Annotated in this window: 50 protein-coding genes and 3 pseudogenes (2 of these 53 running past the window's edge); 35 read left to right on the plus strand and 18 right to left on the minus strand. The window is 69.9% G+C overall.

The genetic code is table 11. The features are described from left to right. Positions 1–1,452, plus strand: the 3' portion of a protein-coding gene (locus ACTWQR_RS17865) for an ABC transporter ATP-binding protein (protein ID WP_443228074.1). It extends 270 nt beyond the left edge of the window; 1,452 of the gene's 1,722 nt are visible here — the last part of the coding sequence; its start codon lies off the left edge, out of view; it ends in the stop codon at positions 1,450–1,452. Beyond that, positions 1,449–3,533: an ATP-binding cassette domain-containing protein gene (locus ACTWQR_RS17870; RefSeq protein WP_443228075.1), complete on the plus strand. Its 2,085-nt coding sequence runs from the start codon at positions 1,449–1,451 to the stop codon at positions 3,531–3,533. Before ACTWQR_RS17865 ends, ACTWQR_RS17870 begins: the two co-directional genes overlap by 4 nt. Positions 3,534–3,564: 31 nt before the next feature. On the opposite strand, the gene ACTWQR_RS17875 is transcribed toward ACTWQR_RS17870, so the two are convergent. The 4 genes from ACTWQR_RS17875 to ACTWQR_RS17890 all read right to left on the minus strand — a co-directional run bounded on the left by ACTWQR_RS17875 (position 3,565) and on the right by ACTWQR_RS17890 (position 7,809). After that, a complete protein-coding gene (locus ACTWQR_RS17875) occupies positions 3,565–4,170 on the minus strand; it encodes a response regulator transcription factor (protein WP_443228154.1) in 606 nt (201 codons plus the stop codon). A gap of 362 nt (positions 4,171–4,532) precedes the next feature. Beyond that, on the minus strand, positions 4,533–5,918 hold the full coding sequence (locus ACTWQR_RS17880) for a phospholipase (protein ID WP_443228076.1): 1,386 nt from the start codon (positions 5,916–5,918) through the stop codon (positions 4,533–4,535). A gap of 152 nt (positions 5,919–6,070) precedes the next feature. Next, positions 6,071–6,958: a glycoside hydrolase family 19 protein gene (locus ACTWQR_RS17885; RefSeq protein ID WP_443228077.1), complete on the minus strand. Its 888-nt coding sequence runs from the start codon at positions 6,956–6,958 to the stop codon at positions 6,071–6,073. 440 nt (positions 6,959–7,398) lie between these two features. After that, positions 7,399–7,809: a MarR family winged helix-turn-helix transcriptional regulator gene (locus tag ACTWQR_RS17890; RefSeq protein WP_443228078.1), complete on the minus strand. Its 411-nt coding sequence runs from the start codon at positions 7,807–7,809 to the stop codon at positions 7,399–7,401. Positions 7,810–7,997: 188 nt separating this feature from the next. Here ACTWQR_RS17890 and ACTWQR_RS17895 point away from each other — a divergent pair, with 188 nt between their 5' ends. The 6 genes from ACTWQR_RS17895 to urtE all read left to right on the plus strand — a co-directional run bounded on the left by ACTWQR_RS17895 (position 7,998) and on the right by urtE (position 14,252). Next, entirely contained in the window at positions 7,998–9,110 is a 1,113-nt protein-coding gene (locus ACTWQR_RS17895; protein WP_443228079.1) for a substrate-binding domain-containing protein, read from the plus strand. A 300-nt stretch (positions 9,111–9,410) separates the two neighbouring features. After that, positions 9,411–10,634, plus strand: coding sequence for an urea ABC transporter substrate-binding protein (urtA, locus tag ACTWQR_RS17900; RefSeq protein WP_443228080.1), 1,224 nt, complete (start codon positions 9,411–9,413; stop codon positions 10,632–10,634). 64 nt (positions 10,635–10,698) lie between these two features. Next, positions 10,699–11,595: an urea ABC transporter permease subunit UrtB gene (gene urtB / locus ACTWQR_RS17905; RefSeq protein WP_443228081.1), complete on the plus strand. Its 897-nt coding sequence runs from the start codon at positions 10,699–10,701 to the stop codon at positions 11,593–11,595. Then, on the plus strand, positions 11,592–12,737 hold the full coding sequence (gene urtC, locus ACTWQR_RS17910) for an urea ABC transporter permease subunit UrtC (protein ID WP_443228082.1): 1,146 nt from the start codon (positions 11,592–11,594) through the stop codon (positions 12,735–12,737). Before urtB ends, urtC begins: the two co-directional genes overlap by 4 nt. Then, complete coding sequence (urtD, locus tag ACTWQR_RS17915; RefSeq protein WP_443228083.1) at positions 12,734–13,549, plus strand: urea ABC transporter ATP-binding protein UrtD; 816 nt, start codon at positions 12,734–12,736, stop codon at positions 13,547–13,549. The genes urtC and urtD overlap by 4 nt, the downstream gene beginning before the upstream one ends. 7 nt (positions 13,550–13,556) lie before the next feature. Beyond that, positions 13,557–14,252 carry an urea ABC transporter ATP-binding subunit UrtE gene (gene urtE, locus ACTWQR_RS17920; protein ID WP_443228084.1) on the plus strand — a complete coding sequence of 232 codons (696 nt, stop codon included), beginning with the start codon at positions 13,557–13,559 and terminating at the stop codon, positions 14,250–14,252. 82 nt (positions 14,253–14,334) lie between these two features. Here urtE and ACTWQR_RS17925 read toward each other — a convergent pair whose 3' ends face one another. From ACTWQR_RS17925 to ACTWQR_RS17940, 4 genes and pseudogenes are all read right to left on the minus strand, one after another. Next, entirely contained in the window at positions 14,335–15,531 is a 1,197-nt protein-coding gene (locus ACTWQR_RS17925) for an RNA polymerase sigma factor (protein WP_443228085.1), read from the minus strand. Further along, positions 15,531–15,884, minus strand: coding sequence for a YciI family protein (locus ACTWQR_RS17930; protein WP_443228086.1), 354 nt, complete (start codon positions 15,882–15,884; stop codon positions 15,531–15,533). Before ACTWQR_RS17930 ends, ACTWQR_RS17925 begins: the two co-directional genes overlap by 1 nt. 101 nt (positions 15,885–15,985) lie before the next feature. Continuing rightward, positions 15,986–16,681 carry a nucleotidyltransferase domain-containing protein gene (locus ACTWQR_RS17935; RefSeq protein ID WP_443228087.1) on the minus strand — a complete coding sequence of 232 codons (696 nt, stop codon included), beginning with the start codon at positions 16,679–16,681 and terminating at the stop codon, positions 15,986–15,988. Positions 16,682–16,804: 123 nt separating this feature from the next. Continuing rightward, a pseudogene (locus ACTWQR_RS17940) lies at positions 16,805–17,170 on the minus strand (LLM class flavin-dependent oxidoreductase); the annotation flags it as partial. A 192-nt stretch (positions 17,171–17,362) separates the two neighbouring features. Between ACTWQR_RS17940 and ACTWQR_RS17945 the strand changes: the two are divergent. Together ACTWQR_RS17945 and ACTWQR_RS17950 are read left to right on the plus strand one after the other, a co-directional pair. Next, positions 17,363–18,064: a 2-phosphosulfolactate phosphatase gene (locus ACTWQR_RS17945; protein WP_443228155.1), complete on the plus strand. Its 702-nt coding sequence runs from the start codon at positions 17,363–17,365 to the stop codon at positions 18,062–18,064. A gap of 295 nt (positions 18,065–18,359) precedes the next feature. Next, entirely contained in the window at positions 18,360–18,800 is a 441-nt protein-coding gene (locus ACTWQR_RS17950) for an SPW repeat protein (protein WP_443228088.1), read from the plus strand. A gap of 139 nt (positions 18,801–18,939) precedes the next feature. On the opposite strand, the gene ACTWQR_RS17955 is transcribed toward ACTWQR_RS17950, so the two are convergent. Next, entirely contained in the window at positions 18,940–19,707 is a 768-nt protein-coding gene (locus ACTWQR_RS17955; protein WP_443228089.1) for an ArsR/SmtB family transcription factor, read from the minus strand. Positions 19,708–19,854: 147 nt separating this feature from the next. Then, a complete protein-coding gene (locus ACTWQR_RS17960) occupies positions 19,855–20,571 on the minus strand; it encodes a phosphotransferase (RefSeq protein ID WP_443228090.1) in 717 nt (238 codons plus the stop codon). Between the two features lie 108 nt (positions 20,572–20,679). Between ACTWQR_RS17960 and ACTWQR_RS17965 the strand changes: the two genes are divergently transcribed. The 3 genes from ACTWQR_RS17965 (at position 20,680) to ACTWQR_RS17975 (ending at position 23,687) form a co-directional block, all read left to right on the plus strand. Next, positions 20,680–21,915, plus strand: coding sequence for an aminoglycoside phosphotransferase family protein (locus ACTWQR_RS17965; protein ID WP_443228091.1), 1,236 nt, complete (start codon positions 20,680–20,682; stop codon positions 21,913–21,915). Positions 21,916–22,169: 254 nt separating this feature from the next. Next, entirely contained in the window at positions 22,170–22,436 is a 267-nt protein-coding gene (locus ACTWQR_RS17970) for a GlsB/YeaQ/YmgE family stress response membrane protein (protein WP_443228092.1), read from the plus strand. A gap of 363 nt (positions 22,437–22,799) precedes the next feature. After that, positions 22,800–23,687, plus strand: a complete 888-nt coding sequence (locus ACTWQR_RS17975) for a GNAT family N-acetyltransferase (protein ID WP_443228093.1) — start codon at positions 22,800–22,802, stop codon at positions 23,685–23,687. An 85-nt stretch (positions 23,688–23,772) separates the two neighbouring features. On the opposite strand, the gene ACTWQR_RS17980 is transcribed toward ACTWQR_RS17975, so the two are convergent. The 4 genes from ACTWQR_RS17980 to ACTWQR_RS17995 form a co-directional block, all read right to left on the minus strand. Continuing rightward, positions 23,773–24,552 carry a GNAT family N-acetyltransferase gene (locus ACTWQR_RS17980; RefSeq protein ID WP_443228094.1) on the minus strand — a complete coding sequence of 260 codons (780 nt, stop codon included), beginning with the start codon at positions 24,550–24,552 and terminating at the stop codon, positions 23,773–23,775. A 54-nt stretch (positions 24,553–24,606) separates the two neighbouring features. After that, the gene (locus ACTWQR_RS17985; protein ID WP_443228095.1) at positions 24,607–25,338 is read right to left on the minus strand and encodes a 2OG-Fe(II) oxygenase; all 732 of its coding nucleotides are present in this window, start codon (positions 25,336–25,338) and stop codon (positions 24,607–24,609) included. A 66-nt stretch (positions 25,339–25,404) separates the two neighbouring features. Continuing rightward, positions 25,405–25,908: a methylated-DNA--[protein]-cysteine S-methyltransferase gene (locus tag ACTWQR_RS17990; protein WP_443228156.1), complete on the minus strand. Its 504-nt coding sequence runs from the start codon at positions 25,906–25,908 to the stop codon at positions 25,405–25,407. 107 nt (positions 25,909–26,015) lie between these two features. After that, positions 26,016–27,368 (minus strand): SGNH/GDSL hydrolase family protein, encoded by a 1,353-nt coding sequence (locus tag ACTWQR_RS17995; protein WP_443228096.1) that lies wholly within the window; start codon positions 27,366–27,368, stop codon positions 26,016–26,018. A gap of 565 nt (positions 27,369–27,933) precedes the next feature. On the opposite strand from ACTWQR_RS17995, the gene ACTWQR_RS18000 reads away from it, so the two are divergent. From ACTWQR_RS18000 to ACTWQR_RS18070, 15 genes are all read left to right on the plus strand, one after another. Continuing rightward, on the plus strand, positions 27,934–28,596 hold the full coding sequence (locus tag ACTWQR_RS18000) for a helix-turn-helix domain-containing protein (protein WP_443228097.1): 663 nt from the start codon (positions 27,934–27,936) through the stop codon (positions 28,594–28,596). A 144-nt stretch (positions 28,597–28,740) separates the two neighbouring features. Beyond that, positions 28,741–30,090 (plus strand): ammonium transporter, encoded by a 1,350-nt coding sequence (locus ACTWQR_RS18005; RefSeq protein ID WP_443228098.1) that lies wholly within the window; start codon positions 28,741–28,743, stop codon positions 30,088–30,090. Positions 30,091–30,311: 221 nt separating this feature from the next. Continuing rightward, on the plus strand, positions 30,312–32,618 hold the full coding sequence (locus ACTWQR_RS18010) for a DUF1989 domain-containing protein (RefSeq protein ID WP_443228099.1): 2,307 nt from the start codon (positions 30,312–30,314) through the stop codon (positions 32,616–32,618). 42 nt (positions 32,619–32,660) lie between these two features. Then, the gene (locus tag ACTWQR_RS18015; protein WP_443228100.1) at positions 32,661–34,016 is read left to right on the plus strand and encodes an NAD(P)-binding domain-containing protein; all 1,356 of its coding nucleotides are present in this window, start codon (positions 32,661–32,663) and stop codon (positions 34,014–34,016) included. Between the two features lie 85 nt (positions 34,017–34,101). Then, complete coding sequence (locus ACTWQR_RS18020; protein ID WP_443228101.1) at positions 34,102–34,461, plus strand: cupin domain-containing protein; 360 nt, start codon at positions 34,102–34,104, stop codon at positions 34,459–34,461. A gap of 1 nt (position 34,462) precedes the next feature. Continuing rightward, positions 34,463–34,978 (plus strand): dimethylamine monooxygenase subunit DmmA family protein, encoded by a 516-nt coding sequence (locus ACTWQR_RS18025; protein ID WP_443228102.1) that lies wholly within the window; start codon positions 34,463–34,465, stop codon positions 34,976–34,978. Beyond that, complete coding sequence (locus ACTWQR_RS18030) at positions 34,975–35,907, plus strand: PDR/VanB family oxidoreductase (protein WP_443228103.1); 933 nt, start codon at positions 34,975–34,977, stop codon at positions 35,905–35,907. The genes ACTWQR_RS18025 and ACTWQR_RS18030 overlap by 4 nt, the downstream gene beginning before the upstream one ends. After that, on the plus strand, positions 35,904–36,947 hold the full coding sequence (locus tag ACTWQR_RS18035; protein ID WP_443228104.1) for a heme-dependent oxidative N-demethylase family protein: 1,044 nt from the start codon (positions 35,904–35,906) through the stop codon (positions 36,945–36,947). The genes ACTWQR_RS18030 and ACTWQR_RS18035 overlap by 4 nt, the downstream gene beginning before the upstream one ends. Next, entirely contained in the window at positions 36,944–38,263 is a 1,320-nt protein-coding gene (gene glnT, locus ACTWQR_RS18040) for a type III glutamate--ammonia ligase (protein ID WP_443228105.1), read from the plus strand. Before ACTWQR_RS18035 ends, glnT begins: the two co-directional genes overlap by 4 nt. 101 nt (positions 38,264–38,364) lie before the next feature. Continuing rightward, positions 38,365–39,249, plus strand: coding sequence for a glutamine amidotransferase (locus ACTWQR_RS18045; RefSeq protein WP_443228106.1), 885 nt, complete (start codon positions 38,365–38,367; stop codon positions 39,247–39,249). Then, positions 39,237–39,920 carry a glutamate synthase gene (locus ACTWQR_RS18050; protein ID WP_443228107.1) on the plus strand — a complete coding sequence of 228 codons (684 nt, stop codon included), beginning with the start codon at positions 39,237–39,239 and terminating at the stop codon, positions 39,918–39,920. Before ACTWQR_RS18045 ends, ACTWQR_RS18050 begins: the two co-directional genes overlap by 13 nt. 13 nt (positions 39,921–39,933) lie before the next feature. Further along, positions 39,934–41,247 (plus strand): FMN-binding glutamate synthase family protein, encoded by a 1,314-nt coding sequence (locus ACTWQR_RS18055; RefSeq protein ID WP_443228108.1) that lies wholly within the window; start codon positions 39,934–39,936, stop codon positions 41,245–41,247. A 38-nt stretch (positions 41,248–41,285) separates the two neighbouring features. Next, entirely contained in the window at positions 41,286–42,482 is a 1,197-nt protein-coding gene (locus ACTWQR_RS18060; protein ID WP_443228109.1) for an NAD(P)/FAD-dependent oxidoreductase, read from the plus strand. Between the two features lie 317 nt (positions 42,483–42,799). Continuing rightward, positions 42,800–43,282 carry a nucleoside deaminase gene (locus tag ACTWQR_RS18065; protein WP_443228157.1) on the plus strand — a complete coding sequence of 161 codons (483 nt, stop codon included), beginning with the start codon at positions 42,800–42,802 and terminating at the stop codon, positions 43,280–43,282. 415 nt (positions 43,283–43,697) lie between these two features. Next, positions 43,698–44,762 (plus strand): acyltransferase family protein, encoded by a 1,065-nt coding sequence (locus ACTWQR_RS18070; protein ID WP_443228110.1) that lies wholly within the window; start codon positions 43,698–43,700, stop codon positions 44,760–44,762. Positions 44,763–44,839: 77 nt separating this feature from the next. On the opposite strand, the gene ACTWQR_RS18075 is transcribed toward ACTWQR_RS18070, so the two are convergent. After that, positions 44,840–45,625 (minus strand): DUF5995 family protein, encoded by a 786-nt coding sequence (locus ACTWQR_RS18075; RefSeq protein WP_443228111.1) that lies wholly within the window; start codon positions 45,623–45,625, stop codon positions 44,840–44,842. Between the two features lie 739 nt (positions 45,626–46,364). Here ACTWQR_RS18075 and ACTWQR_RS18080 point away from each other — a divergent pair. From ACTWQR_RS18080 to ACTWQR_RS18090, 3 genes are all read left to right on the plus strand, one after another. Then, positions 46,365–47,981, plus strand: coding sequence for an alpha/beta hydrolase (locus ACTWQR_RS18080; protein WP_443228112.1), 1,617 nt, complete (start codon positions 46,365–46,367; stop codon positions 47,979–47,981). Positions 47,982–48,051: 70 nt separating this feature from the next. Then, positions 48,052–49,149 (plus strand): baeRF3 domain-containing protein, encoded by a 1,098-nt coding sequence (locus ACTWQR_RS18085; protein WP_443228113.1) that lies wholly within the window; start codon positions 48,052–48,054, stop codon positions 49,147–49,149. Positions 49,150–49,520: 371 nt separating this feature from the next. Then, the gene (locus ACTWQR_RS18090) at positions 49,521–50,948 is read left to right on the plus strand and encodes a PP2C family protein-serine/threonine phosphatase (protein ID WP_443228114.1); all 1,428 of its coding nucleotides are present in this window, start codon (positions 49,521–49,523) and stop codon (positions 50,946–50,948) included. Between the two features lie 110 nt (positions 50,949–51,058). On the opposite strand, the gene ACTWQR_RS18095 is transcribed toward ACTWQR_RS18090, so the two are convergent. Then, positions 51,059–52,561, minus strand: a complete 1,503-nt coding sequence (locus tag ACTWQR_RS18095; RefSeq protein ID WP_443228115.1) for a DNA-binding protein NsdB — start codon at positions 52,559–52,561, stop codon at positions 51,059–51,061. Positions 52,562–52,794: 233 nt separating this feature from the next. On the opposite strand from ACTWQR_RS18095, the gene ACTWQR_RS18100 reads away from it, so the two are divergent. Then, on the plus strand, positions 52,795–53,937 hold the full coding sequence (locus ACTWQR_RS18100; RefSeq protein WP_443228116.1) for an aminoglycoside phosphotransferase family protein: 1,143 nt from the start codon (positions 52,795–52,797) through the stop codon (positions 53,935–53,937). A 280-nt stretch (positions 53,938–54,217) separates the two neighbouring features. Continuing rightward, positions 54,218–54,514, plus strand: a pseudogene (locus ACTWQR_RS18105) (N-acetylmuramoyl-L-alanine amidase); the annotation flags it as partial. Between the two features lie 4 nt (positions 54,515–54,518). Here the strand turns inward: ACTWQR_RS18105 and ACTWQR_RS18110 are convergent. Together ACTWQR_RS18110 and ACTWQR_RS18115 are read right to left on the minus strand one after the other, a co-directional pair. Then, entirely contained in the window at positions 54,519–54,890 is a 372-nt protein-coding gene (locus tag ACTWQR_RS18110) for a VOC family protein (RefSeq protein ID WP_443228117.1), read from the minus strand. A gap of 115 nt (positions 54,891–55,005) precedes the next feature. Then, on the minus strand, positions 55,006–55,863 hold the full coding sequence (locus ACTWQR_RS18115) for a (2Fe-2S)-binding protein (protein ID WP_443228118.1): 858 nt from the start codon (positions 55,861–55,863) through the stop codon (positions 55,006–55,008). 121 nt (positions 55,864–55,984) lie between these two features. Here ACTWQR_RS18115 and ACTWQR_RS18120 point away from each other — a divergent pair. Together ACTWQR_RS18120 and ACTWQR_RS18125 are read left to right on the plus strand one after the other, a co-directional pair. Beyond that, a pseudogene (locus ACTWQR_RS18120) lies at positions 55,985–56,275 on the plus strand (type III PLP-dependent enzyme); the annotation flags it as partial. 275 nt (positions 56,276–56,550) lie between these two features. Then, positions 56,551–57,031 carry the 5' portion of a hypothetical protein gene (locus tag ACTWQR_RS18125; RefSeq protein ID WP_443228119.1) on the plus strand. It continues 254 nt past the right edge of the window, so the window shows 481 of its 735 coding nt (coding positions 1–481); the start codon lies at positions 56,551–56,553; its stop codon lies off the right edge, out of view.

Here is a 57,031-nt window from a genome sequence, read left to right on the forward strand (position 1 = left end):
CTCCGGCACACCCTGCTCGGCCATGTCCTCGACATGGGCACCCGCGCCACCAGCCGCTACACGCCCGGAGATCTGGTGGCCCGTCTGGTGGGCAACACCGCCCGGGCCGGCAGCGCACCGTCGGGCCTGGTGTGGGCGGTGACCGAACTGGTCCCGCCGGTCGGGGCCGTGGTGGCGCTGGCCCTCATCGACCCCTGGCTGTGCCTCACCTTCCTCGCCGGACTACCGCTGATCGCGCTGGTGGTCCGTGCCTTCGTCCGCGACGTCTCCGACCTCAACGACCGCTACTTCGCCACGCAGGGCCGGATCGCCGCCCGGCTCGCCGACGCCCTCACCGGAATCCGCACCATCATCGCCGCCGGGACCACGGCCCGCGAGGCCGACCGGATACTGGAGCCGCTGCCCGAACTGCACCGCCACGGCCTGGGTATGTGGCGCGCGTTCGCCCGGGTCTCCGCACGGGACGCGGCGATCGTCCCCCTGTTGGAGGTCGCCGTGCTGGCCGTGGCCGGACTGGAGCTGGCCCGGGGCCGCATCACACCGGGTCAGATGCTCGCCGCGAGCGAGTACGTGCTGCTGGCCACCGGCGTGAGTTCGCTGGTGACCTCGGTGAACCGGCTGGCCTACGCGCGCGCCACCGCGGGTCGGGTCGCCGAGGTGCTGGACGAACCCACGGTGGCGTACGGCGGCGCGCGACTGCCGGCCGGAGGGGGCGGACGGCTGGAGTTCCGCCAGGTCACCGTACGCACCGCCGAGGGCTCCGCCGTACTGGACGGCGTCGATCTGGACCTGCCCGCGGGCGCCATGATCGCCGTCGTGGGGCGTTCCGGGTCCGGCAAGTCCCTGCTGGCCGCGCTGGCGGGGCGGCTGACCGACCCGGACGAGGGCGAGGTGCGGCTCGACGGCGTGCCGCTGCGCGATGTGGACCGCACGGAGCTGCGGCGGGCCATAGCGTACGGCTTCGAACGGCCCGTGCTGCTGGGCGAGACCTTCGCCGACGCGATCGGGTTCGGGCCCCGGACGCCCTCGGGCGCGGAGGTGATGGCGCAGGCCGCCGCCGCGCGCGCCGACTCCTTCATCCGGACCATGCCCGAGGGGTACCGCACACGGCTCGCCGCCGCCCCGCTGTCCGGCGGGGAGAGCCAACGGGTGGGCCTGGCACGGGCGTTCGGACAGGCCGGACGCGTCCTCGTGCTCGACGACGTGACGGCCAGCCTCGACACCGTCACGGAGCACCACATCAGCCAGGTGCTCACCGGGAACGGGGCGCTGGCCGACCGTACGCGACTCGTCGTGACCCACCGGTCCTCCACCGCCGCTCGCGCGGACCTCGTCGTCTGGCTCGGCGCGGGCCGCGTCCAGGGGCAGGGGACTCACCGCAGACTGTGGGCGGAGCCGGAGTACCGGCTCGTCTTCCGTCCGGAACCGGAACTCCATGGGAGCGTGCGGTGATCCGGGGAGCGCGTGGCCTGCTGCGCTCCGCACTGCGCACGCGGCGCCGGAACTTCGTCCGGCTCGCCGGCTGGTCGCTCGTCCAGGCCGTGCCCGCGCTGCTGTCCGGCTGGCTGGTCGCCCGCGCCGTCGATGACGGCTTTCTCGCCGGGCGCAGCGTGGAGGGCTGCGGCTGGCTCGGGTTGTTCGCCTGCGCCATCCTGGTCGGCGCCTGGGGCACGCGGCGGGCCATGCTCGAACTGGCCGGGGTCGTCGAGCCGTTCCGCGACCACCTGGTCGCCCTTGTCACCACCGGCACTCTGCGCCGCTCCGCCGGTCTCGGACAGCCCGCCGACACGGCGGGCGTGGCGCGGCTGACCGAGCAGGTGGAGATCGCCCGCGAGTCGTACGGGGCGGTCGTGATGTTCGTGCAGTCCTTCGCGGTCACGGCGGTGAGCGTGCTGCTCGGGCTGGCGGCACTCGATCCCGCCCTGCTCCTGCTGGTGGCGCCGCCACTCGCGGCCGGGCTCGGACTCTTTCTGCTGGCCCTGCGGGCGATGGCGACCCGGCAACGCGCGGTCGTCCTCGCCGACGAGGCCATCGCCGAGCATGTGAGCGCGGTGGTCGGGGGGCTGCGGGACGTGACTGCCTGCGGCGCCGAGGAACGCGTACGCGGCGGGGCGGGCGCCCGTATCGACGAGGCGGCGAGCGCGGCCCGCGCCCTGGCCCGGCTCACGGCCCTGCGGACCGCCGCGCTGGGTGTCGGCGGCTGGCTGCCGGTCGTGCTCATCCTGGCCGGGGCCCCATGGCTGGTCCGGAGCGGGGTGACCGCCGGCGCGATCCTGGGCGCGCTGACCTATGTGTCGCAGAGCCTGCAACCGGCCCTGCAGGGCTTCGTCCAAGGGCTGGGGGGCAGCGGGCTGTGGCTGCTGGTCACCCTCGGCCGGATCCTGGAGGCAGCCAACCTTGGGACCGACTCGCCGGCCCCGGCGGTGGCAGGGGCATCTGCGACGGCCCTGTCCCGAGCCTCCGGCGCCGAACCGAACGACGTCTCATTCGCCGCTGACGGCTGGAGCAAGCCCGAAGCCGGTCCACCACCTACGGCGGTGACGGGTGCGTCGGAAGCGACCCCCTCCCGAGCCGCCGGCGCCGAACCGAACGACGTCTCATTCGCCGCTGACGGTTCGGGCAAGCCCGGAGCCGGTCCACCACCTACGGCGGTGACGGGTGTGCCTGAAGCCGCCCCTTCCCGAGCCGCCGGTGCCAAGTCGCGCGGTGCCCCGTTGGCCAGTGCCGGTCCGGGGAAGCCCGGGACCGCCGGTCCGCCGCCCGCCGCGGTGGCGGGCGTGCCGGGAGAACTACGGCCCAGGCACGGTGGTGTCGAGTTGCGCGGTGTCACCTTCGGTTACGCCCGCTCCGCCGAGCCCGTCGTCCGGGATCTCGACCTCGCCCTCCCGCCGAGCACCCACCTGGCGGTCGTCGGCCCCAGCGGCGCCGGCAAGTCCACCCTCGCCGCGCTCATCGCCGGGCTTCTCGAACCGCAGACCGGCCGTATCCGCCTGGGCGGTGTCCCGGTGCGGACCCTGGACACCGGCCGACTGGCACGGTCCCGCGTACTGATCCCGCAGGAGGCGTACGTCTTCGCGGGCACTCTGCGTGAGAACCTCGCCTACCTCCACCCGACGGCCACCCCGCACGACCTCGACGCGGCGGTCCACGCCATCGGCGCGGGCCCGCTCGCCGAACGTCTCGGCGGCTACGACGCTCCCGTGGACCCGGCCCAGCTATCCGCCGGTGAGCGCCAGTTGCTCGCCCTCGTCCGTGCCCTGCTGCCGCCCGCCCGGCTGGTCCTGCTCGACGAGGCCACCTGCCACCTCGACCCGGCCGCCGAGGCGGTCGCCGAACAGGCCTTCGCTCGCCGCCCGGCCACCTTGATCGTCTGCGCCCACCGGATCAGCTCCGCGCTGCGCGCCGACCTCGTCCTCGTCATGGACGGCCCGCGTTGCCGCCTCGGCACGCACGACGAGCTGATGGCCGACTCCGCCCTCTACCGCGACCTGGTCGGCCACTGGGACCACGTGGCGGCCGACGTTCGGTCCTGATCCTGCCCCTGCCCCTGCCCCTGCCCCTGCCCTACAGCCACCCCGCCTCCCGAGCGATCCGGATCGCGTCGATGCGGTTGCGTGCCCCGGTCTTCCTGGAGACCGCGTTCAGGTGATTGCGGACCGTTCCCACCGACAGCGACAGCCGGTGGGCGATCTCACGCGTCGGTGTACCGTCCGCCGCCAGCCGCAGAACCTCGAGCTCCCTCGAGGTCAACGGACTCTCCGCCGAGGAAAGCGCCCGTAGCGCCAGTTCCGGGTCGATGAACCGCTCGCCCGCCGCCACCTTGCGGATTCCCTCGGCCAGAGCGTTACAGGGGCAGTTCTTGCCGATGAGGCCCGCGACGCGCAGCGCCAGCGCCTCTCGCAGATACTTGGGAGTCGCCGAGCCGGCCACCAGCAGGGTCCGGCACTCCGGCAGCCGCGCGGCCAGCTCCAGCGAGGTGCCGAGCGCCATGTCCTCACCGCCGTCGACGTCGATGACGAGCACATCGGGCCGGTACGACAGCGCCCGCATGACGGTCTGGTCGTTCCCCGGTGATTCCGCGACCACCTCGATGTCCTCCTCACGTGTCAGCAAGGCCGCGAGGGCCCCGCGCACCAGGTCTGTCTCTTCCACGAGAAGAACACGGATCAACATCGCTCCCGCCCGGCCGTACGCGGCCTCCATCACGCGACGCGCCCCGGTCACTCCGACGACGCCGTACGAAGTATCTCCGGTTATCCACCTGATTGCCGGAAGCCGCCCCGCCGCCCCGCCGACGCCGCCCGCCAGGCGCGGCACTCCGCTTCGGCCTCCCGCGCGCCATCCTCATTCATCCGCCGGACAGGAGTGGCTCCAGTGGACATGGAGTGGCTTCAGATAAGTGGTGAGACCACCTGCACCGGGCGGAGAACCGCTGGCAGGCCCCTGTCGCGCGATCCCCGCATCGGGAACGCGCGACGCTGCGCCGTTCCGCCACTGATGGCGCGAGTACGGCCTGCCGCCCCGATAGCCCCTCAGTACGCGTATGTGTTCAAGGTGGCCACCGCCGATGACGGATTCCCGAGGTCATACCGGTCCACTGCGAGGAAGTTGGGCTTCTTGCGGGCGGCCGGCTGGCAGAAACGCTGGGCCCGGTCGGTGAGTTTGGCGTTGTCGGTCGTGGCGGTGGAGGCGATCGCGGCATCGCGGAAGTGGTTCATGACGAAGAGGGGGCGGAACGGCGGCGCAGCGCTGGTCAACGGGATGTTGGTGTTGGCGTCGTACCAGCGGCTGTAGCAGGACCAGTCGGAACTGCCCACGCCGGAGCCCATGGACCAGTAGTTCTCGACGGTCCACTCGCGCTGGTACATCACGCCGAAGCTGTCGCGGGTGAGGCCCGCGGACTGGTCGGACGAGCGGCTGTGGTCGGTGAAGATGAGCAGGCGGTCGTTGGCGGCGATCAGGTCTGCCATCCGCGGCCAGCCCTTGGTGCGTACGCCGGTCTGATCGGGGCGGTAGAGGACGTCGGACAGGCCGCTCACTCGGGCCAGTTCGCTGCGCAGGACGCCTGGGTCGACGTAGTCCTCGAGGAACACGGTGACGACCTCACTCGGGTTCCGCTTCAGGAAGTCGACCATGCGCTGGATGTCCACCCACAGCGCCACCGGCCTGCTGACGAGCGTGCAGCTGTTGTGGCAGAGGATCGCGCCGTCCGACGTCTGATGGATGTCCATCATGAAACCGCGTACGCCGTCGGTGAGTTGCTGGTTGATGCCTCGGCTCTGGTTGGGGACGAGGTTCACGAAGGGCGGCGCGAAGCCGCCGTCGACACCGTTCGCGTAGGCGTTGTGCGACGTGAGGAACGTGACCTGGTCCAGGGTGCGTTGGTCCGGGGACGGCAACGGGGAGGTCGGGGACGTCACCGGGGTGAGGTACCAGGCGGCCGGACTGCCCGCCGAGCCAACGACCAGCTGAGCGGGGTAGTTGGCGCCGGAGGGCTTCGCTCCCAAGGTCAGGTACTGGTCGGAACCAGGGACTTTGAGTCGGTACTGGTCTGCTCCCGTCTCCGTCCCCGCCGGTGCGATCTCCCACGAGGCGTCGGCGCTCGTACAGGTCACGGTTCTCGCCTGGCCGGCGGAGCGGCCCAGGCAGTTGCCCGCCGCGTCGGTGCTCTCCAGTACGTACGACGCGCCGCTCGGCCGGAGTCTCCACTGCTGGCGGTCCTCGTTGCCCTTGGGGTTGCGCTGGACCACCGCTCCCCCGCTGTCGGCCGCGTTCAGGCCGGTCAGCGCGCTCTGAACGTAGAAGACACCCGCCGTCGGCACCTCCGCCGAGTGCGCGGGAGCCGCCAGGACGGTGGCCAGTGCCGCCCCGGCGGCGGCGAAGGAGAGTGAGGAGAGCAGGGGGCGATGGATCCGCATGGCGGTCGGTGTCCCTTCGGCAGCGCGGCGGCGCCAGGAGCGGCGGCCGGGTGTGGGGGTCTGCGCGGCACACTCAATCGGTTTGGTATGTACCGGTCAAGAGCATGGACGGCCCGACGGGGCGACGACACCGGGCCGCCGCCCCACGGACGTCAGCAGTACAGGTTGCCGCCCGCCGTCGTGCCGAGGATCTGCACGAACCGCTGATACGCGGTCACCCGGCTCTGCACCTGGGCCGGATTCTTGCCGTCACACTCCAGCGAACCGTTGATGCTGCGGATCGTCTGGCCGAAGCCCGCGCCGTTGACCATCGCGTTGTGGCCCGTCATCGTGCCGGGGCCGGTCTGCGTGTTCCAGTACCAGAGGCCCGTCTTCCAGGCGACGGAGGCGTCGTTCTGGACGAGCCACGGGTTGTTGAGGAGGTCGATGCCGAGCGCGTCACCCGCGGCCTTGTAGTTGAAATTCCAGCTGAGCTGGATCGGGCCGCGGCCGTAGTACGCGGCCTGGCCGGCCGGGCAGCCGTACGGCTGGCTCCAGTCGCAGTAGTGGGGGTAGTTGGCGGTGTTCTGCTCGACGATGTGGACCAGTCCGCCGGTCTCGTGGTTGACGTTGGCGAGGAAGGCCGCGGCTTCCTGCTTCTTGACGGTGTCGCTGCCGGTGTTCGCGAAGGCCGGGTAGGCGCTCATCGCCGCCCGCAGCCCGCTGTACGTGTAGAAGGAATTCCGGTTCGGGAACATCTGGTTGAACTGCGCCTCGCTCACGACGAAGCCGGAGGGGTTCGTGGGGCCCGTGTCGCAGGCGTACGGCTCCCAGTACCAGGTGCTGATGGTGGGGTCGTAGCCCGGGTTGTCGTGCTCGGCGATATAGGCCTTGCCGTCGGTGTAGCGGACGATGTTGCCGGTGACGTAGGACTTGCCGGCCACCCAGCTCGGGTAGCTCGAACAGGCGGCCGCGGACGCACTCGCCGCCGGCAGGAGCACCGGCACGGCACTTCCGACGACGAGCGCGGCCACGAACCCAGCGATACGGCGCCTCGACACAGGATCAACTCCTTCGCGGAGCACGGCCGCACCCGTACGAGGGCAGAGCGGAGCGGAACCTTGTGCGCACAGGCCGGTGAGACCGGCCACGGCGTACGGGGCAGCCGTGGTGGGGGGTGTGGAGGCACACTCAACTCCCTTGGTCTGGACCAGTCAAGGGTGTAGACCAGTCAACTCCCGGCGGCTTCACCGTCGTTCGGCGAGGCGGTCTGGAATCGGAGCCAATGGATGGGGGCGTCAGAAGAACGTGTCAGCCGTCTGCTGGTCCCCGGCGAAATTGACGGCGGGCTGGGCCCGCTACCGGAGTGGCTCCAGATGGCTTCCCATGGCCCAAGATGGCTCTAGAGGCCTCTAGATGCGCATGCCAACCTTTTGACCGACCGGATAATCTCCGCTCTCGATTTCCGCTCTCGCCACAGCACCCGTCCGCGAGGCGCAGGTTACACAGAGGACTCCGCGGCCGCCCCGTCGAGCGTGTCCACCAGCCGGTGCAGCAGCCCCTGCAGCAGTTCGTCGTCCCCATCACTCAGTACGGGCCACTGGGCGCGGACCTCGCGGTCGACACGCCGCCAGTAGGTCTCGCCGCGCGGGGTGAGATGGGCGAGGATGCGGCGCCGGTCGAGGGGATCGACGCGCCGGTAGACCACGTTCTGGTCGACGAGGTGATCGACCAGCTTGGTCAGGGTCGGAGGCGGCAGGAACGCCGCTTCGGCGACCGCCGTCATGGGATGACCCTCACCGTCGGAAAGCAGGGAGAGGACGCGCCAGGCGTCGAGTGAGCAGTCGTGCTCCTCCAAGGCGGCCTGGAGCCGACGCGCGGCCAGCCGCTCGGCCCGCGTCAAGAGGTGCATGAGGTCCTGAGACCGACGCGGAGGTGGGGTCGGCATCCTTCTCCTCGTTCCAAGGGATCACCACATCGTACAAGTCACGCTTCTCATAAGGATCTCCCACCAAGGATCTCTCCTGCCTGTCACCGCACGCACGCACCACACCCCGAGACGGATTGGAGTTCACCGGGCGTTCCCGGAATCATGACCTCATGGTCCGGCTCGACCCGCATCCGCTCGACTGGTTCACCGCAGACGACTCGGTCGTCAGCGTGGCGCTGGTGTTTCCCATGCAGGGCGCCGCGGGAATCTTCGGGCCCACGTGCGAGCTGTGCGCACGGCTCGCCGCGGAGGAGGTCAACCGCTCGGGCGGAGTGCTCGGCAAGGAGCTGCGCCTGCTGCCGGTCGACGGCGGCGCCGAACCGCACCGCGTCGCCGAGAACGTCGAAGCGCTGGTGAGGCTCGGCATCGTGCAGGGCGTCACCGGCTGGCACATCTCCTCCGTGCGCCGGGTCCTCGCCCCGCGCATCGCCCATCGGGTGCCCTACGTGTATACGGCGCTGTACGAGGGCGGCGAGGACACCGCGGGCGTCTTCCTGACCAGCGAAACCCCGAACGACCAACTCCGACCCGCCATGCGACTGCTGGCGGGTGAACACAGGGTGCGCCGCTGGTTCGTCGTGGGCAACGACTACGTATGGCCCCGCCGTACGGCCAGGGCCGCGCACCACTACGCGCGTGAGTCGGGAGGCGGCATCTGCGCGGAGGCGTATCTGCCGCTCGGCACGCATGACTTCGACGGGGTGCTGCGCCGGATCGAGCGCTCGGACGCGGACGCCGTGCTGATGCTGCTCGTGGGCAGCGACGCGGTCCGCTTCAACCGGGCGTTCGCCGCGTCCGGCCTCGACGAGCGGTGTCTGCGGCTGAGCACCCTGATGGACGAGAACATGCTGATGGCAAGCGGTCCCACGGCCACCGCCGGCCTCTACAGCGCCGCCGGGTTCTTCGCCTCACTGGCGAACCAGGACACACTCGACTTCCACGGCCAGTACGCCGGGCGGTACGGAGTCGAGGCGCCGGTCCTCGGCAGTCTCGGCGAATCGTGTTATGAGGGCGTGCTGTTACTGGCCGCGCTCATCGAGCGGGCCAGGACGCTCGACGTCTCCGCGATCGGCGCGGCGGCGGACACCGTGTCGTACGAAGGCCCTCGCGGGCTGCTCCACCTGCGCGGCAGCCACGTACGCCAGCGGATCTACCTGGCGCGGGCGGACGGCGTGGACTTCGACGTCGTCTCCCAGCTCGATCTTCACGAAGCCCGGCCTTGACATGCCCCCGTCGCCATGAAGATACTTCCCGCAGGAAGTATCTAGAATGCCTCGGGCGAACTGTGAATTCAGGTGTCGAATTCCGCCCCGGGCATTTTTTGTTGCCCGGTGAGAGCGCGAAGATACCGCCGGGAAAGTAACGCGAAACGCCTTGGAAACAGGGCGACCTGAGGCTGTGGACCGCACTTCAGGAGGTTCTCCTCCTTCCTCAGGGGGTTCTCCTCCTTCCAGCCCGAGGGGGTTCTTTTGTCCAGCGGTTCCAGCCGTTTCAGCGGTTCCAGTTTCTCCCGACGCAGGGTGATGGCGGGTGCCGCGTCGCTCGCGGCCGTCGTCGCGCTCTCCGCGTGCGGCGCCAAGACCGACGACGCGAGCAGCTCGTCCGACAAGGCGGCCAAGGCGGACACGAGCGGCGACACGGTCAAGGTCGGCCTGCTCAACTCGCTGTCCGGCACGATGGCGATCAGCGAGGTGACCGTACGCGACTCGCTGAAGCTGGCGATCGAGGAGATCAACGCCTCGGGCGGTGTGCTCGGCAAGAAGATCAAGCCGATCAGCGAGGACGGCGCCTCCGACTGGCCGACGTTCGCCGAGAAGGCGAGCAAGCTCATCAAGGAGGACCGGGTCGCGGCCACCTTCGGCTGCTGGACCTCGGCGAGCCGCAAAGCCGTGAAGCCGGTCTTCGAGAAGAACAAGTCACTCCTGTTCTATCCCGTGCAGTACGAGGGACTTGAGCAGTCCCCGTACATCTTCTACACCGGTGCCACCACGAACCAGCAGATCGTTCCGGCTCTCGACTACCTCAAGAGCCAGGGCAGGAAGAGCATTTACCTCGTCGGCAGCGACTATGTCTTCCCGCGCACCGCCAACAAGATCATCAAGGCGTACGCGAAGGCCAATGGCATGAAGGTGCTCGGCGAGGACTACGCGCCGCTGGGTTCCACGGAGTTCAGCACGATCGCCAACAAGGTGAAGGCGGCGAAGGCCGACGCGGTCTTCAACACTCTCAACGGCGACTCGAACGTGGCCTTCTTCAAGGAGTACAAGTCCGCGGGCCTGACCGCCGCGAGCATGCCGGTGGTCTCGGTGTCGATCGCCGAGGAAGAGGTCAAGTCGATCGGATCACAGTACCTGGCGGGCCAGTTGACGGCCTGGAACTACTACCAGACGACCGAGGGCGCGGAGAACACCGAGTTCGTGAAGGCGTACAAGGCCAAGTACGGCCAGGACAAGCCGACCAGTGACCCGATGGAGGCCGCGTACACCTCGGTCTACCTGTGGAAGGCGATGGTCGAGAAGGCCAAGTCCTTCGACCCGGAGAAGGTGAAGGCGGCCTCGGACGGCATCACCTTCGACGCCCCTGAGGGCAAGGTCACCATCGACGGCGCGTCGCAGCACATCTACAAGACCGCCAGGATCGGCAAGATCGGCAACGACGGACTCATCGAGCAGGTGTGGGACTCCGGGAAGGCGATCAAGCCGGACCCGTACCTGAAGGGCTATGACTGGGCCTCCGGCCTCTCCTGATCACCCGTCATGCGGGGGTCTCACGCGAGGCCCCCGCGTCCCGCCTCCCCGGAGGAGCCGCCGCATGACCGTGATCCTCGGTCAGACCTTCACCGGCATCAGCATCGGTGCCGTCCTGCTGCTCATCGCACTCGGCCTCTCGCTCACCTTCGGCCAGATGAACGTCATCAACATGGCCCATGGCGAGTTCATCATGGCCGGCGCCTACACCACGTACGTCCTCCAGAAGTCCATCAGCAGCGCGGGCCTGTCGCTGCTGGTCGCGCTGCCCGTCGCCTTCCTGGTGGCGGGCGCTCTCGGTGCGCTGCTCGAGTGGCTGCTCATCCGCCGCCTGTATCTGCGCCCGCTCGACACGCTGCTCGTCACCTGGGGTGTCTCGCTGATGCTCCAGCAGGCGGCCCGGGACATCTTCGGCGCGCCGAACGTGCAGACCCGCGCGCCCGATCTGCTGACCGGGAACATCACGATCATCGGCGGCGACGACCCGCTGACCTTCGCCAACAGCCGCCTGTTCATTCTGGGGTTGGCGATCGCCGCGGTCGTCGCACTGTCGCTGACGCTTCGCCTGACGTCGCTGGGCCGCCGGATCCGCGGTGTCGTGCAGAACCGCGATCTGGCCGAGGTGTCCGGCATCTCCACCGAACGCGTGGACCGGACCGCGTTCTTCATCGGGTCCGGGCTCGCCGGAGTCGCGGGCGTCGCGCTGACCCTGGTCGGTCCGATCGGCCCCACGATGGGCACCAACATCATCATCGACGCGTTCCTGGTGATCGTCGTCGGCGGCATCGGACAGCTCAAGGGGACGGTGATCGTCGCCTTCGTCCTTGGCGTCCTGCAGTCCGTCCTGGAGTACTCCACCACCGTCAGCGTCGCGAAGGTGCTCGTCCTCGTGGCCATCGTCGCGTTCCTCCAGTGGCGGCCCCAGGGGCTGTACACGCTGCGCACCCGGAGCCTCGTATGACCGAACTCAAGGGACTCAAAGGACTCAAAGGACTCGGACTCAAAGGGACCGTGTTCAAGGGTCGTTCGGCCCGCGCCGCCGCCGGATTCACCGCGGCCGCCCTGGCCCTGTTCGCCGTCGCCCCGCTGGCGCTCTCCGACTTCCGGCTCGGGCTCCTCGCCAAGTACCTCTGCACCGCGATGGTCGCCGTCGGCATCTGTCTGGCCTGGGGTCGCGGCGGACTGCTCACGCTCGGACAGGGCGTGTTCTTCGGGCTCGGCGGCTACGCCATGGCCATGCACCTGAAGATCGCCGACGCGGGTCCGGGCAACCTCCCCGATTTCATGCAGCTGTACGGCACCGCCACCGAACTCCCCTGGTGGTGGCGGCCGTTCGAGAATCCTGTCTTCGCCCTCGCCGCGACCGTGCTGCTGCCGATGGCCGTCGCGGCGATCCTGGGTTCGTTCATCTTCCGCCGCCGGGTGAAGGGCGCGTACTTCGCGATCCTGAGCCAGGCGCTCGCCGCGGCCTTCGCGATCTGGCTCATCGGCCAGCAGGCCACCACCGGTGGTACGAACGGACTCACCGACATCCAGGGCTTCTTCGGCTACGACCTCAACGACCCGGTCAACCAGCGGATGGTGTACTTCATCATCGCCGCGGCGCTCCTGCTCCTCATCGTCATCGCCCGGCAGCTGATCCACAGCCGGTACGGCGAACTCCTCGTCGCCGTAAGGGACTCGGAGGAGCGGGTGCGCTTCCTCGGGTACAACCCCGCGAACGTGAAGCTCGTCGCCTACGTCGTCGCTGCGGGCATGGCCGGACTCGCAGGCGCCCTCTTCGTGCCCGCGGTCGGCATCATCTCCCCCGCGATGATCGGCATCGTGCCGTCCATCGAGTTCGTCATCGGTGCCGCGGTCGGCGGCCGGGCGAGCCTGGCCGGCGCGGTGCTCGGCGCGATCGGGGTCGCCTGGGCGAAGACGGCGCTGTCGGAGGAGTTCCCGGCGGGCTGGACGTACTTCCAGGGGCTGCTGTTCATCGTGGCCCTGGCGTTCCTGCCGGGCGGCCTCGCGTCGCTGGTGGGGATGGTACGGCGGCGCAGAGCGGCGGCGGGCACGACCGGTGAACCATCTCCTGCCCTTCCTCTTGGAGAAGCAGCATGAGTGAGCTCTCAGGCCTTGAGATACGCCAACTGCGGGTGTCCTTCGACGGGTTCAAGGCCGTCGACGGTGTCGACCTCGACGTGGTTCCGGGCGATCTGCGCTTCCTCATCGGGCCTAACGGCGCGGGCAAGACAACGCTCGTGGACGCCGTCACCGGCCTGGTGAAGGCGGAGGGTTCGGTGCTCTTCGGGGGCGATGAGCTGCTCGGGCGGAGCGTGCACGACATCGCCCGCTCGGGGATCGGCCGGACCTTCCAAACGGCCACGGTCTTCGAGGAGTTGACGGTCCTTCAGAACCTCGACATCGCGGCGGGCGCCGGGCGCGGCATGCTGACGATGCTCCGGCGACGCAAAAGCGTGCCGGAGTCCGTCGCGCGCGCGATGGAGACGGTCGGGCTCGCGGAGCTGGCCGACAACCCCGCCGGGACGCTCGCCCACGGGCAGAAGCAGTGGCTGGAGATCGGCATGCTGCTCGTGCAGGACGTACGGCTGCTGCTGCTCGACGAACCGGTCGCCGGGATGAGCCACGACGAACGGCAGGCCACGGGTGAGCTGTTGCAGCGCATCAGCGAGGAGCGGACCGTGGTGGTCATCGAGCACGACATGGACTTCATGCGGTCCTTCGCGCGCAGCGTCAGTGTGCTGCACGGGGGCAAGGTGCTGAGCGAGGGAACAGTGGCCGAGGTGCAGGCCGATCCCAAGGTGCAGGAGGTGTACCTCGGGCACGCGGCCGTCCAGGACGCCGAGTTGATACTGCCGGAGCCGGAGCCCGTGGACGGTGCCGCGGCAGGCGCGGCCGTGAAGGAGGCGTGAGGCGGACATGAAGCTGGAGATCGACGACATCCGGGTCGGCTACAACCGCAGCATCGTCCTGCACGGAGTCTCCGTCGAGGTACCGGACGACGGCGTCGCCGCGGTGCTGGGGCACAACGGGGCGGGCAAGAGCACACTGCTGCGGGCCGCCGTCGGGCTGCTCACCCCGTCGAGCGGCGCGATCCGCCTCGACGGCGAGGACATCACCCGCCGCAAGCCCCACGAGCGCGTGGCGCGCGGCATGGCGTACGTGCCGCAGGGCCAGCAGGCATTCCCCCATCTCACGACGGCGGAGAACCTCCAGCTGGTCGCGGACGGACGGGGCCGCGGCAAGGCGGCGATCGCCGAGGCGCTGGACATGTTCCCGGTCCTGCGGACCCTGTCGAACCGGCGGGCGGGCCTGCTCTCGGGCGGACAGCGACAGCAACTCGCCATCGCCCGTGCTCTGGTGACGGACCCTCGCATCCTGCTCCTGGACGAGCCGACCGAAGGCATCCAGCCCTCGATCGTGGCCGAGATCGAGGAGACGATCCTCGCGCTGGCCGCCCGCGGCGGCCTCTCGGTGCTCCTCGTCGAGCAACACGTCGGCTTCGCGATGCGGGCGGCGCAGCGGTACTACGTCCTGGAGGCCGGACGGGTCACGTCGTCCGGTGAGGGCGGGACGGAGGCGGAGCGGTCCGTGCGGGAGGCGCTGAGCGTGTGACCGCGGGTGCCCTGGGCGGAACATACGAGACCAGCGGGGGCACCCCCAGCTCCGTACGCGCTGACGTGCCGCACGCCTGCCTTCAACGCCGTACGAGCGCCTGCCGACCGCGTTCGAGGTAGGCACGCTCGGCTGTGCTGTCGGTGAGCGCGATGGCCGCCTCGTACGCCCGCACGGCTTCCGGCCCGCGGCCCAGGCGGCGCAGCAGATCCGCTCGTACGGCGTGGAAGGCGTGGTAACCGCCGAGGTCGAGGTTCTCCACGAGGTCGAGGGCCTCTTCCGGTCCCTCGACCTCGGCCACCGCGACGGCGCGATTGAGGGCGACGACCGGGCTCGGGGCGAGGGCCATGAGCTGGTCGTACAGCTGGAGGATCTGGCCCCAGTCCGTGGCGGCCGCGGTCGGGGCGTCGCTGTGGACGGCGTTGACCGCGGCCTGGATCTGGTACGGGCCGGGCTGGTCGCGGCGCAGGCACCGGCGTACGAGGGACTGGCCCTCGGCGATCAGATCGCGGTCCCACCGGGAGCGGTCCTGGTCGGCGAGGAGAACCAGTTCGCCGTCGGGCGTGGTGCGGGCGGGCCGACGAGCCTCGACGAGCAGCATCAGCGCGAGCAGGCCGACGGCCTCGGGCTCGTCCGGCATCAGCTCGACCAGCAGCCGGCCGAGGCGGACGGCCTCCGCACAGAGGTCCTCCCGGCCCCCGTACCCCTCGTTGAAGATGAGGTAGACGACCGCCAACACACCCTTGACGCGATCGGGGAGGTCGGCATCGCGCGGGACGCGGTACGGGATACGGGCGTCGCGGATCTTGGCCTTGGCCCTGACCAGGCGCTGGGCCATGGTGGGCTCGGGTACGAGGAAGGCGCGCGCGATCTGTGGCGTGGTGAGCCCGCCGAGGAGTCTGAGGGTGAGGGCGACCTGGGCCTGGGTGGCGAGCGCGGGGTGGCAGCAGGTGAAGATCAGGCGGAGCCGGTCGTCGCGCACGGGGCCCTCCTCGGGCGGTGCGTCGTGGGCGTACAGCCGGGCCGCCTCGGCGTGCCGGGCCTCGCGCGTGGACTCGCGGCGCAGCCGGTCGACGGCCCGGTTGCGGGCGGTGGTGATGATCCACCCCGCGGGGCTCGGCGGTATCCCCGTCTCCGGCCACTTCCGCAGCGCCGTGGTGAAGGCGTCCTGCACCGCTTCCTCGGCGAGGTCGATGTCGCCGAGGAAGCGGACGAGGACGGCGACCGCACGGCCGTACTCCGCGCGGAAGACGGCCTCGATGTCGACGTTCGGGGTCATCAGTCGTCGGCTTCGCCCATGAAGGGCCGCACCTCGATGGGGAGCGTGGTCGCCAGCGTCGCCTTGCGGCCCCATTCGAGCGCCGCGTCGAGGTCGGGTGCCTTGATCAGGCAGATCCCGCCCAGGAACTCCTTGCTCTCGGTGTACGGGCCGTCGGTGATCAGTACCTCTCCCTTGTCGGCCCGCAGCACGGTGGCCGTCTCGGGACCGTGCAGTCCCCCGGCGAACACCCAGGCGCCGGCCTCCTTCAGTTCGGCGTGAAGGACATCGAGGTTGTGCCCGATCTCTTTCAGGATCTCAGGCGCGGGCGGCTCCCCCACCGGCTGCATCACGCTCAACAGATAGTGCTTCATGACGTGTCCTCCTTGGTGGTCTCTCACTGACTACACGAAGGGGAGACCACCGGATCGACACACGCCACGACGACAGCGGGAGATTTTTTTCCAGGCGTCGGTCACCCTCCGCCCGGCGCGTAGTAGTGAGCGCGGACCCGGCGCAGCCACTCCTCGACGGGCGCCTCGTCGGGCTGTTCCGGCAGGGCGCTCGGGGTCTCGTCGAAGGCCGCTTCGTACCGCTTGAGAAGGGGCAGCGCGGTCATGGCGTCGGCCGCCACCTGTTCTCCGAACCGGTGGTACTCCTCCGGGTCCTCGACGCGGATACCCAGGCGTCCGGTGGCGTACAGCTCGTAGCCCTGGTGGCACAGGCGCCGCAGGTGTCGGGCGTGCTTGGCCGTGCGTTTGCGGGTATCGGCGGAGAAGGAGCCGTCGCCGCGGTCGTTGAGCCGTTTGAACTGCTGGGTGGCGTAACCGAGGTAGGCGGCACGGACCCGCTGCGCGGAGAGCAGGGTCGACCGGATGCCGATCAGTTCGTCACCCAGCGGCGTACGGACCTCGTACAACTCGTCGGGCAGCCAGACGAGTTCCATGACGGTCGGGTTGCCGCCCAGAGCGAGCCGGCACCACTTTGCCGCTTCATGGAGCGTGCTGTCGGGTGCGGTCGTGACGTGGGACTCCTTCGGGCGGTGGAGGCCGTGGAGGCCCTCGGTGGGGGCGGCGAACATGCCGAGCCGGTCCACGTCCGAGCCTTCGTGGGCGAGGCCGTAGGCGGTGGAGCCGACGATGCCGGACAGCAGAATGTTCGTGGTCGTCACGGCCGTCCCCCCTTGCTTGTGCCGGCGTCCTTGTGTGAGCCGGGCGGCTCGCACAAGGTCATCACCCGGGAGGCGGCCGAGTACAGCGATTTTCCGGGGCGAGGAGCATGCGCCCCCAAAGCCTCAGCTCGCGAACGGCATCTGCGCGGAGGGAGCGGGCCGGTCGGCGAACGGGTGCTGCCACAGGCCCCGCGCGGCAAGCCGGGGCAGCACGCCCTCGCTGAACCCGTACGCCTCCTCCAGATGCGGATAGCCGGAGAGCACGAACTCGTCGATGCCGAGGCGGTGGTACTCGGCGATGCGGTCGGCGACCTCGTCGTGGCTGCCGACGAGGGCCGTGCCCGCGCCGCCGCGCACCAGACCGATGCCTGCCCACAGGTTGGGGTGGATCTCCAGGCCGTCGCCGCTGCCGCCGTGCAGGGCGAGCATCCGCTGCTGCCCCTCGGACTCGCTGCGGGCAAGCCCCGCCTCTCCGGACTTCACGGTCTCCGTGGAGCTGGGCACGGACCAATTCGTTGGGTGCTGCGGCCGCGCCGCGTTCTGTGGAGCAGGCATGTAGCTGCGGACCACATTCGCGACGCAGGCAGCTGGATGTGTTGCATCCCTACACCACCTACCACCGATGTGAGGTGGATCAACCCTTGAGGCGCTCCGGGTCAGGCGTGCCCGATCATGATCGGAATGGACGCTTGTTTCCTCGGCATCGCCGAGCTGGTCGAAACACCGCCCGTGGCGGTCGTGGTCGACGTCATGCGCGCTTTCACCGTGGCTCCCTGGGCCTTTGCCCAGGGGGCGGAAAAGATCGTTCTCGCTGAGTCGCTGGACGAAGCCCTGGCGCTCAAGGCTCGCCACCCGGATTGGGTGGCGCTCAAGGACGGTCCGCCCGCGCCCGGGTTCGACTTGGTCAACTCGCCGGGCCTGCTGCGGTCTGTTGACCTCGGCGGACGGACCGTCGTGCAGAAGACCACGGCAGGGACGGTCGGCGCCCTCGCGGTCAAGGAAGCGTCGCTGGTGCTGTGCGCCGGCTTCGTGGTGGCGGAGGCAACGGCTCGGCTCTTGCGGACGCGCAAGAGTGACAGTGTCACGTTCGTGGTCACTGGCGAGGATGGGCAGGCCGATGAAGATCTGGCGTGCGCTCAATACATCGCCCAAAGGGCCACCGCTGCCGGGACGGATGCTGCCGAGTTCGTCCGCCGCGCCGCCGAGTCGCGCGCCGCCACCGAGCTGGCGGAGGGCGTGCGTCAAGGAGTCCATTCCGATGACGTTGCACTCTGTCTCGAGGTCGACCGGTTCCCCTTTGCCATGGTGGCGACCTTGGAAGGCTCGCTCATGGTCCTCCGTCCATCCGCCGGCCTTTCACTGACCGACGACGTCCCGGCCTGATCTCTGGTGTCGGCGGCTCCGCAGAGCCGGATGATCGGGCCCGGCCCCGTCGTTCGAACTCGGCGCGGAGGTGAGCGCGAGGGCGAGTGCCGTAGGGCGCGGCCGATTCCCGCTTCGGGCAAGTCACACTCCGTCACCGAACGTCACCTTGGGTCCCGTGGCCAACCCCTTGCGCCCCTACCGACCCGCCGACCGCTACACATAAAGATGAAATAAGCGCACAATGAACCTACGCGGCGCTTACCGCATACCGCTCCAGAGCGGTCGTGTCTGCAGAGAACGAAGGAGACGAGTCATGGCCGACGTCTCACACACCAGAGGTGACATCACCAGCCACCCTGATGTAACCGAAATGCGGGATCGATACGCCCGCATGCTCGGTGGTCGCGATGTGGCACTCGTGGACGGACCGGTGTTCCTGCTCGGTCTGTACTGCGCCACTTCCCCGTGGATTCTCCACTACACGACAAGCCAGCCCGCGCTCGTGACCCACAACCTCATCATGGGCATCGCGATAGGCGTGCTGGCTCTCGGATTCACCACCACCCCGACGCGGATGTACGGCCTGAGCTGGGCCATGTGCGCCATGGGTACGTGGCTGATCATCTCGCCGTGGATCGTCGGCGAGAGCCCTGACGCGGGTGTCGTCGTCAACAACATCATCATCGGCGCCCTCGCCGTGGTGCTGGGGTTCGTATGCGCGGCAGCGTCCATGAAAGGCAAACCGCAGGCGTAGCAGGACGTCTGCACGGACAGCGGACGTCGCAGGACGTCCGCACGGATGAGGACCGCCGGCCGGTGCGCGCGTTCACGTCGCGGACCGGTCGGCACATGGACGTACGGGCACATGCCGTATGGGCGTCTGGGCGTACGGCTCAGCGGCTCGGCATCAGCCACGGCTCCTGTGGGAGCGGGCTGCCGGTCTCGATGAACGACTTCAGGTTGGACAGCACGGCCGGCCAACCGGACGACACGTCGGCGAGCATGGCCTCGTCGGCCAGGTCCTCCTCGGTGACAGTGAGCCGAACGATGTCTCCGTGCTGCTCGATGTCGAAGGTGATCCGGGAGTACTTCTCCTCCTGCCCCTCATCCTCGGGCGCCACCCCTGTCATCACCAGCCGCGTCGGCCGCTCACTCTCCACGACGGCGCCGACCGCGTCAGCGATGCCCGAGCCGTCCGTGCGGCGGTGTTCCCAGCGTGAGCCGGGCTTCCAGTCCGAGACGTTGCTGTGGCCCCAGTAGGCCGCGGTCATGTCGGCGTCGGTGAGCGCGTCCCAGATCCTCTCGGGCGTGCTCTCGATATAGATGACGTAGACGAATGTCGGCTTGTCTGTCATGTCTTCCTCGGCTCGTCGCTTGACTGCGCTGAGCGCACGCAGCCGCGGGCGCTCGAACTTGTCGATCCACCGCTCCTGGATCTCGTGGAGCGGTACGGGGTTGAGGTAGTGCAGCTTTTCCCGCCCCCGCCGCACCGCGCTGACCAGGTTGGCGGCCTCCAGGACCGCCAGGTGCTGGGTCACCGACTGGCGGGTCATGTCGATGTGCTCGCACAGCTCCCCCAGCGTCTGCCCGCTGTGCTCGTGCAGCCTGTCGAGCAGCCGCCTTCGCGTCCCGTCGGCCAGCGCCTTGAAGACCTGGTCCATCCTTGAGTCCTTCTCCGGCCCTGGATCCCTCTTCGCTCGCACACTCAACGTTATGCAGGCAATTACCTGCATGTCAATCACGACGGCCACCCTGTTCACCGGCTCGGGCCGGAGCTGCCCGCTCAACCCCCGTGTGCGCGAGTGGCCTCAGCCGGCCAACTCCCGCTGGTGCGCAGCCACCCATTCGTAGGCCGCGCGCACCTCATCGACCACTCCTCGGTCACGGAGCCCGACCATGGCCGGGTCACCCCGCGTCGCTCCGGCCTCGATCCCTCGCCACGTCCGGTCCTGCCACCACAGGACCGTCTCCGTGACCTCGGTGGGCTCGGCCGGTCCGTACGTGTCGCAGATCAGCCGGATCCGTCGGGCGGCTTCCCGTATGTCCGTCACTCCCGGCCCGAGGTCCAGGTACTGCCAGCACAGGTGAGCCACGTCGTGGACGCGCGCCCCGGGCGCGGCGAGATCCCAGTCGATGAGGGCCAGGGGGCGCCAGGACCGGTAGACGGTGTTCTTCGGAGACAGGTCGTTGTGACACACGACCTCTTCGTCGCCGGCCAGCGGCGTCCCGTACGTCAAGTCGTGGAACTCGCGGACGAGTCGGGCCACCCGCACCATGCTCTCGTCCGTACGCGCCAGCCGCCGCTCCTCGGCGCTCAACGCCGCCCGCCCCTCGACGTACTCGAAGATCTCGCGTCCCTGATCGTCCGCGCCGAGGAACCGTGGCGCTCCGTTCCAGCCGCGCTCCTCGAACAGCGTGAGCAGTTCGCGTACGAAGCCGGAGCGCGCCGAGGGTGGGCGGCGCACCGTCTTCCCGATGCGGACGACCTGGTTGATGAAGCCGCCGCCGAGGACCGACTCGCCCAAGGGACACCGCTCCTGTCTTCACGGCCCGTCGTCACGCCCTGCCGTTCGGAACTCCTCCCGGCACGATATTCGCTGGCTGCGCACGTCGGTGCCGCACACAATGACGCGGTGAGCCGAACTTTCAGCGCGTGGGTGACGTCGGGTGAGGACTTCCTCGGTGTCGCCGGACCCTTCTCCGCGGACGTGCCGTGGTGGTCCGAGGTCGAGCCGGTCGTCCAACGGCTGCAACGGGCCCTTGGTGTACCGGTGTTGGTGATGCGGCTGCTGTCCGTGGACGGCGGTGAGGGCGGGCGCGACGGTCATGTGACGTACCACGTCGAGGCGTTGGAGCGCCCGGGTGTACTACTCCAACTTCCGCCGGACCCAGGGATGTTGCACGGGTACGAGGCTCTGCGGGCCCCGTGGGCACGGCTCGACGGGCTGCGGGAGCTGCTCGACTGGTCGACGCACACGCTGGCCGCGGCGGGGCGGCCGGTGACCGGGCCGGTGGAGCAGCGCCGCACCTGGAACCTGGCCGGGCTCCTCCGGCTGCCCACCGACAGAGGCATGGTCTGGCTCAAGGCCACTCCGCGCTTCGCCGCCGACGAGGCGGAGGTCATCGCCGCGTTCGCCCGCGTCGATCCGGGGCTGGTCCCGACGGTTCTCGGCTCCGCCGACGGGCGCTTCCTGATGGAGCACATCCCTGGCGAGGACTGCTGGCAGACGTCCCCGGAGACCGCGGCCTCCGGAGTGCGGCGCTTCGTCGCCGCGCAGGTGGCGCTCGCCGAACGCCCTGAGGAACGGCCCGCGGGCCTGCCGGACCGTCGTACGTCCGTCTTCGCCGAGCGCGTCCGGGAACTGCTCGACGGTCCGGTCTCCGGTGAGCTCACCTCCCAAGAGCTCTCCGTCGTGCGGGAGTTGGCGGATCGCTGGCGTCTGCTCGACGAGTGCGGGCTGCCGGACACGGTTGTGCACGGGGACTTCCATCCCGGCAACTGGCGCAGCGACGGCGGGCCGCCGGTCGTCGTCGACTTCGCCGACGCCCACTGGGGGAACCCGGTCCTGGACGGACTGCGCCTCTACGCCTACCTCCCCGAGACCGTGCGCGAGAGCGCTGTCCGCGCCTGGGTGGACGCGTGGCGGGCACGGGTTCCGGACAGCGATCCGGCCGGTGCCCTGGTCGTCGCCGAGCCGCTCGCCCATCTCGCGTACGCGGTGCGCTATCAGGAGTTCCTGGACGGCATCGAGCCGTCGGAGAAGATCTACCACCAGGACGATCCCGTGTCGGTGATCCGCGACGCCGTGCGCTGCGCGACCGCTCCCGACGAGGGGCTCGCCGGCGTGGGACGTTCCGTCGTGCGCTGAGCCGGCGATCACGCGCCCTTGGCCGCCTGCCCATGTGCGAGGCACGATCGCTTCATGGACAGCCCGCTGACTCTCGCGCTGCCTCCCCAGCTGCGGACATCGCGCGCGAGGTGCTGGGTGTGACCGGCTGGGTCGGGGGCGGCTGATGAGCCGGAGGCAGCGTCGAGTGAACGCGCTGACCTGGACTGCAATCACGTCCAGGGGGCACTCATAGCAGTAAGGAGTATGCCGAAGAGGGGCGAAGAGGGGCTGAGATGGAGATCTCGGGCATCATCAGTGCCATCGTGATCGGTGTCATCATCGGCGTGCTGGGACGGCTTGTTGTCCCTGGACGTCAGCGCATTGGCATTCTGTGGACGATCGCGGTCGGCATCGTGGCCGCGCTCATCGGCTCGGCGATCGCGAACGCGTTCGACGTGGCCGACACCGACGGGGTGGACTGGATCGAGTGGCTGATCCAGATCGGCCTCGCGGCGCTCGGTGTCACGGCGCTGGACCGGTCGAAGGCGGGCCGCCGCTGACCATGACGGCTCACGGCGCTCTCCACCTGGGAGCTCCGCGATGTCACTGCCGTCAACCGTCGGCGCACCACCGCATGAAAACCTGTTGCGGGTAGAGCTCCGTCACGGCTAGAAGACTGATGAAGATCTTGTTGAGGGGCTGTCCGGCCGGAGGCGGGTGTTTCGAAAGTCCCGTGTGGTGCCCGCGGTGTCCGGTGCGTTCTCTCGGCGTGCCGGCCGAAAGCCCTCGCACTGGACGTACTTGGGCTTTCGGCCGGTGCGGCGAGAGTGCGTGCCGGGCGCCGTGGGTGCCGTGCGGGACTTTCGAAACACCCCCTAGCGTCTGCGGGTTTCACCCCGCGCCACATCCGTGACGGAGATGCCTTGCCGCCCCACATCACCGCGCTCGCCGACCCCGAACTCACCGCGTCGAGCCGCCGCCTGGCCTGGCTCGCGTCCGACGACGAGGGAGCACCGGTCGGGTCCGCGTTTCTGCGGCTGTTCACCCAGGAGGGGCAGGAGCATCTCGGCGAGCTGGAGATCGCCGTGCACCGGAGCGAACGGCGGCGGAATGTCGGCAGCCGGCTCCTGGACGCGGCCGTCGCGGCGGCACGAAGCGAGCGGCGCCGGTGCCTGCTCGCCCAGGCCGAGGACGGCTCCCCCGGCGACCTCTTCCTGGCGGCACGTGGCTTCCGCAGGGTGCTGGCGCTGACGTACGCCCGACTCCCGCTGGCCGACGCCGACCTCGACCGAATCCGCGGGATCGCCGAAAGGCCCCATGGCGGCTACCGGTTGACCCGGTGGGACGGCACGGTGCCGCCCGAACTCGCGCGGACCTTCGCCGAGTCACGGCGGGCCATGGACGACATGCCGATGGACGGGACCGACTACGGCACGGTCGTCTGGGACGTGGACCGGGTGCTCTCCGCCGCCGACGCGATCGCCAAGCGGGGCGAACTGCTGCACACCGTCGCCGTGGTGGACACGACGGACGGGTCGATCGTCGGCTTCTCCGAGCTGGTCGTGCCCGGCGACGGCCAGGGCGACGCGCAGCACTACGGGACCGGTGTGCTGCCCGAACACCGCGGCCACGGACTCGGCCTCTGGATGAAGGCGGAGGCGATCCGCCAGGCACGCGAGCGGCACCCCGAACTCGGCGGCCTGCTCACCGACACGGCCGACAGCAACACGCACATGCGCGGCATCAACGACACGCTCGGCTATCTGCCCACGCACAAGGCGGTGGAGTACCAGCTCGATCTGTGCGGGTGACGCGGGCGAGCGGGCCGGGATGTGGCATGGGCCGCGGCCTCGGCAGCGGTACCGATACAGGTACGGCTACGGGCCGGTCACCCGGCTACGGGACCACGTGGACGTACGGCGTGGTCGTGGTGAGGGGTGCGAAGCCGAGCCGTTGGAGGATGGGGCGGCTCTGGTCGGAGGCGTCGACCTGGAGGTAGCGGTAGCCGCGCTCGGCGGCGATGCGGGCGCGATGGGCGACCAGGGCACGGTAGATGCCGCGGCCGCGCCAGGCCTCGACGGTGCCGCCGCCCCACAGGCCCGCGAAGCGGGTGCCGGGGGTGAGTTCCATACGGGCCGAACTCACCGGCATGTCACCGGCGAGGGCCACGACCGCGACCACGGTGTCCGGGTTCTCGTCGAGCTGTGCGAGGAGCCGGTGGCGGAGCCGGGAGCTGTCCGTGCCGAAGGCCTGTTCGTGGACGTCGGCCACCAGGTCCACGCCCGCGCGGTCGGTGACGGGCCGCAGCTCGACGCCCTTCGGCGGCTCGGCGTCGAGGCTCAGTTCGCCGAACTCGGCGATCATCAGCGTCTCCTCCGGCTCGGGCGTGAACCCGGCCGCGCGCAGTCTCTGTCCCAGGTCGAACGGCCGGTCGTGCCCGTACAGCTTCCACTCGAACTCGCGGCCGAGCCCATCGAAATAGCGCACCTGCTCGGCGATCGCCGTATCCGCGTCGGTCTCCGCGAGGTCCGACCAGAGCACTCCGCTCCAGCCCTGCTCGGGACCGACCTGGCGCACCAGTCCTTCGACGCGCTCCACCACGGCTCCGGGGCCGTCGGGTCGCGCGCCCTCGCGCATGTCCCGGTCGAACAGTGCCAGTACGGCTTCGTGATCCATTCCGCCACTCCAGCATCAGCGGGTCGGCCGGGCAACGGAGTTTTCGGCCCGCGATCATTTGGCGTCGTGGAAGACGAGACCGAGTGCGCGTCGTCGCCCGGAACGGACCGTGCTCACGCCGTGCCGGATCGGTCCGGTGGACCAGCCGCGCCTGGAGGCCACGGGCCGGTCACGGGTGGTGAAGATCAGTCCGTGGCCCTGGAGCAGGGTCGTGGACGATCCCCGGGACTGAGCGCGCGGGCGCTGCTCGGTCATGATGAACTCGCCGCCCGTGAAGTCGGCTCCGGGGGCGTCGAGGCCGATGACGACCTGGAGCGGGAAGAGCAGCTCGCCGAACACGTCGCGGTGCAGGGCGTTCCAGTCGCCGGGCCCGTAACGCAGCAGGATCTGCGCGGACTTGGCCTGCCCGGCCGCGTGGCACATCGCCAGCCACTCCGCCAACGTGTCGGGCCAGCGTGCGGGTCGGCCCAGCATCTCGGCCCAGCCACGTGCGACGGGAAGGAGGAGCGGGTAGAACGCTTCGCGCAATTCCCGTACTACGTCGGGCAGTTCGTGGGTGAAGTAGCGGTACTGGCCGGAGCCGAAGCGGTAGCGGGCCATGTCGATGGTCGCGCGGAAGCGTTCGCTCTCGTCATACAGGGCGGCGATCTCCTGGCACTGCGCGGGAGTGAGGAGCTGACCGGTGAGGGCGTTGCCGTACTCGTTGAGTTCGTCGGTCAGCGCGTCCCAGTCCTGCGCCGCGATCCGTTCGCCGACGCTGCTCGTCCGGAGGGTGGTGTCGATCATGGTGGAGGTTTCCTTCGTGGATCCGCCCGTGGTGGTTCATCCGGCGGGCCGCGGTTTGCTCGGGGCTCAGAGGAGGGTCGGCTGCAGGACCCCTTCGTGGGTGAGGAGGTGGACCTTGCGCTCCACGCCTCCGGCATAGCCGCGCATCGTGCCGTCCGCACCGATCACGCGGTGGCACGGGCGCACCAGCAGCTGCGGGTTCGCGCCGATGGCCGCGCCCAGGGCCTGGACCCGCCCGCGGGGCACGCCGAGCCGCTCGGCGAGTTCGCCGTACGTGGTCGCCGTGCCGTACGGGATCTTCTCCAGGGCGCTCCATGCGAGCTGTTGGAACTCCGTGCCGCCCGGGGTGAACTCGATCTCGAACTCGGTGAGTTCACCGGCGAAGTAGGCGGTCAGTTGCCGGGTGACGTACGCGAAGCCGTCCGGGTCGCGTGACCAACTGGGCCGCACCGCAGGGGCGTTCTTCTGGCCGGGCATGGACAGCGACGTCAACGTCATGCCGTCCTGAGTCTCTTCCCCGACCAGGAGCAGTTCGCCCAGCGGGCTGTCGGCCGTCGTGTAGGCGGTCATCGTCGCCTCCCCCTTTTCCTTCATCCGCTTTTCTTCCACCTCCAACGATGGAGCGTTCCGATCACGGATGCTGGCGGGATTCGGACGTCACACTGCGGCGTTGCCCGTCACTTGAAGAAGCGCAGCGGCACCGCTCGTGCCATCGCCTCTCGGCCCGCGTCGTTGGGGTGCAGGTGATCGCCGCTGTCATAGGCGGCGAGCAGCTGGTCGGGCTCTGCCGGATCACGCAGTGCCGCGTCGAAGTCGACGACACCGTCGTACTCGCCGCTGGTACGCAGCCAGTGGTTGAAGGTCTGACGCGCGGCCTCGTTCTCCGGGGTGGAGAAGCCGAACGTGTCGTTCTTGAACGGCGTGATCGTGCCACCGTAGATCCGTAGTCCGCGTTCGTGCGCGCGGGCGATGAGTTGCCGGTGGCCGTCGATCAGGTCCTGGCCGGTCACCTTCTCGGAGAGCGGGGCGATGGTTCCGGGGTGCCCGAGGTCGTTCACGCCGATCAGGACGAGGAGATGGCGGGCGCCCGGCTGGGCTGCCACATCGCGGTCGAAGCGCTTGAGTCCGCTCTCGCCGAAGTACGCGGCGTACGCCTCGGCGGGGTTGCCGGCGGGTGGATTGGGGTCGTGGAGAAGGCGGTTGCCGCTGATGCCCTTGTTGAGGACGCCGACGGGGTGGCGAGGACCGCCGGGGCCTTGGAGTCGCTGGGTCAGGTAGTCGGTCCAGCGGTGGTTGGTGTCGACGGTGCTGCCCGCGGTGATGGAGTCGCCGAGCGCGACCACCGCGGATGCGTTGCCCGTCTCGGACCTGCCTGTCTCGGACGGTCGGTCGGCGGTGGCGCGCACGCTCACCCCGGTCAGGAAGTACCACCGCTCGGTGACGGACGTGGGCTCGATCCTGGTCTCGCCCGTGACGTTGCCTGCCGCGACGTAATTGCGTTGCGAGGCAAAGGAGTTGACCGTCGAACCCGGGGTTCTTTCAGGAAGGTGGAGGCTCACGACGAGGTCGGAGCGCGCGGGCACGCGGAGGGTGACGGGATCGCTGAGCGCCGGCGCTCCGGCGGGGATGGACACGGAGGACTTGCCGCCGAAGGTCAGCCGCCGGTCGGTACCGGGCTCGATGCTCGCGTCCGCCGTGCCTGCCGCGCGGCGGGCGACGTGCACGTCGCCGAGTTTCAGCGCCTGCTTGCCGAACTCGTTCGACAGCCGCACCCGCAGGGCGCTTCCGGCGATGCTGGTGCGCACGATCTGGCGGATCGTCTGGTTCTCGAAGGTCGTGGTGTCCGTCCTGGGCACCGTGGTGGGGGCTGTCGCCCAGGTTCCGGTCCAGGCGGCCGACGATGCGGCGGGTGCGGCGGAAGGAGCGGATGCGGGAGCGGCGGAGGCCGCGGGGGTGAGTGACGCGCCTCCCAGCAGGAGGACTCCGGCGAGTAAGGCGGAAAGTCTCTGGCGGACAGTCAAGTGCTTCATGTCGGGTCTCCTCGTCGTCCGGGAGGAAGCAGGCGGGGGTGGGCTCGAGGGCCGGGCGGGGCCGATCTCCCCTGGGCGGCTCCAACTGCCGTACGGCACGGAAATAGATGACCGGTGCGCCAGGCGCGGCCCGGGCTGATGGCGGCACTGGCCCCCTGGAGGTCCGCGCGGAGCAATCGAGTGGGTGGCGCTCGCGGTACCGCCGTGTCTCGTGGCCAACGCAGGCCCCTCTCCGGCATCTTGACCGATCCGCAGGGAATCGCTTCGAAACATTCGGAGCACTTTACGAATGAGCGGTCGTGACGATAGGGAGTGCTGTTACTCACGTCAAGACGTCGGTACCGCAGGGAAGTTGAGCCGAAGAGCCGCCAGAGACGGTTGCCCCCATCCTCGGAAGGCGGTCCCGCACCGTCGTCCTGCGCGCGGAGCGGCCGTTCCCACCTCCCCGGGAGCAGCCGGTCCACCGGCAGCGGCCACAGGTTCACGCTCGGGCACGACCGACCCACGGGGAGCGCCGAAGCGTCCCGCGGTCCGTTGGTTATGCTGCGCGGATGGACGGCGAACGATGAACGAGGCGCGGGACACCCCTGGTCCACAGGAGCGGACCGACCACGGCCCTGCCGCCCGGGAGGTGGACCAGCCGGCGCCCGCCGACGGCGCGCTGGAGCGGGCGATCGCGGTGCAGGTGCGCCGCTACCGGCAGGCGATCGGACTGACCGTCGGCGACATGGCCACCCGCGCGGGCATCTCCAAGGCCATGCTGTCGAAGATCGAGAACGCCCAGACGTCCTGCAGTCTCACCACCCTGGCCCGGCTCGCGGCCGCCCTGGACGTGCCGGTGACGGCACTCTTCCGGGGCGCCGACACCGAGCGCGAGGCGGTCTTCACCCCGTCCGGCGCCGGCGCCCGGATCATTCAGCGCGGTTCGCGGGTGGGCCACGACTACACCCTGCTCGGCGCGCTGCGCGGCCCGCACAAGCGGATGGAGGCCCACCTCGTCACGCTGACCGAGCAGAGCGAGGTGTTCCCGCTGTTCCAACACCCGGGCACCGAGCTGCTGTTCATGCTCGATGGCGAGATGGTCTACGGGCACTGCGACGCCGTGTACCGGATGCGTCCCGGCGACGCGCTGCAACTGGACGGCGAGGGCGTGCACGGCCCGCAGGAGCTGGTGGAGCTGCCGATCCGCTTCCTGTCGGTCGTGGCGTACGGCGACATCGAGTCCTGAGACCCACCGCAGGACACCGAAAGACATGGGCAACACAGTCTTTATCGCGCGTGGCGCGCCCTGTAACACGCTTCGTCCACCCTCTCTCAACATTGGTTCCTCTCAGGAGACACGAGAGGGCCGCCCAATGGGGAGGACGAATTTATGGACGCAGCAAGTACCGCCTGGATACTCGCCGCCTTCACCGCGGTGAGCCTGATGGTTCCCGGCCTCGCGCTCTTCTACGGCGGGATGGCCGGCGCCCGTTCCACCCTCAACATGATCATGATGGTGCTCGGCGGATGCGCCGCCGGGGCCGTCGTCTGGACCCTGTACGGCTACTCCGCGGTGTTCGGCGACTCCTACGGCGGGCTCGGACTGCTCGGTGACGTCACCGAACACGCGGGTCTGACCGAGGTGCTGACCGGCGACAAGGAAGCGGCGATCCCGCCCGCGCTCTTCGCCGCCTTCCAGGCCCTGTTCGCGGCGATCACGGTGGGCATCATCGCCGGCGCCCTGGTGGACCGGGTGAAGTTCGGCGCGTGGATCGTCTTCTCGGGGCTGTGGGTGACCCTGGTCTATCTGCCCATCGGCCACTGGGTGTTCTCGCTCAGCGCGGAGGACGGCTCGCTCACCGGCGGCTGGATCCTCAACGAGCTGGGCGCGGTGGACTTCGCGGGCGGCACCGCCGTGCACATCAACTCCGGTATCGCGGGGCTCGCCGCGGTGCTCGCACTCGGCGCCCGGCGCACCTGGCCGCGGCAGCCCCGCCCGAGCAGCATCCCGATCACCGTGCTCGGCGGCGGCATCCTGTTCTTCGGCTGGTTCGGCTTCAACGGCGGCTCGGCACTGGCCGCCGGCAACAGCGCGGCCGTGGTCGTCCTGGTCACCATGAACGCCTCCTTCGCGGGACTGCTGGGCTGGATCGCCGTGGAGCGGTTCACCCATGGGCACGCGACCGCGCTCGGCGCGGTGTCCGGCATGATCGCCGGTCTGGTCGCGATCACCCCGGCCTGCGGTGCGGTGTCGCCGTTGGGATCGCTGGCGGTCGGCGCGATCGCGGGCGCCCTCTGCCCGCTGGCCATCAAGCTCAAGTACCGCTTCGGGTACGACGATTCGCTGGACGTGGTGGGTGTCCACCTGGTCGGCGGAGTGACCGGCACGCTGCTGGTGGGCCTCTTCGCCACGTCGGACGCGCCGAGCGCGGCGAGCGGCCTCTTCTACGGCGGCGGCTTCAAGCTGCTCGGCATCCAGACCGTGGCCTCGCTCGCCGTCATGGCGTACTCCTTCGTCGTCACCTGGCTCCTGGTGAAGGGGCTCGACAAGACGATGGGCATGCGACTGGAGGCGGAGGCCGAGGAGAACGGTGTCGACGTGACCGTGCACAGCGAGCTCGCCTGGGATCTGGAGGGCGCCCTCTACGGCCCCTCGCCCAAGCCGGCCGAAAGCTCACGCGCCGTGGTCGAGAAGGCGGAGGCACTCACGTCCGCGGCGGCGGAGAGCACAAAGAGCTGATGACCTCCTGGACCTGACCCCCGAACTTGCGGAAGACCCGGCCCGGTACCCAAAAGGGCCGGGTCTTCCGCGTGTTGACCTCCGCGCCTTCCACACCTCGCCCCACACAGACCGATCGCGGGCGCGCGGAACGTAACACGCCTTAACCATCGGTTAACCGCCCTCTCCGTTTCCTGAGGTGATACTGAATTTCATCAGAGGACACCGAGAGGTGAGCTCGCATGACCTTGCTGTCAGCACCGCCCATACGCCTGCTCCTCCCCGGCCTGGCCCCTCGCGAGCCGGGCCTGGAGACCTATCCGGTACGCCCCGGCGGCCTCACCGGCATCCGGCTTTCCCCCGGCGACCAGATCACCGTCATCGACCGCTATGGCAGGCAGCCGGCGGAACTCACGGTGATCGACCGCTCCGGCACGGCCTTCGGAACCGTCCAGGACGCGCCCGCCACGGTGCTCCGCACCTCACCGCTGGCCGCGCAACACGGCATGGATTCTCAATCCGCCTTGGCGGTACGGCTGTTCGGCCCGTTGTCCCCCGCCGGGTCCCGGGCGGACTTCACCGCGACCGAGCATGCCGTGGCCTTCGTCGGCGCGCCCGCCACCCCCATGGACCCGTACGACCCGGAGGCCACCCCGCCCTCCGAGCTGATCCTCGAAATACGCCGGGCCGATCCCCGCCGCACCCCCGGCCCTCTCCTCCCCGAGCCCCTCGCCGAGCCCGTGCTCGACCTCAGGATCGACGCCGCGACAGCCCGCGCGTACGAGGTGAAGAAGGGCCAGTACATCCAGGTCATCGATGTCGAGGGACGCCAGTGCTCCGACTTCCTGGCCTTCGGCGCCCGCCGGCTCCAGGACGGCGTCGAGCGCGGTCTCGACGCGACGGCCACCCGCTCCTTCACCGGGCGTGCCTATCCGCAGCCGGGTCTGCACGGCAAGTTCTACGACTCCGACGCCCGGCCCCTGCTCGAGGTGGTGCGCGACACCGTGGCCCGCCACGACACCTTCGGGCTCGCCTGCAATGCCAAGTACTACGAGGACATGGGCTACCCGGGCCACCTCAACTGCACCGACAACTTCAACGGGCAGCTCGGCGGCTACGGCATCGCCGCGCGCTCCGGCTGGCCGGCCCTGAATCTCTTCTACAACACCGACTTCGACGCCGACCACCAGCTCGTCTTCGATGAGCCCTGGTCCCGGCCCGGCGACTACGTCCTGCTGCGCGCCATGACCGACCTCGTCTGCGCCTCCTCCGCCTGCCCCGACGACATCGACCCCTCGAACGCCTGGGTGCCGACCGACATCCACGTCCGCGTGTACGACGAGAGGAGGAGCTTCTCCATGGCCATCGCCCACCGCGTCACCCCGGACGCCGAGCCGCAGCTCACCAGGCCGTCCGCGTTCGCGCCGCGCATGGAGGCGCTGACCCGGCAGTTCACGGAGTACCGCGGCTTCTGGCTGCCCGAATCCTTCGACCGGCACGGCCCGCAGGAGGAGTACTGGGCCTGCCGCGAGCGGGCGGCCGTGATGGACCTCTCCGCGCTGCGCAAGTTCGAAGTCACCGGACCGGACGCGGAGGCGCTGCTGCAGGCGACCCTCACCCGCAACATCCGCAAGCTCTCGCACGGCCAGGTCGTCTACTCGGCGATGTGCAACGAGACCGGCGGAATGATCGACGACTGCACGGTCTTCCGGCTCGGCGACACCAACTTCCGCTTCGTGGGCGGCGACGACTACGACGGCATATGGCTGCGCGAGCAGGCCGAACGGCTCGGCCTCGACCGGGTCTGGATCAAGCCGTCCACCGACCAGCTGCACAACCTCGCCGTCCAGGGCCCGGCCAGCCGCGACCTGCTCGCCGGCATCGTCTGGACACCGCCCACCCAGCCCGCCTTCACCGACCTCGGCTGGTTCCGCTTCGCGATCGGCCGGATCGGCGGCCCGGACGGCATCCCGCTGCTGATCTCGCGCACCGGCTATTCCGGCGAACTCGGCTACGAACTGTGGACCCACCCCCAGCACGCCACCGCGATGTGGGACGCGGTCCGCGTGGCGGGCGAACCGTACGGCCTCACCCCGCTCGGGCTGCAGGCGCTGGACATGCTGCGCATCGAGGCCGGACTCGCCTTCGCGGGCTACGAGTTCGACGACCAGACCGACCCGTACGAAGCGGGCATCGGCTTCACCGTCCCCCTGAAGACCAAGGAGGACGACTTCGTGGGCCGTGAGGCGCTGCTCGCCCGCAAGGCGAGCCCGCAGCGCACCCTCGTCGGCCTGGAACTGGCGGGCAATGAGCCGGCGCGGCACGGCGACTGCGTCCACGTCGGCCGCTCCCAGATCGGCGTGGTCACCAGCGCCACCCGCTCCCCCGTCCTGCGCAAGAACATCGCGCTGTGCCGGATCGCTGTCCAGTACGCCGACCTGGGCACGGCCGTGGAGGTCGGCAAGCTCGACGGCCACCGCAAGCGCATCCCGGCCCAGGTCGTCCGCTTCCCGTTCTACGACCCCGACAAGACCCGGCCCCGCTCCTGACTCCCCCTGCCTCGACTCCCGTCTGCCCTACGGAGGTTCAGCATGTCCCGCGTTGCCATCATCGGTGCGGGCCCCAGCGGCCTGGCCCAGCTCCACGCCTTCGAGGAGGCCCGGCGGGCCGGTGCCGAGGTGCCCGAGGTCGTCTGTTTCGAGAAGCAGAGCGACTGGGGCGGCCTGTGGAACTACACCTGGCGCACCGGCCTCGACGAGCACGGCGACCCGGTGCACGGCTCGATGTACCGCTACCTGTGGTCCAACGGCCCCAAGGAGTGCCTGGAGTTCGCCGACTACACCTTCGACGAGCACTTCGGCGGCGCCATCCCGTCGTTCCCGCCGCGCGAGGTGCTGTACGAGTACATCACCGGCCGGGCGAAGAAGAGCAACGTCCGCCAGTACATACGGTTCGACACGCCTGTGCGCTGGATCGCGTACGACGCCGCCTCGGAGACCTTCACGGTCACGGTGGAGAACCGGGCCGACGGCACCACGCTCACCGAGGAGTTCGACTGGGTGATCGTCGGTACGGGCCATTTCTCCACCCCCAACTTCCCGGAGTATCCCGGCTTTTCGACCTTCCCCGGTCGGGTGCTGCACTCCCACGACTTCCGTGACGCGGGCGAGTTCGCGGGCAAGGACCTGCTCGTCCTCGGCGGCAGCTACTCGGCCGAGGACATCGCGCTGCAGTCGCTCAAGTACGGGGCGAAGTCCGTCACCATCTCCTACCGCAGCAGCCCGATGGGCTTCGGCTGGCCCGAGGGCATCCGCGAGGTTCCCTGTCTGGAGCGCGTCGAGGGCCGTACCGCGCACTTCGCCGACGGCACCGCGCAGGACGTGGACGCGATCGTCCTGTGCACCGGGTACCAGCACCGGTTCCCGTTCGTGGAGGAGGAGTTGAGGCTCCGTACGGACAACAACCTCTACCCGGAGAAGCTGTACAAGGGCGTGGCCTGGACGGCCAACCCGAGGTTCATGTACCTCGCGATGCAGGACCAGTACTACACGTTCACGATGTTCGACGCGCAGGCCTTCTATGTGCGCGATGTCGTGCTCGGCCGGATCGACCTGCCGGACGCGGCCGCCATGGAGGCGGACATCGCGGCCTGGCGCGAACGGCAGGACACCCTGGCCGGCCCGATGGACGACATCGACTTCCAGACCGACTACCTGCGCGACCTGCTCGCCGCCACCGACTACGCGGACTTCGACCTCGGCCTGGCCCGCGAGCACTTCGCGACCTGGGAGCACCACAAGGAGGAGTCCATCACCGGCTACCGCGACCGGTCCTTCACCTCCCCCTGTACCGGCACGGCGGCGCCGGTCCACCACACCCCTTGGTGGGAGGAGCTCGACGACTCCCTGGGCACCTTCCTGCGCACCGCGCAGCGGGACGTGCCGTAACTCAACTTCATGGCGGCGTAACCCATCCGCCGTTTCACCGCACGATACTTGATTTCATCAGAGGAACCACACCAGGAGGGCGAGGATGACCACCACCCAGGGTCCGATCCTGAAGGTGCAGGACGGCGCGACCGATCTCCCCAGCATGGAGGTCGAGGGTTCCAAGGCGTTCATCGGCGACACGTTCGTCAATCCCGGCGGCGCGGTGATCTGCTCCGGCTTCTTCGAGCTGTTCCACTCCGAGCCACTCATCTACGAGTACACGTACGACGAGACCAAGTACGTGGTCGAGGGCGACTTCACGCTCACCGACATGGCGACCGGCCAGGTCGTCGAGGCGGTCAAGGGGGATGTGCTGTTCTTCCCCAAGGGCACGACGGTCAAGTTCGAGACCTCGGACCACGCGATCGGCTTCTACGCCGGCCACCGGACGTTCGCTCCCTGACATGGGCGCCTCGCACACCAGCGTGCCCCGCTGGCCGACGGTCGCGCCGGAACTGGACCGTACCGGCCGCTCCTACGCCGTACTGACCTTCGGATCCGCCGCCTCGGTGCTCGCGTCGGCCTGGCGGAGCGCGCTGGAAACCCTGGAACGCCCGGTGTGGTCCCGGCACGGCGAGCAGGCCGACGCCGACTGTCTCACCGGGCTCCGCGAGCAGATCGCGACCGCCACCGTCGGGTGGCGGCTGCTGCTCGCCGGGCCGCAGTCCGAGGTGCTGGCCGCGTACTCCGAGGCGGTACGCGGCGGGGTCCTCGACGCCGAGATCACGGTGATGGTCACGGACTCGGCGCACCGCCGGGTGTGGTGCGCGCACTGCGAGACGAAGACCACCGCCGAGGTGGCACTCGGCGCGGAGGCCGCCTGCGCGGGCTGCGGGCGCTCGCTGTTCGTCTACCACCACGTGTCACGGCTGCACGCCGCTCACCTGGGATTCATGACCGATGCGGAGGAGGTGCCATGACGCTCGAACTGGTCGTGCGGCGCAGCACCGAGATCGCCGAAGGCACAAGGGAGTTGGCGCTGGTCCGCTCCGACGGCGGTCCGCTGCCCGGGCATCCGCCGGGCAGCCACCTGGTCGTCGACTGCGGACAGCGCCGCAACGCCTACTCGCTCACCAGCAGCGGGATCAGGCCGTACGAATACACCGTCGCCGTGCTCCGGCGGCCCGACGGGAGGGGCGGTTCGGAGCACATGCACGGCTTCCGGGCCGGCGGCCGGGTGACGGTGACCGGTCCGCGCAGCGCCTTCGCTCCGGTGGCGACCGCCCGGCGACATCTGCTGGTCGCCGGGGGCATCGGGGTGACGCCCATGCTGAGCCACGCACGGGACGCGGTCCGCTGGGGACGGGACGTACGGATGCTGTATGTGCACCGGACCGGGGCGGGGGCGTACGTCGACGAGCTGACGGAGCTGCTCGGCGGGAGACTGCAGCGGACAGTCCGCGGCGGCGAGTTCGGCTCCATGCTTGGCGAGGCACTGGTGTCGCAGCCGATCGGCACCCATCTGTATGTGTGCGGGCCGGGCCCTCTGATGGACCGGGTGACGGAGGAGGCGCGGGCCGCCGGGTGGCCGGCGCAGCGGCTGCATCTGGAGCGGTTCACGCCGGCCGATCCGGCTCCGGGGCGGCCGTTCACGGCGCGCTTGCGGCGCTCGGGCCGGAACGTCCCGGTGGCGTCGGACACGAGTCTGCTCGACGCGCTGGAGCGGGCCGGGGTCCCGGTGCCGAACATGTGCAGGCAGGGCGTCTGCGGGGAGTGCCGGGTACCGGTGCTCGCCGGGCGACCGCTGCACCGCGACGAATACCTGTCCGAGGACGAACGCGCGGCGGGCGACAGCGTCATGTGCTGCGTGTCCCGCAGCGAGACCGAGCATCTGGAGGTGGACCTGTGACGGTCACCGCACTCCCGACACGGATCGCCGGCTTCCCCTTCCCGTTCCGCGCGGACGCCTACCGCTACTCCACCAATGTCGAACCCGCACGGTTGCCGGTGCTGACGGAGGCCGGTGAGTGGGGCGCCTGGATCCTCGACATCGATGACGAGTACGCGGACGAACTCGCCCAGCGCCAGCGGATCCTGGCCGCGGACCCGACCCGTCTGACCGTGCTGCCGCACATGCGCCCGGCCTGCTGGGACGCGCTGCACACACTCCTGCGTGAGTTGGCGGCGCAGTACCCCGACGCTATGGAGCTGCGGCAGGAGGACGGCGGCACGGGGGGCGGCAGCTACGTCTGGCGCAATGACCTCCTCGGCATCGAGCAGAGGTTCACGGACGGCGAGGACGCCTCGCTGCCCGGCGGACCGCTCGGCTTCCTCGGCAGTCAGATCCAGGACGACATCGTGCTGCTCGACCAGCGTGAGGGCTCCCTGTGGGCCGATGCCGGTCTGGTCACCTTCGCCGCCGACTGGTCGATGCGCTTCGACGTCGGGATGCGTTTCCTCGAGGTGCACGGCCCGGTGCCGCGCGTGCACGAGGAGGGGATCATCTCGCGGGCCGAACGCTTCCTGATGCGGCTCGAACCCGGCCAGGAGTACCGGCGTACGAACTGGACCATGTCCGTGGGGCGTCGGCTCGACCAGTCCACCGAGGTCTATCCCGAGTGGGGCAGGGACCGCCGGCTGGCCGGCGAGGCGCCGTCCGCCGAACTCGCCGAGCGGCTTCAGCTGCGCGTCGAGGTCCAGCATCTGATCCGGCTCGGCGCGTCCGGGGCCGTGATGTTCCTCATCCGCACCTACATGGTGTCGCTGGCCGAGCTGGCACAGGTGCCGGCCTGGCGGGCCCGGTTCGGGCGGGTGCTGACCGAACTGCCCGACGACATGGCCGACTACAAGGGCCTGACCCGTTTCCGCAGTCGCGCGGCGGACTGGCTGCTGTCCCCGACCACCTCCTCGACCTCCTTCGTACCGCCCCACTCCCTGGAGCCCTCATGACCGCCGACGCCGCAGACCTCGCCTCCCGTGCCCGCGCCGACGGGGTGAAGTTCCTGCTCGCGCTGTTCGTCGACCTGACGGGCAAGCCCTGCGCCAAGCTCGTCCCCGTCGAGGCCGCCGACGAACTCCAGTACGAGGGCGTCGGGTTCGCCGGATACGCGGTCGGCGCCATCGGCCAGCAGCCCAGTGACCCGGACCTGATCGCGATCCCCGACCTGGACTCGTACACCCCCATCCCCTGGGTTCGCGAGGGCCTGGCGCTGGTCCACTGCGACCCGCACGTCGAGGGGACGCCGTGGCCGTACGCGCCCCGGGTGATCCTCAAGAAGCTGATCGAGCGGGCGCGGGAGCAGGAACTGGAGCTGTACGCGGGGGCGGAGGTGGAGTACTTCCTCGTCTCGCGGGACGCCGAGGGACGGATCGCTCCCTCCGACACGAAGGACACCGGCGCCCAGCCCTGTTACGACGCGCGCGGCGTGACCCGGATGTACGAGCACCTCACCGCGGTCTCGACGGCCATGAACGCACTGGGCTGGGGCAACTACGCCAACGACCATGAGGACGGCAACGGCCAGTTCGAGCAGAACTTCGCCTACGCGGACGCACTGACCACGGCCGACCGGGTGATCACCGCGCGCTATCTGATCTCCATGCTCGCCGAGCAGCGCGGCATGACCGCCACCTTCATGCCGAAGCCGTTCACCGACCGGACCGGCAGCGGCATGCATCTGCACCTGTCGCTGTGGAACGGCTCGACCGCCCTCTTCCCGGCCGACGGTGACGAACGGGCCCTGGGACTCTCCGAGTTGGCGTACTCCTTCCTGGCTGGGGTGCTGGAGCACGCGCCCGGTATGCAGGCCGTGCTCGCGCCGACCGTGAACTCGTACAAGCGGACGGGTGCGGTGTCGACGCGCTCGGGCGCAACTTGGTCGCCGCGGCGGGCGTCGTACGGCGGCAACGACCGTACGCACTTCGTGCGGGTCCCCGACGGGAACCGCATCGAGCTGCGCGGCGGTGACGGATCCGCCAACCCGTATCTGGCACTCGCGGCCGCCCTGGCGGCCGGGCTCGACGGGATCGGTCGGGCGCTGGACCCAGGTGCGCCGGGCGCGGACGGTCCCAAGCGCCCCGAGCTGCCGCTGACGCTGCTGCACGCGGTGGACGCACTGGCCGACGACCCCGTGGTGAGCGGGGCGCTGGACGCGGCGGGCGCCGGGGTGTGCGACTACTTCGCCGCGCTCAAGCGCGAGGAGTTCTTCGCCTGGCACAACACGGTCGGCTCGTGGGAGATCGACCGCTATCTGACCGCGTTCTGACGCGCTCGAGTATCGGTAGCGGTCCGACACCTCACCGCCGCGACCGAATCACCTTCCGAACCACATCCTGAAAGACCCCCCTGTGGAAGGGAGTTGCACCCATGTGCGGGATCGTAGGGCTCCATCTGCGTGACCCCGAGCTGTATCCGCGGCTCGGCACCCTGCTCGACGCGATGCTGGGCCAGGTCGTCGAGCGCGGCCCCGACTCGGCCGGAGTCGCGGTCTACGGCGACCGGCGCCGCTGCCCGGAGGGATACGCCGCTGTGTCCGTCCTCGGCGCACCCGAGGAACTCGCTCACACCCTGGCGCAGGCAGTGCCCGAGGTGCTGGTCACGGCCGCCGGTGACACCACGGTCGTCGCCGCGCCGCTCGCACCGGACGCGCTGGCCACGACGGTACGTGAGGCCGCGCCCGGCGTCCGGATCGTCGGCACCGGTACCGAGCTGACCGTCTACAAGGGGACCGGCCATCCGCGTGACCTGGCCGCGACGTACGACCTGGTGAACGCGCAGGGCTGGCAGGGCCTGGCGCACACCCGGATGGCGACCGAGTCGGCCGTCACCCCGGAGGGCTGCCACCCCTTCTCCGTCGGCGAGGACCAGTGCCTCGTCCACAACGGTTCGTTCGCGAACCACGCCACGATCCGCCGCGAACTGGCCGCCGAGGGCGTGCTGTTCGACAGCGAGAACGACTCCGAGGTGGGCGCCCGTTTCGTCGCCTCCCGGCTCGCTCAGGGCGAGGACCTGGAGAAGGCGCTGCGTGCCCTGTGTGAGCGCTTCGACGGGTTCTACACCCTCCTGGTCACCAACGGCGACGGCTTCGCCGTGGTCCGCGACGCCATCGCCTGCAAGCCCGCGATCATCGCCGAGACGGGCGCGTGGGTGGCGATGGCCTCGGAGTTCCGCGCCCTGGCCGTGCTGCCGGGCATCGACGAGGCACGGATCTACGAGCCCGAGCCGGAGAGGGTCTACGCATGGCACCGCTGACGTCCCGCATCGATCTGGCCACCAGCCCCGTACGCGACCTCAACGCCAAGCTCCACACGGGGTCGGTGGAGGCCGTGGAGGTGCTCAACCCGCAGGGCAAACACGCCGTCGCCGTCGGTCTGCACCATCCGGTGACCGTCGACATCCGAGGGCATGTGGGCTACTACTGCGCCGGCATGAACGACGGCGGCACCGTCACCGTCCACGGCAGCGCGGGAACCGGCCTCGCCGAGAACATGATGTCCGGGACCGTACGGGTCACCGGGGACGCCTCCCAGTCGGCGGGCGCCACCGCCCATGGCGGGCTCATCGTCATCGAGGGCAGCGCGTCGATGCGCTGCGGGATCTCCATGAAGGGCGTGGACATCGTCGTCGGCGGCGACATCGGCCCGATGAGCGCCTTCATGGCACAGGCCGGACGGCTCGTCGTATGCGGGGACGCGGGCGAGGCGCTCGGTGACTCGATCTACGAGGCCCGGCTGTACGTACGCGGCCAGGTGGCCTCCCTCGGCGCGGACTGCGTCGAGAAGGAGATGCGGCCCGAACACCTCGCCGAGGTGGGCGAGTTGCTCGCGTCGGCGGGCCTCGCCCACGACCCGTCCGAGTTCCGCCGCTACGGCTCCGCCCGCACGCTCTACCACTTCGCCGCCGGCAACTCGGCCGCGTACTGAGGAGGTTGCCGTCATGTCCACTGCTCACCTGCGCGAGTCCGCGACCTTCGACCGGGGCACCATCGCCGCCATCCAGCGCGCCGCCGAGACCGGTGTCTACGACATCCGCGGCTGGGGCGCCAAGCGCCCGCTGCCGCACTTCGACGACCTGCTCTTCCTCGGCGCGAGCATGTCCCGCTATCCGCTGGAGGGTTACCGCGAGCGCTGCGGGACGGATGTCGTCCTCGGCGACCGGCACGCCGCGTTCCCGCTCCACCTGGACATCCCCGTCACCATCGCAGGCATGAGCTTCGGTGCCCTGTCGGCTCAGGCCAAGGAGGCGTTGGGACGCGGTGCCAGTGAGGTCGGCACCTCCACCACGACCGGCGACGGCGGCATGACGCCCGAGGAGCGCGGCCAGTCCAAGCACCTCGTGTACCAGTACCTGCCGTCGCGCTACGGCATGAACCCCGAGGACCTCCGCAAGGCCGACGCGATCGAGATCGTCCTCGGCCAGGGCGCCAAGCCGGGCGGCGGCGGCATGCTGCTGGGCCAGAAGATCAGCGACCGGGTCGCCGGCATGCGCACCCTGCCGCCCGGCATCGACCAGCGCAGCGCCTGCCGCCACCCCGACTGGACGGGTCCCGACGACCTCGCCATCAAGATCCTCGAACTGCGCGAGATCACCGACTGGGAGAAGCCCGTCTACATCAAGGTCGGTGCGACGCGCACGTACTACGACGTGAAGCTCGCGGTCGCGGCCGGCGCGGACGTGGTCGTGGTCGACGGGATGCAGGGTGGCACGGCCGCCACCCAGGACGTGTTCATCGAGCACGTCGGCATCCCGACGCTGGCCGCGATCCCCCAGGCCGTCCAAGCGCTCCAGGAGTTGGGCCTGCACCGCAAGGTCCAGCTGATCGTCTCCGGGGGCATCCGCACGGGCGCCGATGTCGCCAAGGCGATGGCGCTCGGCGCGGACGCCGTCGCCATCGGCACGGCCGCCCTGATCGCGCTCGGCGACAACCACCCGCGGCACGCCGCCGAGTACGAGCGGCTGGGCTCCGCCGCCGGGTTCTACGACGACTTCCAGGACGGCCGCGACCCGGCCGGCATCACCACCCAGGACCCGCAACTCGCCAACCGCCTCGACCCGGTCGAGGGCGGCCGCCGCATCGCCAACTATCTCCGAGTGCTGACCATGGAGGCCCAGACCCTGGCCCGCGCCTGCGGCAAGGCCCATCTGCGCAACCTCGAACCCGAGGACCTGGTGGCGCTGACCATCGAGGCCGCCGCGATGGCCCGGGTGCCGCTGGCCGGCACCTCCTGGATCCCGGGGAACGGGCAGTGAACCCCGAGGAGCGGGCGGTGAGCTCCGGGGAGCGAGCGGTGCCCACTGGCACGGCGGACGTCGTCATCGTCGGCGGCGGGATCGAGGGAGCGGCCACGGCCTGGGCGCTGGCCCGGCGCGGGGTCACCGACGTCGTCGTCTGCGAGCGCGACACCATCGGCTCCGGCGGCACCGGCAAGTCCAGCGGCATCGTCCGCTGCCACTACGGCGTGGGCTCGCTGGCCGCCATGGCCTGGAAGGGCCTCGCCCTCTTCGAGAACGCCGCCGACGTCCTCGGCACCGACATCGGCTTCCACCAGACCGGGTACGTCGTCGGGGTCGGCGAGCAGAACGTCGACGCGCTACGCGCCAACCTCGACGCCCAGCGCGCCCTCGGCATCGAGACCGGCACCGTCTCCCGGGAGGAGGTGGCGGAGCTGTGGCCCACCGCCTTCCTCGACGACTTCGCGGCCTTCGGCTGGGAGCCGCGCGGCGGCTACGGCGACGGGTACCTCACCGCCCAGGCCTTCGCCGCGTGCGCCCGCCGCGACGGCGCCCGCATCCGGCAGGGCACACCGGTCGCGTCACTCCTCACCGACGCCAAGGGGGTCAGCGGCGTCCAGCTGGCCGGCGGGGAGCGGATATCCACCCGCTCGGTCGTCGTGGCGGCGGGCCCCTGGTCGGTGGCTCTCCTCGCTCCCCTGGGCATCGACCTCCCCATAACGGTGCACCGCGAACAGATCGTGCTGATCTCGCCGGGAGCGGGCGTGGACGTCGCCAAGGTCCCGGTCTTCTCCGACCTGGTCTCCCTCCAGTACATCCGGGCCGAGACCTCCGGTGAACTCCTCTTCGGCAACAGTGACCTCAGCCGCCCCGAGCCCGCCGACCCCGACCGGTACGCCGACCGGGCCGACCCCGCCTTCCTGGAGACGGCCGTCGAGAAACTGGTCCATCGGCTCCCCGGGCTGCCGGATGCCGCGATCGCGAGCACGTACGCGGGCTGCTACGACATCACGCCCGACTACAACCCCGTCATCGGCCCGGTGGGCGTCGAGGGTCTGGTCGTCGCCGCCGGCTTCAGCGGGCACGGCTTCAAGATCTCGCCGGCCGTGGGCGAACTGGTCGCCGACCTGGTCCAGTTCGGCGACTCCCGCGACCCGGCGGTACCTGCCGCCGACTTCTCCCTCGACCGGTTCGCCGAGGGCAGACCGCTCGCCAGTCCGCATCCGTATGTCGGAGCTGGTGAGATGCGCTGACGTCCGGCTCTTGTCTGGAAGTGCCCTCTTCTCGCGGTGCCCTTTTCTGGCGGTGCAGACTTGCCTTCACACCGATGTGAATGTTCCGGCATGGCCGCGAGACGACCGCATCGATCGCAGACGGCCCCGGCACGCCCCCTTCCGCCGAGCCCGGCTTACCTCTGTCGGGGCTGTTCGCTCTGTCCACGGTCGCCTTCACCGCCGTACTGACCCAGGTGCTTCCGGCGGGACGCCGCCGCGCCTTCCGGCGCGGCGCCCCACGGACCGACCAGACGTGCCTAGGGTCGATCCGATGTCAACTGGAGGGCGGGAACGGCATGGTGAGTGACGTCGAACTGAAGCATCTGCGCCGCTGTGTGGAGTTGGCGACGGAAGCGCTGGAAGCCGGCGACGAACCGTTCGGTTCGGTGCTGGTGGGGGCGGACGGCACGGTGCTGGCCGAGGACCACAACCGGGTGGCCTCAGGCGACCGCACCCGCCACCCGGAGTTCGAGCTCGCGCGCTGGTCGGCGGCGCACCTGACGCCCGAGGAGCGGGCCGCTGCGACGGTCTACACCTCCGGCGAGCACTGCCCGATGTGCGCGGCCGCGCACGGCTGGGTGGGACTCGGCCGCATCGTGTACGTGGTCTCGTCCGAGCAACTGATGTCCTGGCTGGCCGAGTTGGGAGTTCCCGCTCCCCCGGTACGGACCCTGCCGATCCAGGACATCGCACCCGGAGTGGTCGTGGAAGGACCGATCCCGGGCCTGGCCGACGACGTACGCGCCCTGCAGCGGCGCTTCCATCGCGCGGAGGACTGAGTCCCCCCTGGCGGAGGCGGCCACCAGCCGTTCCGCCACCTCCCAGAGCTCGGCCTCACGGGCGGGGTCGTGTGATGCCGGTGCGGAGGGACGGGCCGGCCGCGGTCGAGACAGCTCCCGGACGGAGCGGCCGGTTCGCCGGCGGCCACCTCGGCGAGCTGGCGGCCCGACGTGCGCGGATTGGTCGAGTCCGGATGGACGCGGGTGGCCAACGGCACGTCTGTGAACAGCGGCAATCCCAGCCGGACCGGCTCTTGGGATCCCTGGAGGCGGCCTTCGACCGGGTGGCCGCGCGGGCGTGAACGTCCGGGACGAGTGAGCCGTATGGGACTGGGCAGGCGGATGGCGTCCGCTCAGGGCAGGCGGATGGAGTCCGCTCATCGACTCGAGGTCTGGAGACGTGGTGCCGCAAGACTTGCCAGCCCCCGCGACCGCAGTGCTGCCGGAACGCACGCCGGAGAGACCGGCGAAGCCGGCGGCCGCGGCCCGGGACCCGTACTTCGACAACGCGAAGTACCTCACCATCGTGCTGGTGGTCTGCGGTCACGCCTGGGAGCCGCTCACCCATGGGGGCAGGGCCGCGACGGCGGCGTATCTGACCGTCTACGCCTTCCACATGCCGGCGTTCGCGCTCATCTCCGGGTACTTCTCCCGGAGTTTCGACATGGCGCCGGGGAGGGTGCGCCGGTTACTGACGGGCGTCGTCGTGCCGTACCTCGTCTTCGAGATCGCCTACACGCTCTTCTACCGCTGGGCGCAGGACGATCCGAGCTATCCGTTCAGCCTGCTGGACCCCTGGTACGTGATGTGGTTCCTGGTCGCGCTCTTCATCTGGCGGCTGACCACCCCGATCTGGCTGGCACTGCGCCACCCGGTGCCGGTCGCGATGGGCTTCGCCGTGCTGGCCGCGGTCTCACCGGATCTGGGCGGAGACATCTCGATCCAACGGACCCTGGGATTCCTGCCGTTCTTCGTGCTCGGACTGACACTGCGGGCCGAGCACTTCGAGCGGCTGCGCACGCGGCGCGTACGGCTGCTCGCGCTGCCGGTGGGCGCGGTCGCGCTGGGGACGGCGTACGCGGTGGCGCCCTGGTTCGACACCGGGTGGTTCTATCGTCGGGGCAGCGTCGCGGGCCGGGGCGTGCCGGAGTGGGTCGGGCTGTTCACCACGCCCGCGCTGTTCGGCCTCGCGCTCGTCCTGACGGCCTGCTTCCTGGCGTGGGTGCCGGGACGCCGGCTGTGGTTCACGGCTCTGGGCGCGGGGACGATGTACGGCTATCTGCTGCACGGTTTCATCATCAAGGCGTCCCGCTTCTGGGGCTGGTACGACCACCCCTGGCTGCACACCCCGCTCGGCGAACTGGCCGTCACGGCAGCCGCCGTAGGGCTCATCACCGTGCTGTGCTCGGGCCCGGTCCGCTCCGTGTTCCGGTTCGTCGTCGAGCCGCGCATGTCATGGATGTTCAGCCGTCGCACGTGACCGCAGGCGCCCCGGGGGACCGCGGTCCCCCGGGGCGCCGGCATGAGAGTCGTCCCCGACGGTCGATCCGCCCGGCCTCAGCCAGTCCCCTGCCGGGCGGAGGGTCGCTCCATGGCGTTGTCCAGATGAGTGATGACGGCCGGCACGTCATCACTCTCGGTGCTCCCGATCAGCTGCAGGGCCGGCCGGACGAGGCCGCCTGGTCGCGCTATCAACCGGGCGAGCACGGCGGCCCGGATGTCGAGCCGCTTGATGGTGGTCTCGCGCTCGCCTTCGTTCTGGCCGGCAAGCAGGACCGCGTTGTACCACGCCTCCTCGCGGGACTGACGGACACTGAAGTCGAGGATCCGCTCGTCGGTGCGGGCTCCGATCTGATCCAGCAGCGACATGAATGGCGACAGGGCGCCGATCGAGTCCTGCACGACCAGCACCACCCGCGCCAGGATGTCGTTGATCAGCAGAAAGTCGTGCCGCAACGCGTGGATGGCCTCGCCTGGGCTGGTCCGCGCGGCGGCGATGGCCAGGTCGAGGTTGATGTGCGCGTTCACGCCGAGTATCAGGTGCTGGACGATGATGGTGTCGGCATCGTCGAGCAGCCCGAACGCCTCACGCCAACAACGCGGCCCGCTCCGGTCACGACGCCAGGCGTCGTGAGCCTCGAAGTAGCGGTTGCCGAAGTGCGTGTCGAAACGGTCCATTCGGGCGCCGTCGTCGAACAGCCCACCGTAAATGGCCGTGCGGACCTCAACGGTCACCTGTCGGTACAGCGCCGCGAAGTACCCGACCCGGTCACCGGCTCGGCCCGCCTCCCGCACGATCCCGGCGAGCCCGTCCACCACATCGTCGATGTTCTCTGCCGCCATGCCCAACTCCCTCTCGCAGTCCCCTCGTTCGGCCCCGCGCTCTGGCTGCTGTCCGCAGTGCCGATCACAGCCCCGTCCTACCACCGCGCACCAGAGAGGGTGCCCGCCTTACAGGAACCGGGATGGGAGCCCCACTCGTTCCACGGGCCACGAAAGGCTCAGGAGCAGCGCGGCGGGAGCTCGGGGAGACCCCAGCGGGTGGTGTGCCCGATGAGGTCTTCCCTCCTCGGACGTTCCAATCGCCTGGGAATCAGGGGCTCGCGGCTACAGGGCCGATTCAGCGTCCCTGTCCTGGCGAGGAACGGGGCCGTGCAAGACCTTGGACTCAGGTCAGCGCACGCCCGTTGGCTCGGACGGACCGGCGTACGACAGCCGGCCGGAAGCGCCAGAACAGCGCGGCGACCGTCGGTCTCGTCAGGTCCGTGCCGGTGTGGGCGAGAGACGCCCCGGGCTGCGGGGGAACGGACGGCGGCGGCGTCCACGGCGGCCTCTTCGGCGGTGCGGACGGCTGCGGGCGGCGGACTTGGCCGCCCGGCGCGGCAGTTCTCCGGGCGTCGGCCTTTCGCTCCATCGAGCGGCCCGCTTGTCGGACTGTCCGCTCCGGGACCGGGGAGCGGGGCGCGCAGAGTACGGCCTCCGCCGTCGGTTCGCTCGCCCAGAGGCGAGGTCCGAGGCGTCCCCTTATCGTGATCGAAGGGGAATCCCCGGCCGTGGGCCGGGGCGTTCCAGGAGGCCAACCATGCCGTCCACTCACCAACGCCGCGTGCTCACCGGTGCCGTGACGCTGGCCCTGCTGGGAGTCGGGCTGCCGTCGGTCACCGCCGCGGCCACCGACCGACCCGACCTGTCCCGCTTCTACGAGCAGAAGATCAAGTGGTCCGGCTGTGCGGTCGACGGCACGCCTGGGGACCTGGAGTGCGGGACGGTGACCGTCCCTCTCGACTATGCGAAACCCGCCGACGGGACGCTCGAGCTGGCCATGGCCCGGGTCAGGGCAACGGGCAAATCCAGAGGTTCGGTGCTCCTGAACTTCGGCGGACCCGGCGGACCGGGAGTCAGCGAACTGGCCACCGGCGGCGAGGACTTCATGGGGCTCACGGACGGCTACGACGTGGTGACCTTCGACCCGCGCGGCGTCGGCAGAAGCTCACCGGTCAGCTGCGGGGAGGGCACCGGCGACGCCGTGGACCCGACGGACCCCGAGGCGGACGGCAGCGACGATCCGCGAGCCTCTCTCGACCTGTTGCGGAAGACCGCCGCCGAGTGCGCCAAGCACTCCGGGCCCGTACTGCCCCACATCGGCACGGTCAACGCCTCGCGCGACCTGGACGTGATGCGTCAGGCCCTCGGCGACAAGAAACTCAACTACCTCGGCTTCTCGTACGGAACGCGGTTGGGCGCGGTGTACGCGACCCAATTCCCCAAGAACACCGGCCGGTTCGTGCTCGACGGCGTGGACACGCTCACCGAGCCACTCAGCGAACAGGGCATCGCCGGTGCCGAGGGCCAGCAGACGGCGCTGGAGGACTTCCTCGACTGGTGTGCCGAGGACATCAATTGTGCGTTCGGTCAGGACGTGCGCTCGGCCCGGCAGGAGGTGGTCCACCTGGTCGACTCGCTCGACGAGAACCCCATACCGACGGACTTCGGCGAACAGTTCTCCGGCCAGGACCTCGTGGGCGCCATGGGGCAGGCCCTCTACAGCAAGGAGTTGTGGCCGACCCTCTCGCACGCGCTCAGCTCACTGGTCCAGGACGGCGACACCCGGGACATCATGCGGTTCTCCACCGGCGGCAGCGCGGTGCCCGGAGGCGACGCCATGCCCGGAGGCGACGCGACGCCCCGCCGCAGCGCGACATCCAGAGACCGGGCGACACGCGGAGACGGCGGGCTCGTCGACGAGGGCGACATACCGGTCGACAACCTCCCGGCCGCGCTCATCGCCGTCAACTGCGCGGACGACCCCGACCGCCCCACGGCCGACCAGGTCACCGAGGACATCGACAAGCTGCGCGCCGAGTACGAGGAGGCGTCACCGGTCTTCGGCCGGTACCGGCTCACGCAGGTACTGATGTGCTACGGCCGCCCCAAGGGCACCACCTACATCCGCGAGGACGTACACGACGTCGACACCCCGAAGATGCTCCTCGTCGGCACCCGCGGCGACCCGGCGACGCCGTACCGCTGGACCGTGGAGACCGCGGAACGGCTCGGCTCGTCGGCCGTCGTCCTCGACAACAAGGGCGAGGGCCACACGGGGTACGTGTCCTCGAAGTGCGTACACCGGAAGGCCGAGGCCTTCCTGCTGTACGGCTCACTGCCGGCCGACGGGAGTTCCTGCGGCTCGGAGGAGTGAGCCGCCTAGCAGGTCACGGCGGACGATTCCTCCGAATGCCTGACCGCCGATTCGGTCATATGGTGCATATATGGAGCATGCCCTCAGCCCCACCACACTCACCGAACTGCGCCGACCGCGGCCCTATCCGGCCGTCTCGGTACTCACGCCGACGCACCGTCGCGAGCCGGACAAGGCCCAGGACCCCCTTCGGCTGCGGAACGCGCTGGCCAAGGCGAGGAAGCAGCTGGAGGCCGACCCAGGGGTCACCCGGGAGCGGCGGATGGACGTCGTCGAGCAGCTGGAGCAGGCGTTGGCGGAGGTCGATCTGACCCATACCGAGGACGGACTCGCGATCTTCGCGGCGCCCGGTGAGCACCAGGTATGGGCGCTGGCCCGGACCGTGCCGGAGCGCGTCGTCCTCTCGGACACCTTCCTGACCCGCAATCTCGTCGCCGCGCAGGCCGCCGAGCGTCCGTTCTGGGTGCTGGCCGTCTCCGCGGACCGGATCTCCCTGTGGAGCGGCGGCGCCGGACATGTCGTCGAGGCCGAGGCGGCGGGGTTCCCGCTGACGCGAAGCCTCGAGGACCCGGACGTCGAGCGCAAGGAACGCACCGGCGACGTGCCCAGCACCTTCCGCGACGAGCGGACGCGCCACTTCCTGCGGGAGGGCGACACCGCTGCCGCCCGTGTCCTGCGTGCCGACCCGCGACCGCTGTACGTGGCCGGTGAACAGGCCGCGCTCTCCTTCCTCGACGAGATCGGCACCGTCACCAAGGACGGCGTCCACGTCCCGCACGGCGGCCTTGCGCACGGCAGCCCCGAAGCCGTGTGGCAGGCGGTTCGTCCCCTGGTCACCGCCCAGGACCGGAAGCAGGTCGACACCGTGACGCGGGAGCTCGAAACCGCCCGGGGCCGACGGGCCTTCGCCGCGGGCGTCGACGAGGTGTGGCAGAACGCGACCGACGGCCGCATCCGGCTGCTGGCCGTCGAGGAGAACTACCGCGTGACCGTGCGCGACGACGTCGGCGATCATCTCGTCCCGGCCGAGAGCGACGACCTCGACGCGCGCGACGACATCGTGGACGAGATCGTCGAACAGTGCCTCGACACCGGCGCACAGGTCCGCTTCGTCCCCGACGGCACGCTGAGTGACGCCCAGGGCATTGCCGGAGTGCTGCGCTACTGACCCCGCGGGCTCGCGCCAGAATTCATCCGCCACCCCGCCAGGCCCTTATTCATCCGCACATACATGCGGCGCTCATAACCCCCGGGGCACGCCTCCAACTACCGCACACACGCTCGCCGAACGTATGCTTGAACAGGCGCCCCATCACCACCCCGATCCCCTTCAACTCGCCGACCTCGTCTACGACTTGACCAGTCCGGCCGCGTACTGAATCCAGCCCACCCACCTCGTCCGCGAGGACTGCGACATATGCCAGAGGCACCACCGCATCGTGTGTTGCCAAATCCCTTACAGCGCGTCGCGGGCTGTGCAACAGTCGTAACGGTCCTTCCCTCAGTCTTGGTCGTACCGTGCCTGTATCGGAGTACGTCATGCCGTCCCATCTCTCGGCGGACCACCCGGCCGCCCAGCCGCCCTCGCGCGGCTCGGTCGACGCGCTCATTTCACAGACGCGCCGACTGCGGGGCGAGGTGGACGCCGTACGGCGCGACGCGCCGGTCGACGACGGCGATCCGGAAGGACGCTGGCAGCGCGCCCTGTGCGATCTGGCGATACATCAACTCAGCGATCTCGACGAGCACTTGGCGCAACTGCGGGACGGCCCGTCGCCCGTGCCCGTCGAGCAGGAGGCGGCCGCCCGCAGCGTACGAGCCGTGCCCGCCGCATCCGGGCAGGGCTCGCTGCTCAGCCGGGTAGGCAGCGCCGAGTGGAACCTGTTGACGGACGAGGCGAGCTGGTCCGGCGAGCTGTACCAGATCCTCGGCCGCGATCCCGCCGCTCCCCCGCTCACCCTCGACGAACTGCCCTCCATGGTGCTCGACGAGGACCGGCCGAGGCTGACCGCGATGGTGACGGACTGCCTCATCGACGCCAAACCGATCGACGGGGAGTTCCGCATCGTCCGGCCCGACGGCGGTGTGCGGACGGTGCACATGATGGGCGAACCCGTGCTCGACGCCGACGGCAGCACCGCCTCGATGTGGGCGGTGCTGAGGGACGTCAGCGAGCTGCGCCGCAGCCAGCGGACCGTCAGCGAGACCCGTGACTCGCTGCAGCACCAACGGCATCTCGCGCAGACCGAGCACCGGCTCGCGGTCGAGTTGCAGGAGGCTGTGCTGCCGCCGTGGCGTGGCTCCCTGCGACTCCCGCACCAGGGACCGCAGACGCTGGACGTGGCCGCCCGTTATCTGCCGTCCTCGACGAGCGCGCTGATCGGCGGCAACTGGTACGACGCCCTCGAACTGCCGGACGGGGAAACGCTGTTGAGCGTGGGCGACCTCACCGGCCACGGCGTCACGGTCACCTCGGGCATGGCGATGCTGCTCGGCACGGTGCGCGGCATGGCCATGGCGGGAACCGAGCCCGGCCGGCTCATGGCATTGCTCAACCAGTTACTGGACGCGTCGGTCCAGCCCGCCCTGGGCAGCGCCGTGTGCTGCCGCTACCGGCCCGAGACCCGGACCCTGGTGTGGGCGCAGGCAGGACACCCCGCCCCCCTGCTGTTCCGCAACGGGACGGGGCGCATTCTTCCGCCGCCGGACGGCGTCCTGCTCGGCGCCACCTCGGGTGCCGCCTACGGACAGGCCGAGGAGCCGCTCGAACCGGGCGACCTGCTCCTCCTGCACACCGACGGACTCGTCCCCCGAGGCACCGCGGCCGTGAGCCGCCTCCTCGACCTGGCCCCCCGCTTCGGCGAGGCCCGCGCCGCACAGGACTGCGTACGGACGGTCGTGGAGGAGTTCGGCGACACGGAACGCGAGGACGACGCCTGCGTACTCGTCGCCAGGGTCACCACCTGACAGCCAGGGTTACGACCTGACAGCCACGGTCACGACCTCACAGACGGGGACCCCGGACCGGCATCACCCGACAGCTACCACACACTGCCGCTTACAGCGGCACAGGCCCCCTATGCCCGTGCGCTGTTGCCACCCTTCGACTTCAACGCGCCCTTGGGCAGCGACAGTTTGATCTCCTCGCGCAGATCGTGGATCTTCGGATAGCTGGAGTACTGCCCGGTCAGCCGATACATCTCACGCAGCCGGTCCCAGGTGCGATGGGAGGAGTTCGAACCCATCGACGTCAGGGCCAGGCGTGCGTACCGGTCCGCCTGTTCGGGGTCGTCGGCGATGAAGCAGGCGGACGCGAGCGAGATGTGGTCGAAGATCTTCGACCGGTCCCGTCCCTTCTCGCGGAGCGAGAGTGCCTCCTTGGCATGGCTCTGCGCGACGGCGGCCGCGGACGGATCGTGCTCCGCGAGCGTCCGGTAGGCCAGGGCCTGCATTCCGTGCATGTCCGCCTCGTCGAAGAGCTGCATCCAGCTCGGCGGCGGCACGTCACCCTTGTCCGAGACGAAGAGGTCCTCCGCCTCCCCGAGGGTGCGCCGCATGGCCTGGCCCCTGCCCATCGACGCCTGTGCCCAGGCCTCGATGGTGTAGAGCATGGCCTGCGTACGCGGCAGCACCTCGTCACCGGATCCCGATTTGGCGAGCTTCATGAGGTCGAGCGCGTCGTCGGGCCGGCCCAGGTGCACCATCTGGCGGGCGGCGCGGGAGAGCGCCTCACCGGCACGCGGCCGGTCTCCCCCTTCTCGGGCCGCGTGGGCGGCGATGATGAAGTACTTCTGAGCCGTGGGCTCCAGGCCGACGTCGTGCGACATCCAGCCCGCGAGGACGGCGAGGTTGGCGGCGACGCCCCACAGGCGCCGCTGCAGATGGTCGGGGTGTTGTCGGTAGGAGAGCATGCCTCCCACTTCGTTGAGCTGGCCCACCACGGCCTTGCGTTGCAGCCCGCCGCCGCGGGCCGCGTCCCAGGCCCGGAACACCTCGACCGAGCGCTCCAGTTCCTCGATCTCCTGGGACCCGATGGGGGCGGCCTCATAGCGGTCGAACCCGGCGGGGTCGGCGTGCAGGGGATTGTCGACGTCAGGGGCGTCGGCCGCGAGGGCCGGATCGGTGTGCAGCCATTCGTGCATGGCACTGTTGAGTACGGATCCTGCGGTGAGCGCGGCACCCGCTCCCACCAAGCCGCGTCGGTTGAGCATGAGGTCCATTCCCGTGAATTCGGTGAGGACCGCAGCAGTCCGCTCGGGCGCCCACGGCACTCCGTCGGGATGTTCCGCATTCCCGCCGCCCTGCCGTTTCCCCGTGCGCCCGTGCCGGACCAGACCGAGGTCCTCGATGGTCACGACACGGCCGAGACGCTCGGTGAACAGTGCTGCCAGCACCCGTGGCACCGGATCGCGTGGGATCTCTCCCATGTCGATCCAACGCCGCACCCTTGAAGTGTCGGTCGCCAGCTGGGGGTGGCCCATGGCCGCCGCCTGCCGGTTGACCATCCTCGCGAGTTCACCCTTGGACCAGCCGGCCAGGCCGAACAGGTCCGACAGACGGGTGTTGGGTTGTCCGTTCACGTCAAGCCCCCAGGTTCTCGGCTGAGTTGACAGTAACCCTCTGTCAGTTGCTCCGGGACTATTCGCCAGGGTTCGCCAGGCCACGCCAGATGGTCTGCCACTGGGCATCCGGTGTCAGGTAGGAAAGCGCCACCCCGACCCGGTCGCCCCAAGGACATTCCCCAGGGTGCACCAGGGCGACCGGGGCGGGTAGCGCGGTAATCAGCAGGCACACGAAGGGATCTGTTTCGCCCATGTACGCAGCATCGTCCTCCGTGTCCGCTCCTCCCCGGTCGCCGCACCTCCGTCAGCCGGGCAGCGGCGGCCCCTATCTCGACCCCGGGCGCCCGGCGGCCCCCGTGCTCGGTGCCGGCCGGACTCGGCGCGCTCCGGGCCTGGGCACCCAACCGCTCAGCGGGAGACTCGACTTGTCCGGCCCTCAGGGCGCGCAGCTGCGCACGGCGATCGCGTCGGTGCACCGGATCTGTCCGGAGTTCGCCCCGGTGCAGGTGCTGCGTCGCAGCGGCCGCTCCGTGCTCCTGGTCGGCACGACAGGGCGCAGCACCGCCGTAGCCAAGTGTTTACTGGACCACTCTCCAGTGTGGGCCGAGCGGATCCGCCATGAAATAGCGGCATACCGCTCGTTCGTGCGGCACCGGCCCCCGGTGCGGGTGCCACGGCTGATCGCGGCGGACCCGGACAACTGCACGCTGGTGATCGAGCGGATGCCGGGGCGGGTGGCGGCGCTGCAGCGGCATCCGGCGGAGGCGCCGCCGCGCGCGGACATCAGGGCGGCGCTCGGCGCGATCTGCCGGCTCAACGCGTGGCGTCCGCCGGCGGGCACGTTCGACGCCCCGCTGGACTACGCGGCGCGGATCTCCCGGTATCACGAGCTGGGGCTGCTCACCGACCGGGACATGGGCGACCTGCAGAAGCTGGTGCACGGCATCGCGCACTCGGCGGGCCGCCAGGGCATGGGCCAGTTCTGCCACGGCGACGCTCTCCTGTCGAACATCCTTCTCTCACCGGCCGGTCCAGTACTGGTGGACTGGGAGCACGCAGGCTGGTATCTGCCGGGGTACGACCTGGCGACGCTGTGGGCGGTCCTCGGGGACGCGCCCGTCGCCCGGCGGCAGATCAGCCAGCTCGCGCAGTCGGCGGGGCCCGCGGCGCGCGACGCGTTCCTGGTGAACCTGATGCTCGTACTCACCAGGGAGATCCGTACCTACGAGATGGCCGTGCAGCGTTCGATGCACGAGACGACCCCGGCGGCACCGGGACCGGCCCACCCGGGTGCTGCGCCGTCCGGCGAGGAACAGCGGCTGCTGCTGAGGCGGCTGCACGACGACTGCCAGCTGGCCCGACGGGCCGTTCGAGCGGCGGTCGGGACTCGCTGAGGGGGATGACGGTCCGCGGTGCGCCTGGGACAGCGGCGCACCGCGGACCTTCGTCATGCCGGTAGGCAGGTAGGGCCAGGTGTGCCGGCCGGTATGCCGCTCGTCGCGCTCGCCCGATCAGCCCCATTGGTTCATTCCACTGACGCCTCGCAGGCCCGCCGACCACCGCCACGAAACCCTCGCCGCCTCAGCCCTGACATGGGAAGTTGCCTGCCTCTGGGCTTGATTGACGGGGCGTCGAAGAGCCGGTACCGCTGACGCACGCCCAGCCCCGCACGACACACCCAAGGCCGGGTCTCAAGGAGATCCCGTGTACGGACGGGCGTGCCCGGAGAAGGAGGTCTACTCGGAGGGTGCGCCTGTCCAGTCGGTCTCGCCGTTGCCGTACAAGCTGCTCGAAGGGCAGAAGTACGCGGCCGGCGAGAAGGTGCCGGGCGAGTATTTCTACGCGCCGACCTTCGATACCGCGCCGCACAGATTGGTGCGCGGTTCGGACATGTACTACGAGATCCGGTTCGGGCACCGGGTGGCGTTCGTCCGGGCTGCCGATGCGCGGGTGATGCCGTCCAAGGGGTAGCGCGTCAGGCACCCTTGGGCGGCTCGTGCAGTCCGAAGGCCGAGCCCTGGTCGTCACGGCACAGCTTGAACCGGCCGAACCGGTCGGCCGACTCCTCGCTTTCGCCGCCCTCCTCTCCCAGGTCCTCGACCGTGCCGCCCAGGTCACGCACCTGGGCGGCCGCGGCGTCGAGGTCGTCGACCCGGAAGAAGAGGTACGGGGAGGCTCCGGCGTCGCCGCCGTGCATACCGCCCGGCACACCGCCGGTGGTGATGGCGAATCCTCCCCCTCCCGACGTGCCGGGTTCGAAGGTCCAGCCGAAGAGGGTTCCGTAGAAGGCGCGGCCCCGTTCGGGGTCGGCCACGCCGATTTCGAAGAAGGTCGGTTCGCCCGTCATCGCGCGTCTCCTGTCGTGAGACATGTGTCGGCCGCCTGAAACCACGCTACGCGGGGCGGAAGGAGGGCGCCCGCCGTACGTTCGTGCGTGCGGAGCGGCTCGGCATCCGCGCGGCTCAGCCTTCAAGTCGGCGCAGTCGCTCCGCGTCGCAGGTGCGGGGGCAGGTGCCGCAGGCCTCGGCCGGGCGGATCGTGTAGTAGAGGCAGCAGCCCAGGCGGGTGCGGGTCGGGTGCTGTCGGCCGTCGGCGCCTTCGAGGTGACGGAAGTCGGCGCCGCCGGGGAAGGGCGGGACGGCGGAGGGCAGGAGCGCGGTGGCGGCCCGTACGGCGTCGGACTCCTGGCCGAGAACGCGGCCCAGGTACCAGATTCCGGAGACGAGGTCGTCACTGACCAAGCCCCACAGCGTGCGCGGTCCGCGCCGGACCTGTGGGCCGATCGCGGTCAGCAGCGGGCCCATGTGATCGGCGACCGCCACCCTCAACTCAGCGCGCAGTGCCTCCTCATGAGGAACCGTCAGCGCTCCGGGGAGGGTGGCGGCGACCGGGTCGTCCCGGAGACAGGCGAGGTCCGGTCCCGGAGTGATCTCGAACATGCCGGACGTCAGGTCGACACGTACGTCCTCGGGGTGGATCCGCGGCACCCTCCCGGTGAGGTACCAGACGCCGCTCATCAGCAGGCCGACCGACCACGCGTAATCGTGGAGGGCGCGCGAGGCCGCGACGTCCCGGCGCGGGGTGTGGTCGTAGCGAGCCTGAACGCGGGCCGCCTCGGCCTCGACGAAGCCGTCGAGAGACCCGCGGTTTTTCGTCAACTCGGCGCCGGTGACGCCCATTTGGCCGCTGCCCGACTCCGGATCGGCAACCCTCACCGCCAGCGCCTCGCACACCTCGGCCAGTTGCCGATACGAGTCGGCGAGCAGGCCGGACACGGACGGGGAGGTACCGGTCGGCAGGGTCTCCAGAGCCACGGTCATCGGTACTCCTGTGCATGAAAGGCGGTGCAGAATGAGAAGGTAAGCCTTACCTTAGTGCAAAGATCGAGAACAGTGGCGCGTGACGGCGCTTCAGAGGCGACGATCAAGGAATGCGCACGTCACGGCCACGAAGGGGCACGACCAGCCCTGCTCCGTGCTGGAGGTGGACGCCTGGCCGCACCCCTGGCCACGACCGGTGGCGCAACGCGAACTCGTCACGCTCGCCGGGCAGTTGTGCACGCCGAAGGACATCCTGGCCCGGCACGTTCCGGCCGCGGGACTCCGGGCTGGCGACCGTGTGGCGTTCGGGCTCGCGGGTGCCTACGCGTGGAACATCTCCCACCACGATTTCCTGATGCACCCCCGTCCCGGGTTCCACTTCATGGGCGGGCGTGGATGCGATCGGGAATGAGGGGGCGCCCGGCCAGGTGCGCTGTTCCGGGGCGCTGGGAACAGTAGATCTTGGTCGCCACTCAACTCCAGGCCACTCCCGGGGTAACGCCGCCCTGCGAACTGGCCTGCTCGAAGCAGCACGAATGCGATACCTCGCGGCCGGCTGGGCGATAGAGTCCACACGTGCGTTGATCTTCCGAGCGGTGGCCGAGTGCCGCCGCGGACGGTGCGGGCGACCCCGGCAGGTGGGGCCGCCCCGGCTGACATAACCGTCATCCCACCGGAGATCACACAATGACTGCTCAGCAGCCACTCACCTACGACGCGTTCGTCGAACTCGCCACCGCCGATGCCGCCGTCGTCGGCCTCGTTCTCAAAGGCTCCCGGGCCCACCAGGGCATGACCACCGAGCATGCCGACCACGACCTGTATGTCGTCCTCGCCGATGGCGTGACAACGGATCTCACCCGGCTTTCCGGCCACCGTGCCCCCGAGCTCGACCTCGTCATCGTGTCTCTCACCGAGTTCCGCACGGCCGGAATGCCCGGTTTTGAGCGCTACGCCCTCGCCCGCGCCCGGATCGTGCTCGACCGACTCGACGGAGGCATCGCCCAGCTCCTGGCCGCCAAGGCACGGCTCGATCCCGATGAAGCGTTCCAGGACTCCCACAACTGGCTCGACGCCTACGCCAACTCCCTCTACCGCTCCGTCAAGAACGACCGCGACGGACAAACACTCGCCGCCCACCTCGACGCCGCCGACAGCATCCGATTTC

This window comes from Streptomyces sp. 2A115, assembly GCF_052245575.1.
Classification (GTDB): Bacteria; Actinomycetota; Actinomycetes; order Streptomycetales; family Streptomycetaceae; genus Streptomyces.

Coding starts and splice junctions, on each gene's coding strand:
- ACTWQR_RS17880 (WP_443228076.1), bottom strand. CDS start 5,918: ATGCGGATCCATCGCCCCCTGCTCTCCTCACTCTCCTTCGCCGCCGCC.
- ACTWQR_RS17890 (WP_443228078.1), bottom strand. CDS start 7,809: ATGCACCTCTTGACGCGGGCCGAGCGGCTGGCCGCGCGTCGGCTCCAG.
- ACTWQR_RS17895 (WP_443228079.1), top strand. CDS start 7,998: ATGGTCCGGCTCGACCCGCATCCGCTCGACTGGTTCACCGCAGACGAC.
- urtA (WP_443228080.1), top strand. CDS start 9,411: ATGGCGGGTGCCGCGTCGCTCGCGGCCGTCGTCGCGCTCTCCGCGTGC.
- urtB (WP_443228081.1), top strand. CDS start 10,699: ATGACCGTGATCCTCGGTCAGACCTTCACCGGCATCAGCATCGGTGCC.
- urtC (WP_443228082.1), top strand. CDS start 11,592: ATGACCGAACTCAAGGGACTCAAAGGACTCAAAGGACTCGGACTCAAA.
- urtD (WP_443228083.1), top strand. CDS start 12,734: ATGAGTGAGCTCTCAGGCCTTGAGATACGCCAACTGCGGGTGTCCTTC.
- urtE (WP_443228084.1), top strand. CDS start 13,557: ATGAAGCTGGAGATCGACGACATCCGGGTCGGCTACAACCGCAGCATC.
- ACTWQR_RS17925 (WP_443228085.1), bottom strand. CDS start 15,531: ATGACCCCGAACGTCGACATCGAGGCCGTCTTCCGCGCGGAGTACGGC.
- ACTWQR_RS17930 (WP_443228086.1), bottom strand. CDS start 15,884: ATGAAGCACTATCTGTTGAGCGTGATGCAGCCGGTGGGGGAGCCGCCC.
- ACTWQR_RS17945 (WP_443228155.1), top strand. CDS start 17,363: ATGGACGCTTGTTTCCTCGGCATCGCCGAGCTGGTCGAAACACCGCCC.
- ACTWQR_RS17950 (WP_443228088.1), top strand. CDS start 18,360: ATGGCCGACGTCTCACACACCAGAGGTGACATCACCAGCCACCCTGAT.
- ACTWQR_RS17955 (WP_443228089.1), bottom strand. CDS start 19,707: ATGGACCAGGTCTTCAAGGCGCTGGCCGACGGGACGCGAAGGCGGCTG.
- ACTWQR_RS17970 (WP_443228092.1), top strand. CDS start 22,170: ATGGAGATCTCGGGCATCATCAGTGCCATCGTGATCGGTGTCATCATC.
- ACTWQR_RS17980 (WP_443228094.1), bottom strand. CDS start 24,552: ATGGATCACGAAGCCGTACTGGCACTGTTCGACCGGGACATGCGCGAG.
- ACTWQR_RS17985 (WP_443228095.1), bottom strand. CDS start 25,338: ATGATCGACACCACCCTCCGGACGAGCAGCGTCGGCGAACGGATCGCG.
- ACTWQR_RS17990 (WP_443228156.1), bottom strand. CDS start 25,908: ATGACCGCCTACACGACGGCCGACAGCCCGCTGGGCGAACTGCTCCTG.
- ACTWQR_RS17995 (WP_443228096.1), bottom strand. CDS start 27,368: ATGAAGCACTTGACTGTCCGCCAGAGACTTTCCGCCTTACTCGCCGGA.
- ACTWQR_RS18000 (WP_443228097.1), top strand. CDS start 27,934: ATGAACGAGGCGCGGGACACCCCTGGTCCACAGGAGCGGACCGACCAC.
- ACTWQR_RS18005 (WP_443228098.1), top strand. CDS start 28,741: ATGGACGCAGCAAGTACCGCCTGGATACTCGCCGCCTTCACCGCGGTG.
- ACTWQR_RS18010 (WP_443228099.1), top strand. CDS start 30,312: ATGACCTTGCTGTCAGCACCGCCCATACGCCTGCTCCTCCCCGGCCTG.
- ACTWQR_RS18015 (WP_443228100.1), top strand. CDS start 32,661: ATGTCCCGCGTTGCCATCATCGGTGCGGGCCCCAGCGGCCTGGCCCAG.
- ACTWQR_RS18020 (WP_443228101.1), top strand. CDS start 34,102: ATGACCACCACCCAGGGTCCGATCCTGAAGGTGCAGGACGGCGCGACC.
- ACTWQR_RS18025 (WP_443228102.1), top strand. CDS start 34,463: ATGGGCGCCTCGCACACCAGCGTGCCCCGCTGGCCGACGGTCGCGCCG.
- ACTWQR_RS18030 (WP_443228103.1), top strand. CDS start 34,975: ATGACGCTCGAACTGGTCGTGCGGCGCAGCACCGAGATCGCCGAAGGC.
- glnT (WP_443228105.1), top strand. CDS start 36,944: ATGACCGCCGACGCCGCAGACCTCGCCTCCCGTGCCCGCGCCGACGGG.
- ACTWQR_RS18045 (WP_443228106.1), top strand. CDS start 38,365: ATGTGCGGGATCGTAGGGCTCCATCTGCGTGACCCCGAGCTGTATCCG.
- ACTWQR_RS18050 (WP_443228107.1), top strand. CDS start 39,237: ATGGCACCGCTGACGTCCCGCATCGATCTGGCCACCAGCCCCGTACGC.
- ACTWQR_RS18055 (WP_443228108.1), top strand. CDS start 39,934: ATGTCCACTGCTCACCTGCGCGAGTCCGCGACCTTCGACCGGGGCACC.
- ACTWQR_RS18065 (WP_443228157.1), top strand. CDS start 42,800: ATGGTGAGTGACGTCGAACTGAAGCATCTGCGCCGCTGTGTGGAGTTG.
- ACTWQR_RS18075 (WP_443228111.1), bottom strand. CDS start 45,625: ATGGCGGCAGAGAACATCGACGATGTGGTGGACGGGCTCGCCGGGATC.
- ACTWQR_RS18080 (WP_443228112.1), top strand. CDS start 46,365: ATGCCGTCCACTCACCAACGCCGCGTGCTCACCGGTGCCGTGACGCTG.
- ACTWQR_RS18085 (WP_443228113.1), top strand. CDS start 48,052: ATGGAGCATGCCCTCAGCCCCACCACACTCACCGAACTGCGCCGACCG.
- ACTWQR_RS18090 (WP_443228114.1), top strand. CDS start 49,521: ATGCCGTCCCATCTCTCGGCGGACCACCCGGCCGCCCAGCCGCCCTCG.
- ACTWQR_RS18100 (WP_443228116.1), top strand. CDS start 52,795: ATGTACGCAGCATCGTCCTCCGTGTCCGCTCCTCCCCGGTCGCCGCAC.
- ACTWQR_RS18110 (WP_443228117.1), bottom strand. CDS start 54,890: ATGACGGGCGAACCGACCTTCTTCGAAATCGGCGTGGCCGACCCCGAA.
- ACTWQR_RS18115 (WP_443228118.1), bottom strand. CDS start 55,863: ATGACCGTGGCTCTGGAGACCCTGCCGACCGGTACCTCCCCGTCCGTG.